A 57,671-nucleotide genomic window follows, 5' to 3' on the forward strand; every position below is an offset into this window, starting at 1 on the left:
GCCGCGGCCAGGAACAGGGCCACCAGGTACAGGCCGGAGCGCCGCCGCCACGGCGGATCCGCCGCCCGCCCCAGGACCAGGCCCAGGCAGTAGACCAATGCCAGGACCAGGAAGGGCTCAAAGGAGACCGCGTAGAAGTAGAACATGGTCCGCTCGGGGTACATGAACCACGGCAGGTAGCCCGCGGCCACCCCTGCCAGGACCGCACCCGCCCGCCAGTCCCGGCGCCCGGCCCACCAAAAAATCACAACCACCAGCGCGATGGCCGCCGGCCACCAGACCAGCGGGTTCCCCACAGACAGGATCGCGGACGTGCATTTCTCCACGCTGCAGCCCGGGGTCCCCTGCGGCGGGGATTCATAGAAGAACGACGTCGGCCGGCCCATGACCAGCCAGCTCCAGGCACTGGCCTGGTACGGGTGTTCGGAGCTCAGGCCCTGGTGGAACTTGTACGCTTCCAGGTGGTAGTGGATGAGTGAACGGACGGAATTGGGGAGCCAGCCCCACTCAGCGGAGGGGTTGCTGTCCGCCCAGTGGCGGAAGTAGGCATTGCCGGACAGGAACCAGCCCGTCCAGGTGGCAGCGTAGACAATGCCGGCAACGGGGACCATGCTTGCGAAGGCCGGCAGTCCGTCGCGGATGACGCCGCCGCTGATCCAGCCGCGGATGCCGGCCACGCGCCGGGCATTGAGGTCCCAGAGCACGGTCAGGATCCCGAAGCCGGCGAGGAAGAAGAGCCCGGACCACTTGGTGCCCACCGCCAGCCCCATGCAGACTCCCGCAACGACCCGCCACCAGCGGATGCCCAGCCACGGCCCGGCCAGCAGCATGCGGGCCGTCGGCTGACCGCCGTTCGAAGCGGCAGCCTGCGCGAGCCGGCGGGCCAGGCGGCGGCGTCCGTCGTCCCGGTCCAACAGCAGGGCGCCGAATGCGGCGAGGACCCAGAACGTCAGGAAGACGTCAAGCAGCGCGGTACGTGACATCACCAGGTGGTGGCCGTCGACGGCGAGGAGCAGACCTGCGGCGCCGGCCAGGGGGAGGGAACGGAACAGCTTCAGGGCAATCAGGGACACCAACAGCACTGTCAGTGTTCCCGTGAGCGCGGCGGCGAAACGCCAGCCGAAGGGATTGTCCGGCCCGAACAGCCACATTCCGGCCGCGATCATCCACTTGCCCACCGGCGGGTGGACCACGTATTCGGGCGTATCCAGCAGGACCGTGGGATCCCCGGCGTTGAAGGAATCGTTGGCCTTGTCCGGCCAGCTGCGTTCGTACCCGCTGATCAGATATGAGTAGGCGTCCTTGACGTAATAGGTTTCGTCGAACACGAGTTTGTGCGGGACTTCCAGCCGGACGAACCGGAGCAGGCCCGCGGCGACTGCTGTCAGGACCGGAACCAGGACGTACCAGAGGCGCAGTGACAGGGGATAGTCCCGCCAGGCAGGCCCCTCGCCCAGGAGCCATGCCTGCAGGGCCTGGACGGTAAACGCCCCGGCGGGCCGGCTGATCCAGGGGCGGCTCTTTGCTGTGGAAGGTCGGGCCGCGGGTGCCCCTGGTCCTGTGGGGGAGGCTGCCGGGGTGGGTTCACCGGCCCCGGCCGGCCGCGTCGAGGTCTGGGTCACGAGCCCCATGCTACCTTTTGCGGCTGGAAGGCCCGGCAGCAGTAGGCTGGGTGGGTGGACCCGAACCCCAGCCCCCTTCCTGCCCCCGCGCCGTCGACGGCGGGACGCATCGTGCTTGCCGCCACACCAATCGGGAACACCGGTGATGCCTCCGCCCGCCTGGTCGAGCTGCTCGGCACGGCCGACATCGTGGCCGCCGAGGACACCCGCCGCCTCCACCGGCTGGTCCAGAGCCTGGGCGTGACCGTGCCGGGCCGCGTCATCAGCTACCACGAACACAACGAGGCCTCCCGGACGGCTGACCTCCTGGAGCAGGTCCGCAACGGCAGCACCCTGGTCATGGTGACCGACGCCGGCATGCCGTCGGTATCGGACCCCGGCTTCCGGCTGGTGGAGGGCGCCATCGCGGCGGGCCTCCCCGTCACCGCGGTTCCCGGCCCCTCGGCCGTCCTCACTGCGCTGGCGTTGTCGGGCCTGCCCACGGACCGGTTCTGCTTCGAGGGTTTCCTTCCCCGCAAAGCCGGTGAACGCGCCTCGCGCCTGTCCGACCTTGCGGGGGAGCGCCGCACCATGGTGTTCTTCGAGGCACCGCACCGGCTCGAGGCCATGCTGCGTGCCCTGCGTGAGCGGTTCGGCGCCGAGCGCCCCGTCGCCGTGTGCCGGGAACTGACCAAGACCTACGAGGAAGTCATCCGCGGCACCGTCGGTGAGCTGCTGCACTGGGCGGAAAGCACGGAAGTCCGCGGCGAGATCGCGGTGGTCCTGGGCGGGGCGCCGGAGCAGGCGGCCGGGAAGCCCGAGGACCACGTGGCCGCCGTCAACGAGCTGGTGGCCCAGGGCATCCGGCTCAAGGAGGCCGTGGCTGCCGTGGCCGATGACGTGCGGGTCAGCAAGCGGGAACTGTACTCGGCGGTCCTTGCCGCCCGCTGACGGTCCCCGCAAGCCGCCGCCGGGCGCTGTGCAACTGCACAGCGCGGCGGCGTTTTGGCAGTGCGCAACGGCGTAGACCCGGGACGGACCCGGCAGTAGTCTGGCTGTTAATCAGCCCAATGAGCCCGGTCACTCCGGCCCGGCGAAGGGCTGCCACAACCCTACTGACGAGGGAGTCATCGTGACTGTCACCGCACAGCCTGCCGTTAGCGCCGATCGCGAAAGCCGGCTTCTGGCCTCCGTTCCCACCGGGCTGCTCATCAATGGCGAGTGGCGCGACGCCGCTTCCGGCAAGACGTTCGACGTCGAGGATCCCGCCACCGGGAAGGTGCTGCTGAGCATCGCCGACGCCGGGCCCGAGGATGGAGCCGCGGCACTGGATGCCGCCGTGGCCGCCCAGGAGTCCTGGGCGAAGGTGCCCCCGCGCGAACGCGGGGAGATCCTGCGCCGGGCATTTGACCTGGTGACCGAGCGGGCCGACGACTTCGCCCTGCTGATGACCATGGAAATGGGCAAGCCGCTGGCCGAGGCCCGCGGTGAGGTCACCTACGGTGCCGAGTTCCTGCGCTGGTTCTCCGAAGAAGCCGTCCGCGCGTTCGGCCGCTACTCGGTGGCCCCGGACGGCAAGTCCCGCCTGCTGGTGACCAAGAAGCCGGTGGGCCCCTGCCTGCTGATCACGCCGTGGAACTTCCCGCTGGCCATGGCCACCCGGAAGATTGCCCCTGCCGTCGCCGCCGGCTGCACCATGGTGCTGAAGTCCGCGAACCTGACCCCGCTGACGTCGCAGCTCTTCGCCGCCGTCATGCTGGAGGCGGGCCTGCCCGCCGGCGTCCTGAACGTCATCCCCACCTCCACTGCCGGCGCCACCACCGGGCCACTGATCAAGGACGCAAGGCTTCGGAAGCTGTCCTTCACCGGCTCCACCGAGGTGGGCCGCCGCCTGCTCTCCGACGCGTCGGAGACAGTGCTGCGGACCTCGATGGAACTTGGCGGCAACGCCCCGTTCGTGGTCTTCGAGGACGCCGACCTGGACGCCGCCGTCGCCGGTGCCATGCTGGCGAAGCTGCGGAACATGGGCGAGGCGTGCACCGCGGCCAACCGCTTCATCGTGCACGAATCGGTCGCAGCGGAGTTCGCGGAGAAGTTCGCGGCGAAGATGAAGGACATGACCACCGCCCGCGGAACCGAGCCCGAATCCAAGGTGGGCCCGCTGATCGACGCCAAGAGCCGGGACAAGGTCCACGAACTGGTCTCCGACGCCGTTGCCTCGGGTGCGAAGGCCGTCCTGGGCGGCGGACCGGTGGAAGGTCCGGGGTACTTCTACCAGCCCACGATCCTCTCCGGCGTCACCGAGGGCACCCGGATCCTGTCAGAGGAGATCTTCGGCCCCGTCGCGCCGATCATCACCTTCAGCACCGAGGACGAAGCGGTGCGGCTGGCCAACAACACCGAGTACGGTCTGGTGGCCTACGTCTTCACCCAGGACCTGAACCGCGGCATCCGCATGGGCGAACGCCTCGAAACCGGCATGCTGGGCCTGAACGCCGGCGTCATCTCCAACGCGGCCGCACCCTTCGGCGGCGTCAAGCAGTCCGGACTGGGCCGCGAAGGCGGGCTCGAGGGCATCGAGGAGTACCTTTACACCCAGTACATCGGCGTCGCCGACCCCTACGCCGGCTGACCGGAGCCGCAAGGAAAAGGGCGCTGCCCGCCGGAATGATCCCGGCCGGCAGCGCCCTTCCCGTCCCCGGCGGCGCCCTGCCAAAGAATGCCGGCAGCCGTCATCCAGTGGTCTTCCGGGGCCAGCGGTGCGCCGCGGCCCGGACCGCCTTCAGGACGGTCCTGCCCGCAGCCCGGAACGGCAGGCCCAGGAGGCGGGCCAGGCGCGCCATGACTGACGGGGGCAGCCACGCCGCGCGCAGCCGCCGGGACAGCGGGGTGTTCCCGCGGAGCGCCGCATCAAGGGCCGCGAGGCCGGGTCCGGCGTCCGGCATGGGCGCTGTGGGCGGAAGGGCCCCGGCGCTGCGGCCATCAGCGTCCGGCCGGCCGTACCTGTACCGTTCGAAACCAGCCGTGAGCATCACGACGGCCTGGTGCGCAGGTTCATCCATCCCGCCCGGTTCGCCCAGCAGCGACCGGCGGAAGCGCGCGGCGTAGGCCCTGGGTGTTTCACTGGCCCCGGGCGGCAGGCCGTAGTCCGTCCCGAGGTCGAGGAGTTCGTTCCACGCCAGCGGGAGGGCGTCCTCCTGGCGTTTCGGCCGCAGCCGCCGTGCCCGGAGGCCCGTGCGGACCAGGTGGGGTGCGGCGGCCAGCAGGACCGCTCCGACCACTGCGGCTGTGCCCAGCAGCCAGGGCACCAGCGCGGCGGCACTGTCCGGGCCGTTGCCCGCCCCGGGCACCGGCAGCGGGGCGGCGCTGGCACTCGGGCTCGGAGCCGGGGCCGCGTCAGGCACCAGGCCGTCGTTGTTGCCAAGGGCGTCCGGCACGGAAGAGGCGGAGGCCTCGGTAGCGTAGTCGGGCACCACGCCGCGCGAGGGGGTGGGCTCGAAGGGCACCCAGCCCAGTCCCTGGAAGTACAGCTCAGGCCACGCATGCGCGTCCCGGGCATCTGCCTCATACTCGGGAAGCATGCCCTGGCCTGCCACCGACACCGTGGCCCCGGTCAGCCTGCCGGGCGCATAGCCCACCGCGATCCTGCTGGGGATCCCCTCCAGCCGCGCCATGACGGCCATGGCGGACGCGTAGTGGATGCAGTAGCCGCTCTTTTGCTGCAGGAAGTCCGCCAGGACCGAAAGCCCGTTGCCGTCATAGCCGCCCTGCACCGGGGACTGCAGCGAATAGGTAAACTCCGCCGACCGCAGGTACTTCTGGATGGCGATGGCCTTGGCGTACGGGGTGGCCGCGGAACCTGCTGCGGCCCTTGCAGTGCTCCTCACAATGTCCGGGACATTGCCCGGGATCCGGGTGAAATCATCCGGGATACCGCGGGCAGGGCCTGAGGACTGCGCCAGCAGTGCCGCCGTAAGCCTGGGCACGGCGGACGTGACAACGTACTCCTGCCGCCGCGTTGTTGTCTCTGTTCCCTTGATCGAGAGGGTGGCGGGGTCCCACGTCCACTGCCCGCTCAGGCCGCGGATCGTTTCCGGCGCGTAGGGGGCCGGGAGGTAGGGGCTGCTGAAGGACCCGGTGTCGATGGCGGTCACCTGCCGCACCTGCACATCCGCCAGCACGGCGTAGCCCGGGTCTATCCGGCCGGCCAGCGGCAGCCGGGACCCGGCGCGGTCGTCCGGTCCCCACGAGTCGCCGTCGAAATTGTCCACCGTGACCGAGCGCAGGTAGAGCGGCGACGCCGAACTGGTGGCGTAGGTGATCCGGCCGCTGCCGTCCGGCGTCCGGAGGCTGTTGCCCAGCGTGATCATCGGGTTCAGGCCGGTTGACCCGCCCCACGGATTGAGCCGTGAGCCCTGCGGGAAAGTGCCGCGGTCGAAGCCGGGGATTGCCAGCGGCAGGACCAACGTGGCAACCAGCGCCACGGCGCCGGTCAGGGCCGCCCGGCGCAGCATGCCCGGGCTGCGGGCGGAGTTGGCCTGAATCCTGCCGTCGGGCGCAAACCACTGGCTGCAGGCGAGAACCATCAGGTACCCGGCCACGGTGACGGCAAAACTCCACGCACCCACGCTCTGGGGCTTGATCATCGCCGGCACCACCAGCAGCGCCAGCAGCCCGGCCCCGGAGGCTGCCGGCATACCCAGTGGTACGGCGAGTGCGTCCACGAGGATCACGGCCAGGCCCAGCACGGCGCAGATCACCATGACGATGCCCACATTGGGCGCCACCGGAGCGGTCTCTCCCAGCACGGTCTCGCTGGCGCGCCGGATCAGGCGGTCCAGGTCACGGAAGCTCGCACCGCTGGGGAGGATCCACAGGATGCTTGAACTGCGGAAGAACGTCAGTGTCAGGACGGCGCCCAGGGCAAGGAATCCTCCCGCGGTGACCAGCAACGGCTGGGCCCGCAGGGAACGGAGGGCGGCCAGGGTGAAACTGACCGCCGCCACGGTGGTCAGGACGGCCCAGTACCAGTTCCAGCCGCGCAGGACGCCGTTGAGGGACAGGGCGGCCCCGCAGACACCCACCGCGATGGACGCGGCCATGGCCCAGGGGTAGGCGCCCACCCGCTGGCGGCCACCGCGCCCCGTGGCGGTCTGCGCCGTGCCCTGTCCGGCGCCCTGCTGCCTGGTTGGTGCAACGGTCATGACGGCATTCCCGCCCCGCGCCGCACGTCCGCTGCCGGCGCCACCGGCAGGGCCAGGTCCTGGTCGAACTGGGTCCAGGCGGCAGCGACGCTGACGTGCGGGGCCACCGCCGCGGCCCGCCAGCCGCCCTGCCGCAGCACTTCAAGGACGTCCTCGAAATCCCCGGGCTTTTCAGCGACCACCAGCGCAAAGGCGTTGGTGCCGTACGCGGCGGCCGGGGCGAGGGCGAGGGCTTCCTCGGCGGTGAGCCGTCCCAGTACCGCGATCAGGGGCCCGCGCATCCGGTGCGCTGACAGCTTGTCCATGAGCTGGTCGTCAAACGCGGGCGGCGCGGAGTCCTGGCTGATGTGGCTCCGGTAGCCCGGGGTGCCGTCCCGCCGCGGATGGTGCGTCCCGGAGAGCTGGATGGCCGCGAGGCTTTCGGCTATCGACTGCAGGCCGGCCGCCCCGGCGAATTCCTCGGCCGTGGGGGCGGGCGAGGAGGGGGAGTGCAGGAACGCCGGCTGCCCGCCGGTGTCCAGCAGCCGCAAAACGTAGTTGCGCTCGGCCAGGTGCGCGCTGATTGACATGGCGGCAACCACAGTCCATTCGAAGGTCCTGCTGCTGGCCAGCGCATGGCCCTCAGGACTGGCGAGCCCGGGTACCGCCGTGCCGGGGCCGCCGGAAAATGCTCCGAACCGATGGTCAAGGATGATCGTTGCCTCGGGCGTGGTGACCGATTCCTCCTGCCTCACCATCAGTTCCCCGTGCCTGGCGGTGGCGGCCCAATGCACCCGGCGCATCGGGTCGCCGTGCCGGTATTCACGCGTCATGACATCGTCGTCGCTGGGGTTGGCCCGGATGCGGGTAGCCGTCACGCCGTCATTGCCCCGTGCGCCGGCCAGCCCGGTCATGGGAAGCACGACGGCGGCCGGCGTCACGGTGAGGATGTCGCCGTCGTCTATGGCCTGGCGGTGCAGGGACAACCCGAAGGGGTCGGTGAACTCGGCCGTGACCGGCCCGATCCGGAACTGGCCGCGCTGGCTGGACCTGAGCTGGTATTCGTAGCGGCTGGTGCCGCCGGCAGCGGACCTGGAGGGGAACCGGAAAGCCGGCGTTTCACCGAAACGCGCGGGCAGGCGTTCCTCCATGGTGACCAGCCCGCTGCCCGGACCGCTGCGTGCCACGGCCAGGCTGACGGTGGTGGGGGCGGACGTCTCCACAGGGGATGGGTTGAACTCCCGGTAGACCCGGAAGCGGGGCTTGACCAGGCGGATGCCGGCCAGCGAGACCAGCGGCAGCACGAGCAACAGGACCGCAAGCGTCAGCAGGTCCCGGCGCCCCATGACCTGGGCCGCCGCCAGCGCGGCGGCTCCCGCCGCGAGCATGCCCCACCCGCGCCTGGTGAACAGGTGCCGGGGGAGTCTGTCCAGCAGGGCCATGGTGCGCGCCTAGCGGTTCCCGGGGCCTGCCACCGCGGCGGCGCGGGCGGCCGGCCCGTCCTGGGGCACGGGCAGGCGGGACAGGATGTTCCGCAGTACGCTGTGCGGTGTTTCGCCCGCACCTGCCGCTTTCCGGTCAAGGATGATCCGGTGCGCCAGGACCGCCTCGGCGACGTCCCGAACGTCGTCGGGCAGGACAAAGTCGCGGCCGTCCAGGGCCGCCGTGGCCTTGGCGGCTCGCAGCAGCTGCAGCATCGAGCGCGGGCTCGCGCCGAGCCGCAGCAGTGGGCTTTCCCTGGTGGCCCTGCCCAGCGACACCGTGTATTCCTTGACCGGCTGCGAGACGAAGACCTGCTGCACCGTGGCGATCATGGACGCGACATCCGCTGCGGAAACCACGGCTGCCACCGAGGCCAGCGGTGAGGCCGACTGGTGCGTCTCCAGCATCTCGATTTCGGCGTCCTTATCCGGGTAGCCCATCGAGATCCGCGCCATGAACCGGTCACGCTGGGCCTCCGGCAACGGATACGTGCCCTCCATTTCGATGGGGTTCTGGGTGGCCACCACCATGAACGGTTCGTCCAGCCGGTACGAGGTGCCGTCCACCGTGACCTGGTGCTCCTCCATGCATTCAAGCAGCGCGGACTGCGTCTTGGCGGAGGCGCGGTTGATCTCGTCGCCGATGACGATGTTGGCAAAGACGGCGCCGGGGCGGAATTCGAACAGCCTGGAGGCCTGGTTGTAGATGGAGACTCCGGTCACGTCGGACGGCAGCAGGTCAGGCGTGAACTGGATGCGGTTGACCGTGCAGTCGATGGTCCGGGCGAGGGTCTTCGCGAGCAGGGTCTTGCCCACGCCGGGCACATCCTCCAGCAGCAGGTGGCCTTGGGCGAGCAGGACGGTAAGCGCCAGCCGGGCGGCATCGGATTTGCCGTCGATCACCGTGTTGACGGTGGACAGGATGCGCTGGCTGGCAGCGTGGAACGACTCCACATCCATGGGCTCGGGCCGGTGCGGACTCAGGTGGCTCACGGACTCTCCGACGCCGGCCAGGTTCAGGTTCGGAGCGCTCACGTTGTCGGCAGTGCGTCGGTGGGGTTCCATCGGCAACCTTTCAGCCCGGGTTTCACCTGGACGGGACAGCAAGCCTGCCTGCGCCCGTCGGTGGGCGTTCGCATGTGTTCGTACCAGACTACTAAGACAACTGCCGCGGCTGACAGAATGTTCCGGTGAATTAGGGGCGCCGGGCGGCGGCTAGGCTGGATGGATGTGCAATCCGCTGACTCCTGCCGCCTACCGGGGGCCCGCCGCCGATGAAACCTCCGGGCAGGAAGAACGCCCCCGGAAGGAATTTCCCCCCGCACCGGAACCCTTGCCGGTGCCCGTTATGGACAACCACACCCACCTGGACTTCCCCGAGGGGAAGGCTCCCGTGGGCATCAAGGCTGCCCTCGATGCGGCCGCGGCCGTAGGCGTCCAGGGCGCCGTCCAGGTGGGCTGCGACCTGGAGTCCTCGCGTTTCACGGTGGAAGCAGTGGACCGGGACCCGCGGCTGCTCGGTGCGGTGGCACTGCACCCGAACGACGCCCCCCGCTACGCCGCCCGCGGTGAACTGGAGGCGGCGCTCGAAGAGATTGAGCGGCTTGCCGCCCATCCACGCATCCGTGCCATCGGCGAAACCGGGCTCGACTACTACCGCACCAAGGGCGAAGGCCTGGCCCACCAGGACTACTCGTTCCGCCGGCACATCGACATCGCCAAGCGCCTGGACCTTACCCTCCAGATCCACGACCGGGACGCCCACAGCGATGTGGTCCGCGTGCTTCGGGAAGAGGGCGCGCCGGATCGGGTGGTTTTCCATTGCTTCTCGGGCGACGAGGAACTGGCCAGGACCTGCAACAAGGAGGGGTGGTGGATGTCGTTCGCCGGCACCCTGACCTTCAAGAACGCGGAGAACCTGCGCGCCGCGCTCGCGGTGGCGGACCCCCGGCTCCTCCTGGTGGAGACGGACGCCCCGTTCCTGACTCCGCACCCGCACCGCGGCCGGCCCAACGCCAGCTACATGGTTCCCTACACGGTGCGTGCCATGGCCGATGTGACAGATTCCGACCTCGGCGGGCTGTGCACCCAGATCAGCGAAAATACCCTGCAGGCATACGGTTCCTGGGCCTGACGATGGTCCCGTTCGTGTAACGCCCGGCAATACCTGGTATGCAAAAATGTTGGCCGCTTTATAACGCTACGGTTACAGTGGACAACTATTAGCCGGGGTCGGGGAAGGCCATCGGGTAATTTCACTTTGATCCACAGCCGCCTCGGCCAGTATGCACGCGGGCGCGGCCGGGGAAGAGTGTGGCGGCGCACCGGTGCCCGGACTGTCCCTGCTTGGCGATGGTACCGGGCATTTTATTGCGCAGTTCCCCGTGCCCGGATGGACCTAGAGTTACGGGCAATCGTGATCAAGTTCTTCACATCGGACGGCAAGTTCAGCTTTATCAAGGTGGGCGCCCAGCTGCTGGTGCTTTGCGGCCTTGTGGCCGGCCTCGTAGCCTTCGTCGGCAATAACAAAACCATCACGCTCAACGTCGACGGCAAGGTCTCCTCGGTGCAGTCGTTCGGCGGAACGGTGGGCCAGGTGGTCAAGAGCGCCAACCTGGAACTGACGCCCAGCGACAGGGTCTCGCCCGCGCTGGACCAAACCGTCCACAACGGAACGGTAATCAACATCAACCAGGCCAAAGAGGTCAAGGTCAGCCTGGACGGGGCTGAGAAGACGGTCAACACCACCGCCCAGGATGTTGAAGACCTGGTGACCGAACTCGGCGTCGCCAGTGCCTCCTCCGTTTCCGCTCCGAAGGACGCCCAGCTGTCGCTGGAAGGCTCCTACGTGGCCATCTCCACCCCCAAGTCCGTCAGCATCGTGGCCGACGGCAAGGCGAACACCGCCACCACGACGGCAGCCACCGTCGGCAAGGTCCTCGAAGAAGCCGGCATCAGCCTCGCCGCGAACGACCGCACCTCCCAGCCGGCCAACGCCAACGTGGTGAACGACATGGTCATCAAGGTTTCCCGTGTCGACACCAGCCAGACTGCCGTCACCACCGAGGACGTGCCTTTCCAGACCGTGACCGCCGAAAGCGCGGACATGCTCAAGGGCGAGAAGGAAGTGACCCAGGCCGGTGCGGCAGGCAAGATCCAGCGCACCTTCAAGCTGGTCATGGTGGACGGACGTGAAGCCTCCCGCTCCCTGGTCTCCGAGAACGTCGCCGTCCAGCCCGTCACCGAAAAGGTCACAGTGGGCACCAAAGCCAAGCCGGTGGCGGAAGCCGCCGCGGCGGGAGCGAACACCGGTGCCGCGGCGCCGGCCATGATGAACGAGGCCATGTGGGACAAGATCGCCCAGTGCGAGTCCGGCGGCAACTGGAGCATCAACACCGGCAACGGCTACTACGGTGGCCTGCAGTTCGACATCCGCACCTGGATCGGATCCGGCGGCGGCGCCTACGCCCCGAACGCCAGCCTGGCAACCAAGGCGCAGCAGATCGACATCGCCAACCGGGTCTACGCCCAGCGCGGCCTGCAGCCCTGGGGCTGCGGCTGGGCAGCAAGCAGCTGATCCGTTCGCAACAGAACACCAACGGCAGTGGCCGGGCCCGGGATTTCCGGCCCGGCCACAGCCGTTATCCGGGCAGGCAGCAGTGCGGCGCGGGATAGGATACCTAGGTGACTGAACCGATCCCCGCCGCGCCCGCACCGCTGTTCGGTGCATCCGACATTCGCCGGCTGGCAGAGGAAATCGGGATCAGGCCCACCAAGACGCTGGGCCAAAACTTCGTCATCGACGGCAACACCATCCGCAGGATCGTTGCCGCCGCCGGCGTGCAGCCGGACGAAACCGTCCTCGAAGTCGGCCCGGGCCTGGGGTCCCTGACCCTGGGCCTGCTCGACGCCGCAGCCGCCGTCGTCGCCGTCGAAATCGATCCCGTCCTCGCTGCAAAGCTTCCGGAAACCGTGAAGGAGTGGCGCCCCTCCGCCGCCGGGTCCTTCCACCTGGTGCACGCGGACGCCATGAAGGTCACGGAACTGCCCGTGGAGCCCACCGCGCTGGTGGCCAACCTGCCCTACAACGTAGCGGTGCCCGTGGTGCTGCACCTCCTGCAGCACTTCCCCAGCCTCAAGCATGGCCTGGTCATGGTGCAGGATGAGGTGGCGGACCGGCTGGCCGCGGGCCCGGGTTCGAAGACCTACGGCGTCCCGTCCGTGAAAGCCGCCTGGTACAGCCACATGCGCAAGGCCGGCGTCATTGGAATGAACGTCTTCTGGCCGGCGCCAAAAATCCACTCCGGGCTGGTCGCGTTCACCCGCCGGGAGCCGCCGGCAACGAAAGCCACCCGCGAACAGGTCTTCGCGGTGATCGACGCCGCCTTTGCCCAGCGCCGCAAGACGCTCCGCGCCGCCCTTGCCGGCTGGGCCGGCGGGGCCCCGCAGGCCGAGCGCTGCCTCGTGGCAGCAGGCGTCGATCCGACGGCGCGCGGCGAGGTCATCGACATCGCGGCGTTCGCAAGGATCGCCGAAGCCCGGGAAACAATCTCGTGAGCGTCCTGCCAGGGCGCTTCGCCGCCAGGACCGTCCGGGTCAAAGCCCCCGGCAAGGTCAACGTCTCGCTCTCCGTGGGCCCGCTCCGGCCGGACGGCTACCACTCGGTGGCCAGCGTCTACCTGGCCGTGTCCCTCTACGAAGAGGTCGCAGCCACCAGCACCGCCACTCCCGGAATCACCGTCAGCCTCAGCCCATCCAGCACGCTGGACCTTGACGCCGTCGACATCCCCCTGGACAGCAGCAACCTGGCCTACAAAGCCGCCGCCATCATGGCCGACGTCTCCGAGCATGCCACTGGCGTGCACCTGGAGATCACCAAACGTGTTCCGGTGGCCGGCGGCATGGGCGGCGGCTCCGCGGATGCCGCAGCCACCCTGCTGGCCTGCGACGCGCTCTGGAGCAGCGGACTCTCCCGGGAGGAACTGGCGCACCTGGCCGCGGAACTGGGTGCGGACGTGCCCTTCTCGCTCCTGGGTGGCACGGCCGTGGGCCTGGGGCTGGGCGACAAACTGTCCCCGGCGCTGGCGAAGGCGCAGACGCACTGGGTGCTGGTCGTCGCCGACTACGGCCTGTCCACCCCGGAGGTGTACCGCACGCTGGACAGGCTCCGCGACGCCGAAGGCGTCAGCGCCGGCGAACCCTCCGACGTCGATCCCCAGATCCTCACGGCGCTGCGCAGCGGCGACGCCGAAGCCCTGAGCCGCGTCCTGGTCAACGATCTCCAGCGGGCCTCCATCGACCTCGCACCGGCGCTGCGCGATACGCTGGGAATCGGGGAGTCCCACGGCGCCGTCGCCGGGATCGTTTCCGGCTCCGGGCCCACGGTCGCCCTGCTGGCGGACGACTCCGCGGCTGCCGAAGCACTTGCCGACGACCTGCGCCGCTTTGGCTTGACGGCCCTGCCCGTCCACGGTCCCGTCCCCGGCGCACGCATCATTTCCGACACCCTCCTTTAGTTCTTCCAGCCCGGCAGCAGAAAGCAGTTCCCTTTGGCACACCTTCTTGGCGGCGAAAACCTCACCGTCGCCTATGCAACCCGCACCGTCCTGGACGGCGTCACCCTGGGGCTCGAGGAGGGCGACCGGATCGGCATGGTGGGCCGCAACGGCGACGGCAAATCCACCCTCATGCGGCTGCTGGCCCTGCGCTCCACGCCGGACTCCGGCCGCGTCACCAAGCGCGGGGACGTCAACGTGGGGTACCTGGACCAAAGCGACGTGCTCGACGGCGACCTGACGGTGGGCGCGGCGATCGTCGGCGACCAGGCGGACTACGAGTGGGCCCGCAACCCCCGTATCCGGGAAATCATGGGCGGCCTGGTGTCCGACGTCGACTGGCACGCCAACGTCCATGCGCTCTCCGGCGGCCAAAAGCGCCGCGTGGCGCTGGCCAAGCTGCTGATCGAGGACCACGACGTCATCATGCTCGACGAGCCAACCAACCACCTCGACGTCGAGGGCGTGGCCTGGCTGGCGCGGCACCTGAAGACGCGCTGGCGTGCCAACCAGGGCGCCTTCCTGGTGGTCACCCACGACCGCTGGTTCCTTGACGAAGTCTGCACCAAGACCTGGGAAGTGCACGACGGGATCGTGGACCCCTTCGAAGGCGGATACGCCGCCTACGTGCTGGCCCGTGCCGAGCGCGACCGGATGGCGTCCGTGGTGGAAAGCAAGCGCCAGCAACTGGTCAAGAAGGAACTGGCCTGGCTGCGCCGCGGCGCCCCGGCCCGGACCTCCAAGCCGAAATTCCGGATTGAAGCGGCCAATGCCCTGATCGCCGACGTCCCGGCTCCCCGCGACTCCATGGCCCTGAACAAAATGGCAACCGCCCGGCTGGGCAAGGACGTCCTGGACCTGGAGCACGTGTCGCTGAACTTCGAGGGCGACGCCGGAAAGAAGCTTTTCGACAACATCACCCTGCGCCTCGCACCCGGCGAGCGGCTGGGCCTGGTGGGCGTCAACGGTGCGGGCAAGACCACGCTGCTGAAACTCCTGAACGGCGAGATTGCGCCGGACGCCGGGAAGCTCAAGCGGGGTAAGACCGTGGTCACCGCGGTGCTCACCCAGGAGGTCAAGGAGCTCGACGACGTCGCGGACCTGCGGGTCATCGAGGTCATCGAGCGGGAAAAGCGTTCCTTCAACGTCGGCGGCAGGGAATTCACGGCAGGCCAGCTGGTGGAGCAGCTCGGCTTCACCAACCAAAAGCAGTGGACGCCGGTGAAGGACCTCTCCGGTGGTGAGCGGCGCCGCCTGCAGCTGCTGCGGCTGCTCGTGGGGGAGCCGAACGTGCTGATGCTCGACGAGCCCACAAACGACCTCGATACCGACACCCTCGCCGCCGTGGAGGACGTCCTGGACGGCTGGCCCGGCACCCTGGTCGTGGTCAGCCACGACCGGTACCTGCTCGAACGCGTCACGGACCACCAGATGGCCCTGCTGGGCGACGGCAAGCTCCGCGGCCTTCCCGGCGGCGTGGACCAGTACCTGGAGCTGCGGGAGGCCGCCCTGGCCGGTTCCACCGTCACTGGCGGCGGCAACCCCGTCACCAGCGCCGGCCAGGCCGCGGCAGCTTCGGCGTCCGGTCCCTCCGAAGCCGAGAAGCGCGAGGCCCGCAAGGCCCTGAACAGGATCGAGCGGCAGCTCAAGAAGCTGGACCAAGAGGAAAAGAAGCTTCACGACCTGATGCTGAAGACCACCGAGGCCGGCGACTTCGACAAGCTCGCCGACCAGAACAAACAGCTCAAGGACCTCACGGACGAAAAGGACGCCCTGGAAATGGAGTGGCTGGAGTCCTCAGAGCTCCTGGGCGACTGACAAAGGCGACGGCGGCGCACGGGAGTGGGGCGGCTGTCCGGCAGCGTGCGTCAAAGCGACGAAGTGGGCCCACAGCGGCAAGGGTTCCCTTGCTGAGCTTGCGAGGCCAGGGCGCCGCTGGGGAGCAGCACGCAGAGGACAGGTGCCCCGCGCCCGAAGGTGACCACGACTAAGGCTCGGACTGCAGCTCCGGTTCCTTCTTCAGGCCGGTCAGGCCGTTCCAGGCGAGGTTGACCAGGTGCGCGGCCACGGTGTGCTTGTCGGGCTGGCGGCTGTCCTGCCACCACTGGCCGGTCATGGCCACCATGCCGACGAGCATCTGGGCGTACATGGCGCCGTCCTGCCCGCTGAAGCCGCGCCGGGAGAACTCGTCCGAGAGGATGTGCTCCACCCGGGCAGTCACATGGGACAGGAGCGTTGAGAACGCGCCTTCAGGCTGGGACGGGGGAGCGTCGCGCATCAGGATCCGGAAGCCCTCGGTGCGCTCTTCGATGTAGGTCAGCAGGGCCAGCGCCGCGCGTTCCACCAGGACGCGGGGTTTTGCCTCCTCCGTCAGGGCGGTGTTGACCGCGTCCAGCAGGATGTGGAATTCGAAGTCCACCACCTCGGTGTAGAGGCCTTCCTTGGAGCCGAAGTGTTCGTAGATAACCGGCTTGGACACGCCCGCGCAGGCGGCGATTTCCTCGATGGTGGTTCCGTCCAGGCCGCGGACGGCAAAGAGGCCGCGGCCGACGTCGATCAGCTGGCTTCGCCGCTGCAGGCCAGTCATCCGCGTCCGCGGAAGGTTGTTGCTCACATTTCCATCATGCACCACCTGCCGGGGCCCGGATTCCGGCGCGGCCGGCACGGGGCGGACGCCCCTTGGTCGCGCGCTGCCCTGAACCCGTGGCAAAATAGGGACTTGTGCCCGGGCCTTGCGCCCACGGCACGGTCCGCTCTGGTGTAACGGCAGCACCCCGGCCTTTGGAGCCGTGGAGTATAGGTTCGAATCCTATGGGCGGAACTGCTGTGCGAGGAGCGTTCAGTAGGATGGCACCCGGTGCGGGGCCGGCGAGCCGGCTGTACACCGCGCAGCGCCAGCACAACCAAGCAAGGAGAGCCCGTACGTGATCCCCGAGAATGCCGGCCCGGCCGCTGTAATCGTTCTGGCAGCAGGCGCCGGTACCCGGATGAAGTCGCGTACGCCAAAGATCCTCCACGAAATCGGCGGCCTGTCCATGGTGGGGCATGCCCTCCGGGCAGCGCGCAGCATCAACCCGCAGCAGCTGGCCATCGTGGTGCGCCACGAACGCGACCTCGTGGCCGGACACGTTTCCGCGCTGGACCCCAAGGCGGTCATCGTGGACCAGGACGACATTCCCGGCACCGGCCGCGCCGTTGAGGCAGGCCTCGAGGCGCTGGACGCCGAGGGCCACCTGGCCGGCACCGTGGTGGTCACCTACGGGGACGTCCCCCTGCTCTCCGGCGAACTGCTCGCCGAACTCGTCGCCACCCATGAGCGTGACGCCAACGCGGTCACGGTCCTCACCGCCGTCCTGGACGACGCCACCGGCTACGGCCGCATCCTCCGCGGGGAGGATGGCACGGTCACCGGGATCCGCGAGCACAAGGACGCCTCCGAGGCCGAACGGCTGATCCGCGAAGTCAACTCCGGAATCTACGCCTTCGACGCCGGCCTGCTCAGGGACGCATTGGCCAAGGTGACCACCGACAACGCCCAGGGCGAGAAGTACCTGACCGACGTGCTGGAACTGGCACGCGAGGCAGGCGGCCGGGTGGCCGCCGTCGTCACCGCGGACCGCTGGCAGGTGGAAGGCGCCAACGACCGCGTCCAGCTGTCCGCCCTCGGCGCCGAGCTGAACCGCCGCACCGTCGAAGCCTGGATGCGCGCGGGCGTCACGGTGGTGGACCCGGCCACCACCTGGATCGACTCCACCGTAACGCTCGACGAGGACGTCCGCCTGCTGCCCAACACCCAGCTGCACGGCGCCACCACTGTGGCGAGGGACGCCGTCGTCGGACCCGACACCACGCTGACGGACGTCACCGTGGGTGAAGGCGCCACCGTGGTCCGCACGCACGGTTCCGGCTCCATCATCGGCCCGCGCGCCGCCGTCGGGCCCTTCACCTACCTGCGCCCCGGCACGGTCCTGGGTGAAAAGGGCAAGATCGGTGCCTTTTACGAAACGAAGAACGTCACTATCGGGCGCGGCTCCAAGCTGTCCCACCTCGGCTACGCAGGCGACGCCGAAATCGGCGAAGACACCAACATCGGCTGTGGAAACATCACGGCCAATTACGACGGCGAGAAGAAGCACCGCACGGTCATCGGCTCGGGCGTCCGGACAGGCTCCAACACCGTCTTTGTTGCCCCGGTCACCGTGGGGGACGGCGCCTACAGCGGCGCCGGCGCGGTGATACGCAAGGACGTGCCCGCGGGAGCCCTGGTGGTGAACGTTGCGCCGCAGCGCAACGCCGAAGGGTGGGTCGCCGCGAACCGTCCGGGCACCCGCTCCGCTGAACTGGCCCAGGCGGCCACCCAACACTCCTCAAGTACCCCGGCATCTACAGAAGAGGGCAAGTAAGAACATGAGCGAAATTACGGCGCACGGCGAAAAGAAGCTGGTGCTCGCCACCGGGCGGGCACACCCGGAGCTGGCGCGGGAAATCGCCAAGGAGCTCGGCACCGACCTCCTTCCCGTGGACGCCTACGACTTCGCCAACGGTGAGATCTACGTCCGTGCCGGGGAAAGCGTCCGCGGCACGGATGCCTTCGTGATCCAGGCTCACCCCGCCCCGCTGAACAACCACCTCATGGAACAGCTGATCATGATCGATTCGCTGAAGCGGGCCTCCGCCAAGCGCATCACCGTGGTCTCGCCGTTCTACCCCTACGCACGGCAGGACAAGAAGGGCCGCGGCCGCGAGCCCATCTCCGCCCGCCTGGTGGCCGATCTCTACAAGACCGCCGGCGCGGACCGCATCATGAGCGTTGACCTGCACACCTCGCAGATCCAGGGTTTCTTCGACGGCCCCGTTGACCACCTGATGGCCATCCCGCTGCTGGCCGACTACATCCGCACCCGCGTCGAGGCGGACAACATCACGGTTGTCTCGCCGGACACCGGCCGCGTCCGCGTGGCCGAGCAGTGGGCAGAGCGGCTCGGCGGCGCTCCGCTGGCGTTCGTGCACAAGAGCCGCGACCTGACCGTGCCCAACCAGGCAGTCTCGAAGACCGTCGTGGGCCAGATCGAGGGCCGCACCTGCGTGCTGATCGACGACATGATCGACACCGGCGGAACCATTTCCGGCGCCGTGACGGTGCTGAAGAATGCAGGGGCCAAGGACGTCATCATCGCCGCGACCCACGCAGTCTTCTCCGACCCCGCTGCCCGCCGCCTCTCCGAGTCCGGCGCCCGCGAAGTGGTGGTCACCAATACGCTTCCGCTCACCGCGTCCCAGCAGTTCCCGCAGCTGACCGTGCTGTCCATCGCCCCGCTGATCGCCCGCGCAGTCCGTGAAGTGTTCGACGACGGCTCGGTCACCAGCCTCTTCGACGGCAAGGCCTAGCCTGCGGTGGTTGAGCCTGTCGAAACCCGCCCCCGGGCTTTCGACAGGCTCAATTGCCGACATTCCCCGATTACGGTAAACGGGCCCGCGCTGGTAGGCTTGTCCACGAAACCTTGGCGAGGGAGAGCATAGCCTCCGTTATCGACTGGGTCTGCTTGTCCTTCACCTGAGGGACTGCCTTCTTGAAGGGCCGCGAGCCGGCCCGGCGTTGAAGGTCACACCAGACCTCCGCCCTTGCTGAACCCCTTCAGTCTTCAAGGAGATATCCATGTCTGAGCAGAAGCTCGCAGCAGAACTGCGCACCGAATTCGGCAAGGGCTACGCCCGCCGTGCCCGCGCCAACAACCAGATCCCCGCCGTCATCTACGGCCACGGCGCTGAGCCCATCCACGTCACCCTGCCGGCCAAGGCCACCACCCTGGCCGTCCGCACCGCCAACGCCCTGCTGTCCCTGGACATCAACGGCGAAGGCCACCTGGCCCTGGTGAAGGACGTCCAGCGCGATCCCGTAAAGCAGATCATCGAGCACATCGACCTCCTGACCGTCCGCCAGGGCGAAAAGGTCACGGTTGACGTTCCCGTCCACGTTGCAGGCGAGTCCGCCCCCGGCACCGTCCACAACCTGGAACTGGCCGTCGTGTCCCTCGAAGCCGAGGCCACCCACCTGCCCACCGCCATCGAGGTCAGCATCGAAGGCCGCGGCGCCGGCGAGCACGTCCACGGCTCCGACCTGGTCCTGCCCAAGGGCACCGTCCTGCTGACCGACGCCGAGGCCCTCGTGGTGAACATCTCCGAGGCAGTCGAGATCGCCGAGGAAGAGGAAACCGAAGCAGCAGCACCCGAGGCTGCCGCAGAGGAAGCACCGGAAGCAGCCGAAGAAGCCGCTGCCGAGTAATCACTCCGCATGCCATGCCAGTGGCCGGATCCCCCGGGGTCCGGCCACTGCCATGTCTGCCCCCGGCAGTGCCCCGTCCGCCCACCATAGGATTGATCCATGACTGATACCTGGCTGATCGTCGGCCTCGGCAACCCCGGCGCGCAGTACCAAGGGAACCGGCACAATGTCGGCCAGATGGTCCTTGACGAACTCGCCGGCCGCGTAGGGGCGGCTTTCAAGACCCACAAGGCACGCGCCCAGGTGGTTGAGGGGCGCCTGGGAATCGGCGGCCCGCGGGTCGTCCTGGCGAAGCCGATGACCTACATGAACGTCTCCGGCGGCCCCGTCGCCGTACTGGCGAACTTCTTCGGCATCGCGCCGGACCATGTGGTGGCGGTGCACGACGAGATCGACATCCCGTTCAATACCGTGAAGCTCAAGATCGGCGGGGGAGAAGGCGGCCACAACGGCCTGCGCGACATCTCCAAGGCGCTGGGCACCAAGGACTACGCGCGGGTCCGTGTGGGTGTCGGCAGGCCTCCCGGCAGGATGGACACCGCCGACTACGTCCTGCGCGACTTCGGTACCGCCGAGCTCAAGGATCTCCCGTTCCTGCTCGACGAGGCTGCCGACGCCGTGGAGTCCCTGCTCCGGGAAGGCCTCACGGCGGCCCAACAGAAGTTCCACCCGGCAAAATCCGCCGGTCTGCAATAAAAACTTAAAGGGCCTTTGGCCTGTCTCCTTGTCGGCCCGGCAGGGTACTCTACTTCCTATGCGGGGGAGCAATGGGGCTACATCCCGCTACTGCAGGATGTAGGGGACAAGTTCATGTCAATCGAGCCACTCAGCTGGGGACGTGGGTCAATACCTCCCGATGACGGGCTGCCCACGAAACCCTCCGCGGCAACGGAGGGACAGTGGTCTGCGCCCGCCCGCAGCGTCAACCTCGAGGCCGTGCGCACGGCGCTGACCAGCGAAAACTCGTTGGGCGTGGTGATTACCGGCGGACGCGGGGTGGGCAAATCCTCCCTGGCCCGGGCCGCCGTCGCCGATCTGGGGCCCGATGTCTGGTCGCTGCAGCTGCGCACCGGCCCCTCCGGCTCCGCCACCCCGTACGGGTGCCTGTCCTTCCTGCTGGCCCGGTTGCCGCAGGCCTACATGGGCTCGCCCACCGCCATCCTCCGCGGCATCACCTCGCTCATCCGCAGCGACGCCGCGGGCAGGCCCTGCGTCATCACCCTTGACACCTCCGGAACCATCGATGAGATGAGCGCCGGGGTGCTGCTGAACGTCATGCTCACCCGGACGGCCCGGATCATTGCCGTCGCGCCAAACTCCAGTGACCTGCCGGCCGACTTCCACTGGCTGCTGACGGAGCGCAGGCTTGCCGAGGTCCGGCTCAGCAACCTCAACGAACTTCAGACCAGGCAGGTCCTGCTGTCCCTGCTGGGGCACCGCGTGTCATCCTCGCTGGTGGCAACCTTCCACCAGATGGTGGGCGGCAACCCGCTGCTGCTCAAGGCCCTGGTGACGGAGCAGCAGCTGTCCGGCAACCTGGTGCTGTCTGACTCGGTCTGGACCCTCCGCGACAAGGTGGTCCTCGACGGCGCCGCCAGCCTCGACGACATCGTCAGGTCCCGCTGGTCCCGGGAAACCCCGAAGACCCGCGAAGTCATCGAGATGCTCTCCTGCGCCCGGCGGGTGGAACTGTCCCGGCTAACGGCCATCTACGGTGCCGACGTCGTGGCGGACATGGAAGACGGCGGGCTGCTGGAAATCGACGGCACCGACCACCGGTGGGTATCCCTGCGGGAAAAGTACATCGGGGACGTCGTCAGGACCTGGCTCAGCATCTCACGCCGGCGGGAGCTGCGCGCCGTCCTGCTGGCCGGCCATGAACCCGATCCCGCAGACATGACGGTGGAGGAACTCATGTCCGCCGCCGCCTGGACGCACGAGTGCGAGGCTGCGCTGAGCCCGGCGCTTGCGCTTGCGGCCGCGGAAGCCGCGGTGCAGCTCTTCGATCCCCGGTTCGCCCTGACCTACGCGGACATGCTGCAAAGGACAGACCCCCTGTGGGCGCCCGCGCAACGGCAGAAAGCCGCGGCATACCTGCAACTGGACATGCCGGTCCAGGCCCTTGCTGCCCTTGACGACATCTCGCAGCCGGAGCTGGAGGCCCTGGACCTCGAGGAGTACGCCGAGGTGGCCGCTGCCAAAGCCCGCGTCATGCTTCGGCTGCCGGGGCAGGCGGCCAGGGTCCCGGACCTCCTGGCCGCGGCGCGGCAGCGGCTCGACAAAGTGGGCAACCATGCAGCGTGGCCGGCACCGGTGGCCGTGGCTACCAACCGGATCGCCCTGAGCGGATTTGAGTACCAGGCGCACGTCGGGGACTTCGCCGCGATGGTTCCTGACCTGGAACGGGCAGCGGACCCCGGACGTACCCCGGACACCGCCTTCCGGTTCCGGTCCGCGATCATCCTGATGGGCGCTTTGGCCATGACCGGCCGCGAGATGGACGCGTTGGGCCTGATGAGGCAGTTGGGCGGCCAGATCAGCGACGCCTCCCACGTGGTGGGGCTTCGCGAAAGGTACATGAAGGAGGCCTACTTCGTCCTGCTGGTGGCCGGGCAATGGCGGCGCTGCATCGACCTCCTCGGCAGCGTCGGCCACGGGCAGGCCAACGGCCTGCCGTACCGCAGCGCCGCCACCGAACTGGCGGCCGGAATGGCGTACGTCTTCTCCGGGCGCGGCGAAGCGGGGCTGGAACCCCTGATTTCAGCCGCCGCGCAGCTGGAGCTCCAGCCCGTGGAGACCGCTCTCCGCAGCGCATATGCCGCTATCGCGCTGGCTTACGCGCAGACTGGCAACACCGCGCAGTCCCGCAAGTACCTCGGCAAACTGCAGAGGACGCCCGGAAAGGCAGGATTCGCTGCGGAAAGCCTCATCGAGTTCTGTGCTCTCGTGGCCGGCCGCTGGCTGGGGGATTCGGAGGCCGTCACTACGCTCAAGCAGGCGGCACGCCGGAACATGGGCGCCGGACGGTGGACCATCGCCGGCATCAACCTGCTCGCAGCCACCGTGAACGGCAGCGACGCCGACTTCCGCCTGCTGGAGGAGATCGCCGGGCACAGGCAAGGCCCGCTGGCGGAGATCTCCCGGCTGACGGCCGTCGGGAGCAGGACAAAGGACGCCAAAGCGCTGCTGGCCGGCGCTGAGCTTGCCGCAACCCTTGAGCTGGACGCCGTCGAGGCCCGGTGCATGGCACTCGCGGTGGACTTCGCCCGCCAGGACGGGGACGCCATTTCGGCCAGGACCGCGCAGGCACGCCTCGACATCCTCGCCGCCACCGTGGCGAACCTGCCGATCGTGCCCAGCAGCGGCAGCCCGCTGCTGACCAGCCGCGAGCGGCAGATCGCCCGCATGGCCGGCCGGGGTGCCTCCAACCGCGACATCGCCCTGGAAATGGGTGTGTCAGTCCGGACCGTGGAAGGCCACCTGTACCAGGTCTTCACCAAGCTCGGCGTAACTTCCAGGGGTGATCTGACTGGACTCGTCTAATGGACACCGGCCCGCAGCAGCCCACCGGCTCCTCACCGGCCGCCGCGAACCGGTGGAACGGATCTGCAGCATCATCCGGAACGGAACCAGCCAGGCCGTGTTCGTCATGGCCGGCCCCGGCGTGGGCAAGTCGTCCGTCACGGACGCCGTGACGGAGCGGCTCGCGGCTGACCTGAACGTCCTGCGGGTTCATGCAAGTTCCGCCCTGTCCGGGGTGCCCTTCGGGGTCCTGACCCCCTACACCGGGGACCTGACCGCCGAAGAGTCGGTTTCGCCGGTAGCCGTCCTGCGGTCCATGTGGTCCTACTTTGAAAAGCTCAGGGCCGGCAACCAGGCGCCGGTGCTGCTGGCGGTCGATGACGCACACCACCTGGACGAAGCCTCCGCCGGAGTCCTGGCCGACCTCATTTCGGCAGGCTGGGCCACCGTGCTGGCCGCCGCCAGTCCACGCCCGGGCCTGCCGCAGCCCCTGGACCAACTCTGGTACGACGGACTCGCTGAGCGCGTGGACCTGCGGCCGCTGAACCGGGAGCAAATCGTAGAGGTCCTGGACCACATCCTCGACGGCACCATACCTGCGGCGACGATCGACGCCGTCTGGAACGCATCCGGCGGCAACCCGCGCATCCTCGACGCCCTGCTCCACGACGCCGCCGAGGCCGGAATCCTGGCCAAACGCAACGGAATCTGGATTCTCCTGGGCGCGTTGCCGGCCAACGGCCCCCGGCTCGGGAGCGTTGTGGCCAAAGACCACCTGCGCCGCAGCCCCGAGGAACAGGAAGCCCTGAAGCTCATCGCGCTGGCCGGCCCTGTAGGACGCAAAGTCATTGAGGACATCAGCGGGGCGGCCATGGTCAGGTCCCTGCTGGACCAGCAGATGGTGGTGGAGATGCCAGGCGTTCCGGCGGCGCTCAGCATCTGGAACGCCCTCTTCGGCAGTGCCATCCGGCACACGGTTTCGGTCTCCCGCAGCCTCCAGCTGTTCGAGAAGGTCAAAGCCCACCAGGATCCCGGCCTGCTCCGGGGGGAAGGCCTGCTGCGGTCGGTCGAGTGGGCGCTCGAATGCGGCCTGCGCCCGGGTGACGACGAGCTGCTGGCGGCGGCCAAGGAAGCCCTGCTGAGGTTCCGCAACCACAGCGCCCGCTCCATCGCGGCCAGGATCCATGAGCCCTCGCTGCTTTCCCTCGCCCGGGCGATCCAGGCCCGCGCCCTGTACAACGAGGGCGCCTATGCCGAGGCCGCCGCCCTCCTTGACGACTCCTGGCTTCAGTTGGCAGACGACCCCCAGGGGCCGGCTGTGCTGCTGCTCCGGGTCTCGGCCTGCCAGGCGGTGGGCCAGCCCCTCGCGGTGATCGCGGAGGACATCGCCAGGTCCGCCGCGGGCCCCAGCGGGGCCGCGGGCTGGCAGGAGGAACTGCTGTGCCTCCTGCGGCTTGGCGCCGAGGTGAACTTTGAAGCGCTCACCGGACGGGTCGCCGCCCTCCGGCAGTCAGCGGCCGACGACAACAGCGCAGATCCCCTGCGCGCCCTGGCGGAAGGGCTGCTGGCCCACGCGCTGGCCGCGGCCGGCCGCGCGGGCCAGGGACTGGATGCTGCGCTCGTGGCGGCCTCGGAACTGCCGCCGCTGGCGGGCAGCCTCTTCTTCTTCCCCGAGTTCGTGCTGGGCCGGCTGGTCAGCGACTATCTGGCCATGGGCGAATGGGAGTCGGCCGAGCGGGAACTGGACAGCTACGCTGCTGGGCACCCGGCCGGTGCCGCCACGTTCAACGGGAGCCTGCAGATCCTGCGTGGCTACTCCCTGCTGCGGCAGGGGAGGATGGAGCGCGCCTACCAGGTGCTGCTGCCCGCGGTGGAGGCCCTCAGGCTCAACGATCCACTGCAGCTGAACAGGTTCGGCACAGCGTTGGGCTTCTACGTGGCCGCGCGGCTCGGCGACGCTGAACAGGCCCAGCGCCTGGAACAGGACTACAAGGATGCCGTTGCCGGCGGCCCGGCCCACGAACTCCTCGCCGAGGCCTATGCTGCCGCAGCGGCCGAGTACCTGTCGCGGGACGGCAAGGGCCTGGCCTCGCTGCAGACCCTGATGACCACTCCGGAGGCGACGGCCAGGGCAGGAAACCTCCTCGAAATCCTGGCCATCTGCTGGGACCTGGGCGACCCCTCCGTGATCCCCATCATCCAAACAGCAGCCCGCGGCGTGGAGGGACGCTGGGCGGAGGCCTTGCTGACCCTGTCCAGGGCATGGGAGGACGCTGACGGGGATGCACTGATGGCAACGGCTGCCTCGCTGGAGGAGGCAGGCTTTACCAACCTCGCCCGCGAGGCCTACGCCCGTGCCAGCACCGTGCTGGAGCAGTCCGGAGAACGCCGCCGGGCGCGGCAGGCCGTGGCCCAGCGCGAGCGGTGCGACCATGAACTCGGTGAGCGGTTCCGCGAGGGCCGCTTCATCGCCGCGGCCCCCGCGGTCCACCTCACGCGCCGCGAACAGGACATCGTGGAGCTGGCCGTGCAGGGCCTGACGGACCGCGAAATCGCGCAGCGGCTCATGGTTTCGGTCCGCACCGTCGAGGGCCACCTCTACCGCACCTACGTCAAGCTCGGGGTGCGCAGCCGCGACGAACTCGAGTCTGCCCTGCCCCGGTAGGCCCCACCTGATCCCGGCCTCCCCGCACGCGTGGCAGGAGGGTGGAACCGCCGCGCCGCCATTCAGGAGGGCAGGCCAAGCAGGCACCGGTTGTTGCGTAGCAGTGTCCGTGCACCCGGTAGTACGCCGTCCCGGATTCGAGTACACCCTACTCGTGTACCCCGCGGGCCCGCAGGCTTTACTTAAGGAGGCAAAGCAAGGCGGCAGCCGCCGCGGAGCAGCCGACAGAACAGCAAGGCCCTATCAACTTCCGGCCCCCTGGGGCCGGGCAAAGACGGGGCCGGCGACGTCAGAGTCTTCTGAGACCGAGACTCTCCCCCCAGCCGTCGCCGGCCCCTTTGCTCCCTCGGCTGAAGCCCGGGGCGGGAGTGGCGGCCGCCCCCGCGGGCGGCCGCCACAGCCATGCTGTGGGACAATTGAGTGTCACCCGTTGGCAGCTCAAGGAGTTCGTTTTGGCCGTAATATCAACGCCAGCCACACTGGAACGTGCCGTACCGGTCATGGACAACGCCGAGGTGCTGCGCATCCGCAACGACTTCCCGGTCCTCAACCAGCTGGTCAACGGTGAACCCCTGGTGTACCTCGACTCCGGCGCCACCTCACAAAACCCGGTGAGCGTGATCGAGGCCGAACAGGAATTCTACGAACAACGCAACGCGGCAGTCCACCGCGGCGCGCACCACCTTGCCGTGGAGGCCACCGAAGCCTTCGAGGACGCCCGCCAGACCATCGCCGACTTCATCGGCGCGGACTACGCCGAAACCGTTTGGACCTCCAACGCCACCGAGGGACTGAACCTGGTGTCCTATGCGTTGTCCAACGCAGGCGTCTGGGCCGCCCAGGGGCGCGGGGACAGCCGGCTCCAGGACCTGGCCCTGAACCAGGGTGACGAAATCGTGGTCACCGAGATGGAGCACCACGCCAACCTCATCCCCTGGCAGGAACTGGCCTTCCGGACCGGGGCCACGCTGCGCTACATCCCCGTCGCCGACGACGGCAGCCTCCGGATGGACCTGGCCGCCACAGTGATCGGCCCGCGCACCAAAGTCCTGGCGTTCACCCACGCCTCCAACGTCCTGGGCATCATCAATCCCGTGCAGGAACTGGCCGCGCTGGGCCGGGCCGCCGGGGCGCTGGTGGTCCTCGATGCCTGCCAGTCCGCCCCGCACCTGCCCCTGGACGTCAAGGAACTGGATGTCGACTTCACCGTCTTCTCCGGCCATAAGATGCTGGCGCCCACGGGCATCGGCGTCCTGTACGGGCGGCAGGAACTGCTTGACGTCCTGCCGCCGTTCCTGACCGGCGGCTCCATGATCACCACCGTCACCATGGAACGGGCCGAGTACCTCCCGGCCCCGCAGCGCTTCGAGGCCGGCACCCAGCGCATTTCGCAGGCGGTGGCCCTCGCGTCGGCGGCCAACTACCTCACCGAAACCGGGCTGGACCGAATCCACCGGTGGGAAATGGAGCTGGGCCAGCGCATGGTCGCCGGCCTGGAGTCCATCCCGGGTGTGCGCGTACTCGGTCCGGCCGCGGGACAGGAGCGCATCGGACTTGCCGCATTCGACGTCGAAGGCGTCCACGCCCACGATGTCGGGCAGTTCCTGGACTCGCAGGGGATCGCCGTGCGCGTTGGCCACCACTGCGCGCAGCCGCTGCACCGCCGGATGGGGCTGACCGCCACGACGCGGGCCAGCGCTTACCTCTACAACACCACAGACGACGTGGACAGGTTCCTGGACGCCGTGGCCGGCGTCCGTGCCTACTTCCGCGCCTAACGGACGAAGGTCTACCCCATGAGCCTTGACCAGCTGTACCAGCAGATCATCCTGGACCACTCGAAAGCCCGCCACGGCAGCGGCCTGGCAGAGACCCGGGCCCCGGAGGGCGCCTCCACCGGCCAGTCGCACCAGCTGAATCCGGTATGCGGGGACGAAGTCACCCTCCGGCTCGCCGTGGAGGACGGCAAGGTGGCGCAGGTCGCCTGGGACGGGGCCGGCTGTTCGATCTCCATGGCCTCGGCCTCGGTCCTCACCGACCTCGCCGAGGGCCTGACCGTGGCAGAGCTGCACGACGTGATCGACAGCTTCCGCGACGTGCTCCGTTCGCGCGGGAAGGTGCACGCCGATCCCGAGCTGCTGGGCGATGCCGCCGCGTTCGAGGGCGTGGCCCGTTATGCCGCCCGGGTCAAATGCGCCATGATCTCCTGGGTAGCGGCGGAGGATGCGCTCAACCAGGCCGCCTGACCGGTCACGGCTGCAACGAAACAAGGCTCTCCTCCCGGCGGGAGGAGAGCCTTGTGCCGTTTCCGGGGGTTACCCGAGCAGCCCGAGGACCCCGATGACTGCCGTGGCGAGTCCGAGGACCATGGAGATGGCCACCAGCACCACGTGCACGGTCAGGAACCTGGTCGCCTTGCCGGCGGCGTCACGGGCGCGGGGATCCTTCATCACCCGGCGCAGGAACTGCGGCCAGACCACCAGCGACCAGATGCCGGCGACGATCAGGACCACCGCGGGAAAGACGGGAAGGGCCATGGATCAGTGGCTTTCCAGCCAGGCCTGGGCCTGCTGTGCCTGCAGGTTCAGTGCCTTGGCCACCATCGGCTCGGCTGCGTCGGCAATCTTGCCGCCCAGGAACGGCACGGAGGACTTGACTGCGCCTTCGAGTTCAACGCGGGTTCCACCGGCCTCGGCCACCAGGCGCTGCACGGCGGTGACGTCCACCGGCGCACCGGCGATCTTCAGCGAGATGCTGCTCTGGCGGGAGCCATCGGCGGCAGGGGCCTCCCAGCTTTCCACCTGGGTCACCTTGAGGTGCTCGCCAACGATCTTCCGGGCGATTTCGGGCAGCCGGGTGGTGGGGAGGGTGCGCACCGACGTGGCGTTGAAGGCCCCGGCGAGGTCGCCGTCCACGGTGAAGGATTCCAGCTTGCCGCCCACCAGCTGGCTGACGTGGCGCTGGAAGTCCTCGTTGACCAGGACAGCAGCAACGCTGTCGACGGAGTGGGGAAGAGTGGTGGTTGCGCTCAGCGCCATGGGTCCTCCTGGGACGTGGGGAACGGATTAAGCCTCCAACATCCTACGGGGTCATCGGTGCCCGGTCCGCATCGGCAAGCTTTTGCGCTGCCGCCGTGATGTTCCGTGCCATGGCCGGGAAGATCAGGCTGTGGAACGGCAGCACCGCCAGCCAGTACAGCCGCCCGCTCAGGCCCTTGGGGAAGAAAATCGCCCGCTGCCGGTAGCGGCTGCCCGTACCGTCGGGCTCCACGGAGAGCTCCAGCCAGGCGCGGCCAGGGGCACGCATTTCGGCACGCAGCCGCAGCAGCCGGCCCCTGTCGATGCGTTCCACCCGCCACCAGTCCACCACTTCACCGTGGGCGAGGGTGTGCGGGTGGCGGCGGCCGCGCAGCAGGCCCGCCCCGCCGGTGAGTTTGTCCAGCCAGCCGCGCACCTGCCATGCCAGGGGCAGGGAGTACCAGCCGTTCCGCCCGCCGATCCCCTCGATCACGGTCCACACATGGGCCGGATCCACGTTGCCGTGGAAGGTGCGTTCGTCGATGTAGACCTTGTGCCCGGCCCAGTCCGGGTCGCTGGGCAGGGGATCCGAGGCGGCCCCGGCGTTGGCCCAGGTGGTCTCCACCTGGCCGTCGCGCTCCTTGCCCAGCGCCAGGGCGACGGCTGTGCGGTAGGGGGTCAGGCCGCCGTCGGGCAGTGGAATGTACTGATCGATGTCATGTTCGTTGGACACCGCGTCATGCTGCAGCGACTGGACCAGGGGCACCGCCATGGACAGCGGGATGGGCGTGGTCAGGGCCACCCACAGTCCCGCGAGCTTGGGCGCGGGCACGGGCAGCGCCAGCACCACGCGGTACGGCAGTCCCGCCTCGGTGGCGTACTCCTTCATCATCCCGGCATACGTGAGCACCTGCCGGCAACCGATGTCGAAGGTCCGGTTGGTACTGCCCTCCAGGGACGCGGCGGCAACCAGGTAGTACAGCACGTCGCGCACCGCGATCGCCTCGATCCTGTTCCGCACCCAGCTGGGCGCCGGCATCAGCGGCAGCGTCTCGGACAGGTGCCGGATCATCTCGAAGGATGCGGAGCCGGAACCGATCACCACCCCCGCCTGGAAGACGACCGCGTCCACGGGGCTGTCCAGGAACACCTTCCCCACGGCCTCGCGCGAACGCATGTGGGTGGAGAGCTGCACGCCCTGCGGGTGCAGGCCGCCCAGGTACACGATCCGCCCCACCCCCGCCGCAGCGGCAGCCTCCGCCGCCGTCCCGGCCATCGCCTTTTCCTTCGCCTCGAACCCGGCGCCCGCGGCCATGGAGTGCACCAGGTAGTAGAAAACGTCGACGCCGGCCAGGGCTTGGCGGAGCGCGTCGCCGTCGTCGAGGCTGCTTTCCACCACCTCCACGTTGTCCCGCCACGGCACCCCGGCGATCTTGTCGGGGGAGCGCACCAGGACCTTGACCGTGTGGCCTGCCTCCAGCAGCTTGGGCACCAGCCGGCCGCCGATGTAGCCGGTGGCACCCGTGACAAGGACTGTCCTTGGTGCTGGCCGGGCAGTCATTTCGCTCATACTGGCTCCTGTTCGTCCCTGGTGGTTCGGAGCGGCGGCCTGTCCGGACGGCTGCCCCGACGCCGAATGCGATGGCACTGACAGCCTAGGCCCGCGGCCGCCGCACTGCCATGTCGGTCCCGCGCGGTAGGCTGGAAGTCCCCGGGATTCGCAGCGAATTTCGGGTTTTCGCGTTGCCTGCGATTTTTTGATGAACACCACAGGAGCTTCTGCCATGAGTCATTCGGGCCAGTCCGCCGCCGGCACGTCCAGCACCGGCAAAACCCGCGCCGGCACCTCCGGCGCGGTCCCCACGCTGGATGGCCTGCGCCGTGCCCTGGAACCGGACCGCACCTTCGCCCGGGTCCGGGCCGAGGCCGCAAGGGGCTTCGCGGTCCGCGGGCAGGACTACCAGATCAGCGCTCCTGCCGGCCTGCGGCCCGTGCTGCTTGCGGAGATGGCGGACGGCCTGGCAGTGTCCGCGGACGGCGGTGGACCGGGGGTTGTGCTGGCCGTGACCGCCACCGGCAGGGAGGCTGAAGACCTGTCCGCCGCCCTGCGCGCCTACCTGCCCGCGGATGCGGTGGCCGAGTTCCCCAGCTGGGAAACCCTCCCGCACGAGCGGCTCTCGCCGCGCTCGGACACCGTCGGGCGGCGCCTGTCCGTCCTGCGCCGCCTCGCCCACCCGGAAAGCTCGACGGCGGGCCGGCTGCGCGTCGTCGTCGCGCCCGTCCGCGCCGTGGTCCAGCCCGTGGTGGCCGGCCTGGGCGACCTGGTCCCGGTGACGCTGAAGGTGGGCCAGGACATCCCGTTCACCGACGTGGTGAAGAGCCTCGCCGACGCCGCCTACGCCCGGGTGGACATGGTGACCCACCGCGGCGAGTTCGCGGTCCGGGGCGGCATCATCGACGTCTTCCCGCCCACCGAGGACCACCCCATCCGTGTCGAGTTCTTCGGTGACGAGGTGGACCAGATGCGCTGGTTCGCCGTCGCCGACCAGCGCTCCCTGTCCGCGCCGGGCATCCACCACCCCACCGAGCTGCATGCCCCGCCCTGCCGGGAAATCCTCATCACGCCGTCGGTGATGTCCCGCGCCGCAAAACTGAAGGCCGAGCTTCCGGCCGCGGCGGACATGCTGGAAAAGATCGCCGGCGGGATCGCCGTGGAGGGCATGGAATCGCTGGCGCCGGTGCTGGTGGACGCCATGGTGCCGTTCGTGGACCAGCTGCCGGCCGATTCCATCGCCGTCGTGGTCGAACCCGAAAAGGTCCGCACCCGCGCCCACGACCTTGCCGCCACGAACGAGGAGTTCCTTGAGGCCGCCTGGTCAACGGCGTCCGACGGCGGCGCGGCGCCCCTGGACCTCAGCTCCCAGGCCACCGCCGCCCTGCACTCGGCCAGCTTCCGCTCGCTGGCTGAAACGCGCAGCTCGTCCCTGGCCCACGGCGTGTCCTGGTGGTCCATCACCTCCCTGGCCCAGGACGCCGAACTGCTGCCCGAGATCGACGTGCTGAACCTGCACGCCCGGGAGCCCCGCGGCTACCAGGGCGATGTGGCGGAAATGATGGACTTCATCGGCTCGCACGTGCGCGACCAGTGGCGGATCGTGGTGGCCACCGAAGGCCCCGGCCCCGCCCAGCGGCTGGCGGAGCTGTTCCACGAAAACGACATTCCGTGCGCCCGGGTGGACAGCCTGGACCACGAACCCCAGGCGGGCATCATCGAGGTGACCACGGCCGCCGTCGGACGCGGTTTTGTCCTGGACGGGCTGAAACTGGGCCTGCTCACCGAGGCCGACCTGCTGGGCCGGACCTCCGCCGGGTCCACCAGGGACATGCGGAAGATGCCGTCCAAGCGGCGCAACGCCGTCGATCCCCTCCAGCTGGTGGCCGGCGACCACGTGGTCCACGAACAGCACGGCATCGGCCGGTTCGTGGAACTGATCCAGCGCAAGGTGGCCGGCGGCGGCGACGGCGTCCGCGAGTACCTGGTGCTCGAGTATGCACCGGCCAAGCGCGGCGCCCCGGGCGACCGGCTCTTCGTCCCGACGGACCAGCTGGACCAGGTGACCCGCTACGTTGGCGGCGACACCCCGGTCCTGAGCAAGATGGGCGGCGCGGACTGGGCCAGCACCAAGTCCAAGGCCCGCAAAGCCGTCAAGGAGATCGCCGGCGAGCTGATCCGGCTGTACTCGGCCCGGATGGCCTCCCGCGGCCACGCCTTCGGCCCGGACACCCCCTGGCAGCGCGAACTGGAGGAAGCCTTCCCGTACGTCGAAACCCCGGACCAGCTGACCACCATCAACGAGGTCAAGGCGGACATGGAGCGCGAGATCCCCATGGACCGGCTGGTCTCCGGCGACGTGGGCTACGGCAAGACCGAGATCGCGGTGCGCGCCGCGTTCAAGGCAGTTCAGGACGGCAAACAGGTCGCCGTCCTGGTCCCCACCACGCTGCTGGCCCAGCAGCACTACGAAACCTTCACCGAGCGGTTCTCCGGCTTCCCGCTGCGGGTCAAGCCGCTGTCCCGCTTCCAGTCGGCCAAGGAAGCCAAGGAGACCGCGGAAGGCGTCAAGAGCGGCGCCGTGGACGTGGTGATCGGCACCCACCGGCTGCTGTCCAAGGACTTCGAGTTCAAGGACCTGGGCCTGGTGATCGTGGACGAGGAACAGCGGTTCGGCGTGGAGCACAAGGAAGCGCTGAAGAAGATGCGCACGAATGTGGACGTGCTGGCCATGAGCGCCACCCCGATTCCCCGCACCCTGGAAATGTCCCTGACCGGCATCCGGGAAACCTCCACCCTCGCCACGCCGCCGGAAGAGCGGCACCCGGTGCTGACGTATGTGGGACCGTACACGGACAAACAGACCACGGCGGCGATCCGCCGCGAGCTGATGCGCGAGGGCCAGGTGTTCCTGGTGCATAACCGGGTGTCCACCATCGAGCGGACCGCGGCGAAGATCAGGGAACTCGTGCCCGAGGCCCGGGTGGAAGTGGCGCACGGCAAGATGTCCGAAAGCCGCCTGGAGCAGATCATCGTGGACTTCTGGGAACGGCGCTTCGACGTCCTGGTATGCACCACCATCATCGAGACCGGCCTGGACATTTCCAACGCCAACACGCTCATCGTCGACGGCGCGGACAAGTACGGCCTGTCCCAGCTGCACCAGCTGCGCGGCCGGGTGGGCCGTGGCCGGGAACGCGCCTACGCGTACTTCCTCTACCCGTCGGAGAAGCCGCTGGGCGAGGTGGCACTGGAGCGGCTCAAGGCCGTGGCCGCCCACAACGAACTGGGCGCCGGCATGCAGCTCGCCATGAAGGACCTGGAGATCCGCGGTGCCGGCAACCTGCTGGGTGGTGAACAGTCCGGCCATATCCAGGGTGTGGGCTTTGACCTGTACATCCGGCTCGTGGGCGAGGCCGTGGCCGACTTCCGCGGCGAGGCCGAGGAGAAGGCCGCCGAGATGAAGATCGAACTTCCCGTCAACGCGCACCTGCCGCACGACTACGTCCCAGGGGAGAGGCTGCGCCTGGAAGCCTACCGGAAGCTGGCGTCCGCCCTCACCGACGAGGCCATCGACGAGGTCCTGGCCGAACTGGTGGACCGCTACGGCGAGCCGCCGCTGCCGGCACAGAACCTGGTGGCCGTGGCCCGTTTCCGGGTGGCAGCGCGCGAAGCCGGCCTCTCCGACGTCGCCCTGCAGGGCAACTTCATCAAGTTCTCACCCGCCACCCTTCCCGAGTCCAAGGTGATGCGCCTGAACCGGATGTACCCGGGCTCCCAGTCGAAGCCGGCCCTGGACGCGGTCCTCATCCCCAAGCCCAAGACCGCGCGGATCGGCGGCCGGGACCTGCAGGACGCCGAAATCCTGGAATGGGCCAACGGCGTGATCCGCAATATCTTCTCCGACGCACCGCTGGCGGTGGGATAGCACGTGATGGGAGGACACCACGCCGCGTCCGGGGCCGCGGCGTGGGTAGCTGTTGCCTCGACGGGCCCGTACACCCTGGGCTGGTATCCGCTGGACCCCACCGGAATCCTCATCGGCGGCATGGCCACAGCGGGGACAGCGCTGGTATGCGACTGGGACCACCGCTCCAGCACCGTGGCCCATTCGCTGCCCCCGCTGTCGAACGTCATTGCGCGCGGCATTGAAAACGCCAGCGGCGGCCACCGGCAGGGAACCCACTCCATCCTTGGCGCGGCGGCTTTCGTCTTCCTTGCCGGCCTGGCATCCCAGGTCCACATGGACACCGCCTGGGGCAGGCTCTCCGTGGGCGCGGGGCTGCTGTGCATGTTCCTGATCAACATTGCCGCCAAGGCCCTGAAGCTCTTTCCCAAGAGCGGGTTCATCTCCAACTGGATCTTCGCCCTCGTCATGGCCGGCCTGGTGACCGTCTACGCACCGGGGCAGTGGACGTGGCTGCCGACGTCGATGCTGATCGGCGTGGTGGTGCACATCGCCGGCGACCTCATCACCACCGGGGGAGTGCCGTTGCTCTGGCCGCTGGTGGTCAAGCCGCCGAAGATGCTGCGCAGAGTGCCGCTGCTGCGGAACGTGTGGCGGCCCAACGGCGCGTTGTCGGTTCCCCTGCTGGGCCGTGCCGGCTCAAAACGGGAATGGCTGGTGCTGATCCCGGTCAGCGCCTACGCCATGGTGGGCCTGTGCATGGCCGGGTGGGGCGTGGCGCAGTCCCACTGGCCGCGGGTGGCCGCTGCTGCCGGCGCCTGGCTGCGGCTCTGGTTCTAGGGGCGGCGTTCCAGGGGCAGGCGGCAGACAGCAAAAGACCCGGACACCGCAGTGTCCGGGTCTTTCACGCTGTTGCTGAGGGCTTTAGTGCTCGCCTGCGGAGTCCGAGCGGCCCAGGAGGGTCTGCGGGATCCAGAATGCGAGGGCAAACAGGCCCAGGCAAACGGCCATCGGCCACGGGTTGCCCAGGGACAGGAAAGACAGCGAGTAGATGGAACCCAGGAAGATGGCCATGTGGATGACGAAGAGGACAATGCTGCCGGAAAGCTTGTTCTCGTTCTGCGGGGTCCGGACGTAGCCCTGGTTCGACGTGGAGTCGTGGCTGGACGCATTAACCTGGCTGGACATGTGTTCCTCCTCAGCCCCGCGGGGCTCAATCTGTGGCAGATTCCGGTTCTGGTCAGTAAGCGGCTGAACCCTGTTCACCCTTGACGATGGCAATCCCGGAACTGGCGCCAATTCGTGTTGCACCTGCAGCAATCATAGCCTGAGCGTCAGCGAGGGAACGCACTCCGCCGGACGCCTTGACGCCCACGTCCGGGCCCACGGCCCTGCGCATCAGTGCCACGTCCTCCACGGTGGCGCCGCCGCCGTTGAACCCCGTGGAGGTCTTCACGAAGTCGGCCCCGGCCTCCACGGCTGCCTGGCAGGCCAGCACCTTTTGCGCGTCCGAGAGCAGCGCTGTTTCGATAATCACCTTCAGGATGGCGCCGCCGCCGTGGACGGCCTCCGCCACCGCGGCGATGTCCTCCACCAGGGCGCCTTTGTCGTCGGCCCTGGCCGCGGCGATGTTGATGACCATGTCCACTTCCGCGGCGCCGTCCAGCACGGCGCCGCGGGCCTCGAACGCCTTGACGTCGGTGGGCGTGGCGCCCAGGGGGAAGCCCACCACGGAGCAGGTGAGGACGCCCGAACCTTTGAGGGCGGTGGTGGCGGTCTTGACCCAGACGGGGTTGACGCAGACGGACTTGAACCCGTATTCCGCAGCCTCGGCGCAGACCTTCAGCACGTCAGCCTCGGACGCCTCCGGCTTGAGCAGCGTGTGGTCGATGTAGCCGGCAATGTCCGCGGGGCCGGCGGCAGTGGCTGCCTGGGGCGAAGGGGTGGCTTCGTTGCTCATGATGGTCCTCCCGAGGGGCCTTGTGGGCCCGGCGATGTCCTTGACTCGTTTCGGGAACCATCTTGTCACAGCAGCACCGCCCCCCGGCGGCGGGCGCTCAGGCAGCCGCCCGCAGCGGCTCCGCGCCGGAGGACGCGGTGGCGTGCGGAGCCGAAACAGCGGCCAGCAGTTCCGTTGCGCAGGCACCCGCGGCTGAAGCCGCCGCCACCAGGAGCCCCAGCCGGACGCCGTCGAACGCTGCCGCGTCACCGATCGCCCAGATGCCGGGGACGGACGTGCGGTAATCCTGGCTGATGACGATGCCGCCGCTGCCTGCCGTTGCCAGCCCGGCCGTCGCGGCGAGGCCGTCCAGGGCCACCCGTTCCTCGGCCAGGACCACCACGTCGCCGCTCATGCTGCTGCCGTCCTCGAAAACCACCGCGGACGCGGACAGCCCCGCAACTGATTTTCCGGGCACGACGGCGGCGGGCCGGGCCGTAGTGCGGATGGGCCGCACGCCCTTGGCACGGAGCACCGCTTCGGCCTGGCCGGCTGCTGCCCCGGTACCCACCAGGATGCCCAGCGGCCGGCGGCCAAGCTCCTTGGCGACCTCCTGGACGGCCTCGGCGATGCGGGGTGCGTCGTCGATCGTTGAGTAGTTCAAGCACTGCGATGCGCCCTGGACAGGGCTGGCCACGGGGGCGGACCCGGTGGCGATGACCAGCTGGTCGTAGCCGAACTCCAAGCCGTCGGCCGTGGCCACGGTGCGTTCGGCGGCGTCTATGTCGCTGGCGGGCTGGCCGAACCGCACGGAAACCCGGGGCAGCATGGCCAGCTCCAGCAGTTCCTCCGGTGCGTCGTCGCGGTTGCTCAGGACCGTGATGCTGCCGGCGAACTGTGCGCGGGCCAGTTGCGCCACCAGGGCCTGCGCGGCGGGGCCGGCCCCGGCGATGACGATGCGGGTGGCGGAGGAGGAGGAGGGTGCCGGAGCGGACATGTGCTGGCCCTTTCGCTGGCGGCCGGAAACCGGCCGGAACTTCGTGATGGAACCCAGCGTAGGGGCCTGCTTTTTCGGTTGTGTTACCCGTCCATTGCTGTTCGGCGGGCCCCTGTTCGCCAGTTTTTACCGGCCGGTAACAGAACCCGTGACCCACCTCTCATCCCGCCGGCGGCCGACACATTCGGGCCGTTAAATTGCCAACCGGCCTGCCCTAGACGCGGATCCGGTAGCCGCGCTTGACCACCGTCTCGATGAGCTTGCCGTCCGGCAGCGAGGACCGGAGCCGGCTTACCGTCATGTCCAGGGCGTGCACGGATCCGCGCAGTTCCAGCAGGTCCGACAGGGATTCGCGGGACAGGACCGCGCCGCCGGCGCCGAGCAGGGCGCGCAGGAGCAGCAGGGGAGCGGGCGCGAGTTCCACCTGCTGGCCGTCGATGCGCAGGCTGCGGCCGCGCAGCTCGATGCTTCCGGTGCGGGTGTCCAGGCGGCGGACGTGGTTCAGGGCCAGGTGCTCGCACACCAGGCGGATGAGCGCGCCCATGCGGAACCGTTCGGGGATGAGCGGCGTGATGCCGGCATCCAGCAGCGGCTGGGCCGTCACGGGGCCCACCACCGCGGTGGTGACGTTCAGTTTCAGGCTTTCCACCAGCTGCTTGTACAGGCCCATCTCGTGGGCGGTGCTCCACATCGCGTCGACGGCGGGGGCGCTGGTGAAAGTCAGGACATCCAGGTTGCCGCTGCAGGCAGCCTCGATCAGCCGGGGGAGCTTGTCCTCGCCGTCGGGCTTGACCCAGCGGTACGGGGTGACGGTGAGGACGGTGGCGCCGGACATCCGCAGGCGCTCGATCTGGCGGACGTCGGTGTAGCCGTGCAGCTGCATGGCGACGGTCTTGCCGCGGACCCCTTCGGCAAGCAGCATGTCCACCAGCGTCGAGGTGGTTTCGTCACTGCTGATGCCGACGTCGGCAAGGCCGGCCGCGCGCACGGCGCCGCGGGCTTTGGGCCCGCGGACGAACATCCGGGTGCTGCCCAGCGTTTCGAGCAGTTCGTCGCCGATGCCGAACGAATCGGCGGCCTCGCACCAGCGGCGCATGCCGTAGGCGGTGGTGGCGATGCAGAGATCCGGCTTCGCGGCGATGATCGCCCGGGTGTCCTCGATGAGGCGCATGTCCTCCTGGACGGGGGCGATCTTGAGGGCAGGCGCGTGGAGCACTTCGGCGCCGCGGCGCTCCAGCGCCTCGATCAGGTCGCGGGAGCGCCGGTCCGAGGTCACACCGATGCGGAACCCCTCGAGCGGGGACTCCGCGGCGTCGGGGGCAACTTCCGCCTGCGTTGGTTCGGGCTGCGTCCGTTCAACCGGTGCAAGTGCTGTCATGGGGGTCAATCCTTTCATGATCCCAGCAGCGAGGCCGCCAGCCGGTCCAGGTCGGCGGCGGCCCCGGCATGGCCCTGGTTGGCTTCAGCCACCCGTACCACCTCGCCGATGACCAGTACGGCCGGGTTGCTGCAGCCGGCGGCGGCGGACGTGATGGTGCCGAGATCGGCGATGGTGGTGCGCTGGCCGGGCCGGTAGCCCCGCTCCACCACGGCCATGGGCATGTCCGGGCGCATCCCGGCGCGGCGGAGCCCCGCGGCGAGCTGGTGGAGCGTGCCGATGCCCATCAGGACCACGATGGTGCCGCCCAGCCCCGCCAGGTGCTGGTGCTCCTTCTCGGTCAGCGGGGCGTGCCCCGAGACCACCGTGAACATGTGGCTGACTTCCCGGTGGGTCACCGGGATCCCGGCGGCGGCGGGCACAGAAATGGCGCTGGTCACCCCGGACACCACCTGCACCTTGAGGCCGGCGGCCACGCAGGCGGCGACTTCCTCGCCGCCGCGGCCGAAGACGTACGGGTCGCCGCCCTTGAGGCGGACCACGTTGTTGCCGGCCAGTGCGCTTTCCACCATGAGCTTTTCGATGTCCGACTGGCCCACCTTGTGGTGCCCGGGCTTCTTTCCGACGTCAACCAGCTCGGCGGTGGTGAGCGTGGGCAGGTCCTGGAAGGGGGCGAGCCGGTCATAGAAAACCACGTCGGCGTCGCGGAGCGCCTTGACGGCGGCGACGGTGAGGAGGTCCGTGGTGCCGGGGCCGCCGCCCACCAGGGTGACGTGCCCTGCGGGGCCGGCGGCCGGCTCGGCGGCGACGGGGATGCCCGCGGCACGGCAGCGTTCCAGGAGCCCGGCCCAGCCGGGCTGTCCGTCGTCGACCGCCGCCACCAGGAACGGCTTCTCCGGCAGGGGGCCGTCATGGGCGGCTCCACGCGGGGTGCTGAGGCGGTGCACGACGGCGCCCGCGGCTTCGTAGCGGCGCACGGCCTGCCGCGCGGCAGTGTCCGTGCCGGTGACCAGGACGTCCCGGCCGGTGATGTCGATACTGAGCTGCATGGCTATGCCTCGTTCCCGTTGGATTCCTGCGAGCTGGAGCGGACCGGGATGGAAGCCCCGATCAGCACTTTGCCCTTTTCCTCGGCGGTGGCGGGGCGCATCTGGCCGCGCTCGTCCGGGACAAAGGTGATGGAGTCGTCCTTCTGGTCGGGGGCATTGACGAACGAACGGAACCGGCGGAGACGCTCGGGGTCCTTCAGCGTGTCGGCCCATTCGTCGACGTAGGTGTCCACGTGCTTGGCCATGGCGGCCTCGAGGTCGGCGGCGATGCCCAGGGTGTCCTTGACCACCACGTCCTCGACGTGCTTGATGCCGCCGTCGAGCTCTTCCTGCCACCGGGCGGTGCGCTGGAGCCGGTCGGCGGTGCGGATGTAGTACATGAAGTAGCGGTCGATGTACTTGATCAGCGTCTCGTCATCCAGGTCTTTGGCCAGCAGCTGGGCGTGGGCCGGGGTGGCACCGCCGTTTCCGCCGACGTACAGGTTCCAGCCGTCGGCGGTGGCGATGACGCCGACGTCCTTGCCGCGGGCCTCCGCGCATTCGCGGGCGCAGCCGGAGACGCCCATTTTGAGCTTGTGCGGGCTGCGCAGGCCGCGGTAGCGCAGTTCCAGCTGGATGGCCATGGCCACCGAGTCCTGGACACCGAACCGGCACCAGGTGGAGCCGACGCAGGACTTCACCGTGCGCAGGCTCTTGCCGTAGGCCTGGCCGGATTCGAAGCCGGCGTCCACCAGTTCCTTCCAGATCTCGGGCAGCTGCTCCAGGCGGGCGCCGAACATGTCGATCCGCTGGCCGCCGGTGATCTTCGTGTACAGGCCGTACTTTTCGGCGACGGCGGCGATGACGCCGAGCTTCTTGGGGGTGATCTCACCGCCGGCGATGCGCGGCACCACCGAGTAGGTGCCGTCCTTCTGCATGTTGGCCAGGGCGCGGTCGTTGGTGTCCTGCAGGGTGCCGCGGCCGGCGTCCAGGACGTAGGCGCTGTTCTGGCTGGCCAGAATGTTGGCGATGGTGGGCTTGCAGATGTCGCAGCCGGCACCGGTGCCGTACTTGGCCATGATCTCCTCGAAGGAGGTCAGTTCCAGGACGCGGATGGCGTCGAACAGCTCCTGGCGGGACAGTTCGATGTGCTCGCAGAGGGCCTTGGAGACCTCGACGCCGGACTTGGTCAGCTCGGTTTCCAGCAGCTTCTTCAGCATCGGAACGCAGGAACCGCACTGGGTTCCGGCGCGGGTGCAGCCCTTCAGCTCGCCGAGCTCCTGGACCGGTGCGTTGCCCTCGCAGGCGCCGCAGCCGTTGATGGCGTCGCGGATGGTCCCGGCGGTGACGTTGTTGCAGGAGCAGAGGGTGGCGTCGTCCGGGAGCTCGGTTTCGGGGGCTTCGCCGCCGCCTGCGGCGCTGAGGAACGCGCCGGGCTCTGCGGGAAGTTCGCGGCCCAGGAGCGGGCGCAGGCTCATGTACGGTGACGCGTCGCCGACGAAGATGCCGCCCAGGAGGGTCTTGGCGTCGTCGGTGGTGACGATTTTCTGGTAGACGCCCCGGGCGGGGTCGGCGTAGACGATTTCGAGGGAGTGCTCGGTCCTGGCGAAGGCATCACCGAAGCTGGCCACGTCGACGCCGGAGAGCTTCAGCTTGGTGGCGGTGTCGAAGCCCGGGAAGGTGGCGTCGCCGCCGTGGAGCCGGTCGGCCACGATCTCGGCCATGGTGTTGGCGGGGGCTACCAGGCCCAGGCACATGCCGCCGAAGTTGGCCACTTCGCCGATGGCCCAGATGCCGGGCACTTCGGTGGCGCAGTAGTCGTTGATGACCACGCCGCCGCGGGGGCCCAGGCTGAACACCTGTTCTTCGCCCTCGGCGGCGCGGAAGAGTTCGTCGCGGGGCTTGACGCCGATGGCCACGATCACGAGGTCGGCGTCGATGACGCGTTCGTCCGCCATCAGCACCCCGGTGACCTGGCCGTCGTCGTCCGTCAGAATCTCTGAGGGGAAGACACCGCCGTGGACCTCGAAGCCCTTCGCCTCGATCAGGCGGCCCAACGCCTGGCCGGCGCCCTCGTCCAGCTGGGTGTTCATCAGCCAGGGGGCACCGTTGATGACCACGGGGGTGGCGCCGAGCTGCTCGGTGCCGGCGGCCGATTCGAGGCCCAGGAGGCCGCCGCCGATGGTGACGGCGTTGATCTTGCGGCCAAGCTTTTCGGTGAGGTCGGCGATGGCCTTGTTGATGGCCCAGACGTCCTCGAGGGTGCGGTACACGTGGGCGTGCTCGGCGCCGGGGAGCGGCAGGCGCATGGCGTCCGAACCGGTGGCAACCACCAGTTCGTCGTACTCGTATGCGTTTCCTGCGGCGGTTTCCACCGTCTTGGCGTCAGCGTTGATCTTCACCACGCGTTCGCCGGTTTTCAGGGCCAGCGACCCGTGCTCCCACATGGAGGCCGTTCCCAGGGTGAGGTCCACGCCGGTGTCGGTCAGGGCCTTGGACAGCGCGACGCGGTCGTAGGGGAGGTGGGCTTCCTCGGTGAGGACCGTGACATGCCAGCCGTCGAGGCCGCGGGCATGCATGGCGTCCGCAAAACGGTGGGCCGCGGGGCCGCCGCCGGCGACGACGATGCGGCGCGGAGTCTCTGTGCTTGAAGTCTGTTCGGTCACTGTGGGCCTTTCGCATGGGCCGCAGACGGTGCTCTGCAGCTTGTGCATCCAGCCTAGGGAGGGGCAGTTTCGCCTCAGTTTCCCAATTGTTTCGCCAACTTAACTTCTGCATCACGAACGCATTTCGGGCGGCGTTAGGTCTCTTTTACCCGCCGGACACATTCGCCGCACCCTCTTGAAACACCCGGAGCCTAGCGTGGGATACGGCCGCAAAGGCAGCCACCGCCAGGACAACAGGCACAGGAAACAGGCACAGGGAAAGGAGCCGGACATGACGGCAACACTGGAACTTGGGGCGCTCGCCGCCGAATCAGACCTCGCCGGACTCGAAACCGGCTGGCACCGTGTGTGCGCGGTGGAGGACCTTGAGCCCGCATGGGGAGAAGCCGCCCTGGTGGAAGGCCGCCAGGTTGCGCTCTTCCGCACCGGCCCCGGCGAGGTATTCGCCGTGGCGCACCAGGATCCCGCCACCGGCGCGCACGTGATGGCCCGCGGAATCCTGGGCTCCAAGGGCACCCGGCCCACCATCGCCTCGCCGTTGCACAAAGAGGTCTACGACCTGGAAACCGGGGAATGCTTCACCACCCCCGGCCTTCGCCTTGAGGCGTTCCGCACCCGCATCGCGGACGGTTTCGTCGAGGTGGAGCTCTAACTCCCACCGGACACCGAAAAGGGGCGCCGACAGGCGCCCCTTTCAGTGTTTAAGCCCGGATCTACAGGCCCAGCGCCTCACTGACGTCGCGGCGGACCTCGTCCAGCGCGGCCCGCGCGGCCTGGCGGGCGGCGGGCAGTTCCGCGGCGGACGCGGCGTGCTCGATGACCTCCAGGTAGCACTTGAGTTTGGGCTCGGTGCCGCTGGGCCGGATGATCACCCGGGTCAGGTTGCGGGTGGTGTAGAGGAGCCCGTCGGTTGGCGGGAGCTGGTCGCTGCCTTCGGCAAGGTCGGTGAAGACTTCCACGGCCGAGGATCCGAACGATTCCGGCGGGGACACCCGCAGCCGGTTCATCATGGCGTCCAGCAGCCCCAGGTCGGCGACCCTGATGCTTAGCTGGTCGCTGGCGTGCACGCCGTGCTGCAGGTAGAGCTCGTCCAGGGTGTCGAAGACCGTCCTGCCCTCCGCCTTTGCCGCCGCAGCCAGTTCGGCGATCAGCACCGCGGCCGAGATGCCGTCCTTGTCCTTGACCAGGTCCGGCGCCACGCAGTACCCCAGCGCCTCCTCATAGCCGTAGACCAGCCCCGGCACCCGCGAGATCCACTTGAACCCGGTCAGCGTTTCGGCGTGGGCGAAGCCGGAAGCCGCGGCAATCCGGGCCAGCAGCCGGGACGACACGATCGAATTGGCGAACACACCCTTCGCGTTGTCCGTCTCGGAGCCGGTGGCCCCGGCGGCAGCTGCAGTGAGCCTCGCCGCGATGTGGGCGCCCAGCAGTGAGCCCACCTCGTCGCCGCGGAGCATCCGCCACGCCCCGGTGTCCGGGTCCTTCGCCGCAACGGCTGCCCTGTCCGCGTCGGGGTCGTTGGCAATGACAATGTCGGCGTCAAGCCGCGCGGCCGTCTCCAGGGCAAGGTCCAGCGCCCCGGGCTCTTCCGGATTCGGGAAGCTCACCGTGGGGAAATCAGGGTCCGGTGCGGCCTGCTCGGCCACCATGGTGAGGTCCGTGAAACCTGCCGCTTTCAGGACGTCCACCGCTGTTCCACCGCCCACGCCGTGCAGCGGGGTGAGGACAACGCGCAGGTCGCGTGCCGGGAAGAGGTCCGCCCTGGCCAGGTCCGCCGTCGCCTGCCGGTAGCCGGCAGCCAGCGAGGCGTCCAGGACGGTCCAGCCCTCCGTTGCGAGGGGAATGGCTTCCACGGGGCCCACTGCGCCGATCCGGGCGGCGATGTCCGCGTCGTACGGGGCCACAATCTGTGCCCCGTCCCCGTCGGCACCCACGGCGTGCCGGCCAAGGTAGACCTTGTAGCCGTTGTCCTGCGGCGGGTTGTGGCTTGCAGTGACCATCACTCCGCCGTCGCAGTCCAAGGCGCGGACCGCGTAGGCCAGGATGGGGGTTGGCAGTGGTTCCGGAAGCAGGAACGCTTCGATTCCTGCCGCGGTGAAGATGGCGGCGGTCTCGGCGGCGAAGATGTCCGAGTTGTGCCGGGCGTCGTACCCGACGACGGCGCGCGGCCGGGTGCCGGGGGCGGCCTTGGCGACGGCGTCGAGCAGGAAAGCGGCCAGGCCCGCCGCCGCGCGGCGGACCACCACGCGGTTCATCCGGTTCGGCCCGGGGCCCAGCGCCGCGCGGAGCCCGGCGGTGCCGAACTGGAGGGTGCCGCGGAAGCTGTCCTCCAGCTCCTGGCGGGCCGCAGGGTCGCCCCCGCCGGCGAGCCGGATGAGTTCGAGCAGTGAAGCTTCCGTTACCGGATCCGGGTCTTGGGCGGCCCAATCCCGGGCTTCGTCGAGCAGGCGAACATCGGCTTCGGAAGACGTCATGGGCATAACGCTATCGTCATTACCCGCCCGGCACCTGCAACCCGGGCCCCTGCCGGAGGCTAGAGCCTGGCGATGATGTCCGCGAGCAGCCGGGAAATCCGGGGCCCCGCCGCCTGGCCGGACTCGATGACTTCCTGGTGGCTGAGCGGCTGCGGGCTGATCCCCGCCGCGAGGTTGGTCACCAGCGAAATCCCGAACACTTCCATGCCCGCGTGCCGGCCGGCGATTGCTTCCAGGGCCGTCGACATGCCGATCAGGTCGGCCCCGATCCGCTTGGCGTACTGCACCTCTGCCGGCGTCTCGTAGTGCGGGCCGGGGAACTGCGCGTACACGCCTTCGTCCAGGGTGGGGTCCACCTCGCGGGCCAGGCCGCGGATCCGCGGGGAGTACAGATCTGTCAGGTCAACGAAGGTGGCACCCTCCAGCGGGGAGGCGGCGGTGAGGTTGATGTGATCCCGGATCAGTACCGGGGTGCCGGGGACCCATGCTTCATTGAGGCCGCCGCAGCCGTTGGTAAGGACCAGGGTGCCGCACCCGGCGGCCGCCGCGGCGCGGATGCCGTGGACCACCGCCCGCACGCCCTTGCCCTCGTAGTAGTGGGTTCTGGCCCCGAGGACCAGTGCCCGCTTTCCCGCCCTGGTCAGGACCGAACGGATGGTGCCGACGTGGCCCTCGACGGCCGGTGCGTGGAAGCCGGGGACTTCCTCGGCGGACAACGTGGCGGTGGTGTCGCCGATGAGGTCGGCCGCCTCGCCCCAGCCGGAGCCGAGCACCAGGGCGGTATCGTGCCGGTCCACCCCCGTTTCCTCGGCGATGTAGTCGGCGGCGGCGCGGGCGGCAGCGAACGGGTCCGTGTTCAGGAAGTCTGTTGTACTCACGAGTACAAGGTATCTTGCCGCCTTGTTGCCCCCGTCACGGCAGGCTGTGGGAACAGCCGGTTTTCTTGGTGGTCAGGCGGCAGATGGACCAGAATGGGTGACTGTGACTACGCATCCAGATTTCAGCTCACCCCGGATCGCAATCCTTGGAGGTGGCCCTGGCGGATACGAAGCCGCAATGGTGGCTGCCTCGCTCGGGGCGACGGTCACCATCATCGAACGTGCAGGCCTGGGCGGATCCGCGGTGCTGACCGACGTTGTCCCCTCCAAGACCCTCATTGCCACGGCTGACCTGATGACCCGCGTCGCCGAGGCGGGGGAGCTGGGAGTGAAGTTCGACGTCGACGACGGCGACTTTGTGCCCGTGATGCGCGCCGACCTCAAGCACATCAACGACCGCCTGCTCAACCTGGCCCGCAGCCAGTCCCAGGACATCCGCGACGCCCTGGATAAGCAGGGCGTGCGGATCATCGCCGGCTCCGGCCGGCTGCTGGACAACCACACCATCGAAGTGATCACCGTGGACGGCACGGAGACGGTCGAAGCGGACACCATCCTGCTGGCCGTCGGCGCGCACCCGCGCGAGCTGGAAACCGCCCGCCCGGACGGTGAGCGCATCCTGAACTGGACCCAGATCTACAACCTGGACGAACTCCCCGAAGAACTCATCGTGGTGGGCTCCGGCGTGACCGGCGCCGAATTCGCCTCCGCCTACAACGGCCTCGGCTCCAAAGTTACCCTGATCTCAAGCCGCGACCGTGTCCTGCCGGGCTCCGACGTTGATGCCGCCGTCGTCCTCGAGGAAGTCTTTGAACGCCGCGGCGTCCGGGTACTGTCCCGCTCCCGGGCCCAGACCGTGGAACGGACCGGCGACGGCGTGCTGGTGACCCTGGGCGACGGCACCAAGGTGACGGGCAGCCACTGCCTGCTCTGCCTCGGTTCCATCCCCAACACGGCCGGCATCGGCCTCGAAGAGGCCGGCGTCGCCGTCAGCGACAGCGGCCACATCAAGGTCGACGGCGTCTCCCGCACCACCGCCCCGAACATCTACGCCGCCGGCGACTGCACCGGCGTCCTGCCGCTCGCGTCCGTGGCCGCCATGCAGGGCCGCATCGCCGTCGCGCACTTCATGGGCGACGTCGTGACCCCGCTCAAGCTCCACCAGGTGGCATCGAACATCTTCACCTCGCCCGAGATCGCGAACGTGGGCGTGTCCGAGGCCGAGATTGATGCGGGCAAGTACCAGGGCGATGTCATCAAGCTCTCGCTGCGCAGCAACGCCCGCGCCAAGATGCGCAACGCCAAGGACGGGTTCGTCAAGATTTTTGCGCGGAAAGGCTCCGGCACGGTGATCGGCGGCGTGGTGGTGGGCCCGAACGCCTCCGAGCTGATCTTCCCGATCGCCATCGCCGTGAAGCAGAAGCTCCACGTGGACGACGTCGCCAGCACCTTCACGGTCTACCCGTCGCTGACCGGATCCATCTCCGAGGCCGCCCGCCGGCTGCACGTGCACATGTAGCCGTCCCGGACGCAGGGTGCGCCCGCCGCTGACGGTCCCGCGGCGCCCAGGATGGGTGGGCCCGCCGCCTGACGGTCCCGTTCCCGGCTCAGGCGGCCGCTACCGCCTGAAAGTGGCGTTCGATCAGGCCCTTGATGTCCTCGTGGCAGCCGCCGCAGCCCGTTCCCGCGCGGGTGGCCTTGGACACCTCCGCCACCGTGGAACAGCCTTCCTCCACCGCCCCCTGGATGGTGCTGCCGCTGACTCCGGCGCACCGGCACACCGTGCCGGCGGGATCGGTGGCGGCCGCCGCCAGCTGGTCGGGCCCGTCGAGGCGAAGGAGCAGCGACCGGTCCGCGGGCAGTTCGGCGCCGCGTTCGAAAAGCCCCACCAGTTCTGCGGCGGTGCGGGGCATGCCCACGGCCACCAGGCCTTCCAGGACGCCCCCGCGGGTGGTCATCTTGACGTAGCGGCCGTGCTCCGGGTCGGCCCACTGCGAGACCTGCAGGCGGGGCCGGCCGTTTGCCGCCCCCGCGGTTAGGGCTTCCTCGTCCCAGGGATCGGCGCTGTTGTCCCCGGCCACGGCCATGTTCAGGCCGCGCGCCTTCAGGACGATCACGCCGGGCTGTTCGGCCGGCAACTCCGGAAGCAGCCCGGCATCCCCGGCCAGGTCCGAGGCCAGGAGCGTCAGGTATTCGGCCAGCCATTCGGCCTGCCGCCATCCCGGCCCCACCAGTCCCGAAGGACCTTTCGCGGTGCGGCAGGTGGGGCATCCGGGGTCGGGGCAGCGCACCTCGGCGCAGTCGCCGATGGCGAAGATGTGCGGCTCGTGGTGCGCCCGCAGGTGGTGGTCCACCAGGATCCCGGCGCCCGTGGACAGCCCGCATCCCTCAGCGAGCTCGGTCCGGGGACGGACGCCGCACGAGATGACCAGGAGGTCGCCGTCAATCGCGGACCCGTCGTCGAGCAGCAGCGCCGAGAAACCGCCGTCGGGCGCGTTGTGCTCAACCCCCGTGGAACGGGCGTTGCCTGCCATCCGGACGCCGGAGCGGCGCAGCCCGGCGGCCAGGACGGCTCCGCCGCCCCTGTCGATGTTCCGGCCGAGCGGGTACGGCCCGTTGTGCACCACGGTGACGGTGGCCCCTTCCTCGGCCGCCGCCAGCGCGGTTTCCAGGCCCAGGACACCGCCGCCGAGCACCACCACGCGCTTGCCGCCGGCCACGGCCTGGCGGAGGACGTCGGCGTCGCGCAGGTCGCGCAGCGCCGTGACGCCGGCGGGCAGCACGGGGGAGGAGGGGTCCGGGTTGATGCCGGTGAGGTTGGGGATGACGGGGCGCGAGCCGGTGGCGAAGACCAGCCGGTCGTAGTGCACGGGCTCCCCTTCGGAGAGCAGGACCTGCTGCCGGGCCCGGTCCACGCGCCGCACGCGGACACCGAGGCGGACATCCACGCCGTCCGCGGCAAGGGCGGCGGCGTCGGCCAGGGCGAGGGCGTCCGCGGTGGTGCGGCCCACGCCGAGGTCGGCGACGAGGACGCGGTTGTACGCGGCCTCGGGTTCCTCGCCGAGGACGGTGAGGCGGACGGTCCCGCCCCGCACGGCAGGCAGGAGCTCGTCCACCAGCCTGGCGGCCACCGGGCCGAATCCCACGATGACAATCTGCTCGGTCATGAGGCCTCCGTCGTTTGAAGCATGCGGGCGGAAACGGGTGGGGCCACGGGGCGGACCCACACGGTATTGAACTTGAATTCGGGCATCCCGGAGACCGGATCGGTGGCGGCCTCCGTGAGGCGGTTGGCGCTTTCGAGTTCCGGGAAGTGGAAGGGCAGGAAGACTGTTTCAGGGCGGATGGCGTTGCTCAGTTCGGCCCGGCACACCACCTCGCCGCGTTCGTTCGCAACGGACACCAGCGCTCCGGCCGTGATGCCCAATGCCTCCGCGGCCGAGGGATGGACCTGGACCGTCGCCTCGGGCCGGGTGGCCAGGAGTTCAGCGACGCGCCGGGTCTGGGCTCCGGACTGGTAGTGCTCCAGGAGCCGGCCGGTGATGAGCGTCATCGCTTTCGCCGCGGGATCGGCGGCGTTCGTGCCGGGCGTACGACGGCGGCGGGGCGCCACCGGGACCATGACCGCCTTGCCGTCCGGGTGCGCGAAGCCGTCCTGGAACAGCCGCGGGGTTCCGGTGCTGCCGGAGGGGTAGGGCCAGTACGCGGCGTCGCCACGGTCCAGCATGGCGTAGTCGATGCCGGAGTAGTCGGCCAGGCCGCCGGCGGAGGCGAGCCGCAGTTCCTCGAAGACCGTCTCCGGGTCTTCGCTGTAGGTGGAGGGGGCGTCCAGCCGCTCCGCCAGCCGCGCCATGATCCACAGTTCGCTGCGGGCACCTGCTGGCGGGGTGAGGGCCCGCCGGCGCCGCAGGACGCGTCCTTCAAGGTTGGTCAGGGTGCCTTCCTCCTCGGCCCACTGCAGCACCGGCAGGATGAGGTCCGCCTCGGCTGCGGTCTCGGACAGGAAGAAGTCGCAGACCACCAGGAAGTCAAGGCTGCGCAGACCCGCGATGACGGCGTTGGCATCCGGGGCGGCCACCGCGATGTTGGAGGCGTGGACGAAAAGGCACCGGACGCCGTCGGGCTTTCCGAGTGACTGCAGCAGCTGCACGGCGGGCAGGCCCGGCCCAGGGATCAGCTCCTCGGCGACGCCCCACACGGCGGCCACGTGGGCGCGGGCGGCGGGGTCGGTGATCTTCCGGTAGCCGGGGAGCTGGTCTGCCTTCTGGCCGTGTTCGCGGCCGCCCTGGCCGTTGCCCTGCCCGGTGAGGGTGCCGTACCCGCTGCGGGCCGAGCCCGGCAGGCCCAGCAGGAGGCTGAGGTTGATGGCGGCGGTGGCGGTATCGGTGCCGTCCACGTGCTGCTCCACGCCGCGGCCGGTGAGGATGTAGCTGCCGCCGGCGCGGGCACCGGCGGCCAGCCTGCGGGCGGTTTCCCGGATCAGGTCGGCGGGGACGCCGGTGAGGGACTGGACCCGTTCCGGCCAGAACGCGTTGACGCTCCGGGCGACGGCGCTGTAGCCCGACGTGCGTTCGTGGATGAAGGCGGTGTCGGCCAGGTGCTCGTGGATGACCACGTGCGAGAGTCCCAGCAGCAACGTGAGGTCGGTGCCGGGGAGGGGCTGCAGGTGCAGGCCGCCGCCGTCGGCGGTGAAGGCCGCCGTGGCGGAGCGGCGCGGGTCCACGACGATGAGGCCGCCGGCGTCCCGGGCACCCTGCAGGTGCTGCACGAAGGGAGGCATGGTTTCGGCCACGTTGGAGCCCAGCATCAGGATGGTGCTGGCGGAGTCCAGGGCTTCCACCGGGAAGGGCAGGCCACGGTCCACGCCGAAGGCGCGCATGCCGGCCGCGGCGGCGGAGGACATGCAGAACCGGCCGTTGTAGTCGATGCGGGAGGTGCCCAGGGCCAGCCGGGCGAACTTGCCCAGCTGGTAGGCCTTCTCGTTGGTGAGCCCGCCGCCGCCAAAAACCCCGACGGCGTCCGCGCCGTGGCGGGCGCGCGCGTCCCTGACCGCGGCGGCGGCCAGGTCCAGGGCGGTGTCCCAGCTGACGGGGCGGTGCACGCCGTCGGGACCCTTCAGCAGCGGTTCGGTGATCCTGCCCGCGTGGTTCAGGAGGCTGGCGGAAGTCCAGCCCTTGCGGCACAGGCCGCCGCGGTTGGTGGGAAAGTCGCGCGGGCTGACCTCAAGCGGTGCCCGGACGGGTTCCGGCAGAACGGGCGCGGGGCCCGGCCCCGGCTGGGAAGCCGGGGCCGGGTCCGCGGGGGACGTCAGCGTCATGGCGCACTGCAGGGCGCAGTAAGGGCAGTGCGTGTCGGCGCTTGTGGTCATGTTAGACGTGTCCCATCGCATTTCGGTTGGCCTTGCGGAGGTAGCAGGCCCAGCAGACCACGAGCATCAGGGCGTAGGCGCCGACGAAGCCGTAGAAGGCCGGGGTGTAGGAGCCGCTGGCGGCGTTGGAGGCGTTGAGCACCTGGGGGATGACGAATCCGCCGTAGGCGCCGATCGCGGAGATGAGTCCGAGGGCCGAGGACGCCAGCCGCTGGGTGGCCTGTGAGCTGGCCCCAGCGCGGGCGGCACGGCTGGAGGTGGCGAAGATGACCGGGATCATCCGGTAGGTTGCCCCGTTGCCGAAGCCGCTGGCGGTGAACAGCATCAGGAACAGCACCAGGAAGAGCCAGAAGTTCTTCAGCGGCAGCGTCCAGATCATGGTCAGCGTAATGACGGCCATGGAGGCGAAGGCCGCCACCGTCATCCGGGCGCCGCCCATCCGGTCCGCCATGCGTCCGCCGTAGGGGCGGGCCAGCGAGCCGACCAGGGGGCCAAGGAACGCCAGCGACAGGGCCACAGTTCCGACCGCAATGGACGAGAACGCCGGGAAGTAGTCCTTGATCAGCTTGGGAAAGACGCCGGCGAAGCCGATGAACGAGCCGAAGGTGCCGATGTACAGCAGGGCCATGACCCACAGGTGCGGTTCCTTGAGGGCGGCCACCGAGCCGGCCACGTCACCCTTGGCGCTGGTCAGGTTGTTCATGTACTTGAAGGCGCCGAAGGCGGCCAGCAGGATGAACGGGACCCACATCCAGCCTGCCATCGGCAGGTTGACGGTGCCGGCGGCCAGCAGGGTGATGACGATGGGCACGGCGAGCTGTGCGACGGCGGCGCCGAGGTTGCCGCCGGCGGCGTTCAGTCCCAGCGCCCAGCCCTTCTCCCGCGCCGGGTAGAAGAAGGTGATGTTGGCCATGGAGCTGGCAAAGTTGCCGCCGCCGAAGCCTGCAAGGGCGGCCACCAGGAGCATGACGCCGAACGGCGTTTCCGGGTTGGAGACGCACAGCGCCAGGCCCGTGGAGGGGATCAGCAGGAGCAGGGCGGAGACGATGGTCCAGTTCCGGCCGCCGAAGCGGGGGACCATGAAGGTATAGGGGATGCGCAGGGTGGCGCCCACCAGGCTGGGCATCGAGATGAGCCAGAAGATTTCCGAGGTGGAGAACGTGAAACCGGCCGCGGGCAACTGGACCACCACGATGGACCAGAGCTGCCAGACGACGAAGCCGAGGAACTCGGCGAAGATGGACCAGTTCAGGTTGCGGCGTGCAATGGAGCGGCCGGCGGTTTCCCACTGTTCCTTGTTCTCGGCATCCCAGTTGGCGATCCAGCGGCCGGGGCGGAATTCAAGGACGGGGGCGGCTGTGGTGCGGGTAGAGCCGGGCTGTGCGCTGGCTGATGCGGCAACGGCTGCGGGCCCTGTGGCGTCATCGAGGTCAAGGGAGTTGCCAGGGGCGGCATCAACGGTGCGGTCAACAGTCACGGGTTACCTCCTTTGGGGGGATGTTGTTCCTCAACGGTAGGTACGGCGCGTTTCGAGGACTGTCGATGTTTGTTTCAGCGCTGTGACTTTTGCCTATCCGGTCCTCACAATGGGCGTGAGGCCCGGTGAGGGCCCACCAGGTGAGACGCACAACACAGGTCCGCATCGTGGACCTTTCGTCCATTGACTGGACGTGGCGAAGTAAGATTGGACTCTAACTACTTGAGCCGGGCAACAGACCTGCCTGTGCCCGGCAGGTCTCACGAAAGCGTTCACCTATGTCATCCACAGATACCACCGCGCTGCCTGGTGCACACCAGCCGGTGAACTCCCGCGGCCGCGTCATCGTGGCCAGCCTGATCGGCACCACAGTGGAGTTCTACGACTTCTACGTCTACGCCACCGCCGCCGTGCTCGTCTTCCCGAAGCTCTTCTTCCCCGGCGCGAACGAAACCACCCAGCTGCTGAGCTCCTTCGCGGTCTTCGGTGTGGCCTTCATTGCCCGGCCCCTCGGCTCCATCGTCTTCGGGCACTTCGGCGACAAGTTCGGCCGCAAGGGCACGCTGGTGGCTTCGCTGCTGACCATGGGTATCGCCACCTTCCTGATCGGCTGCCTTCCCACGGCCCTGGTTCCGGGCTGGGAGTTCTGGGCCCCGGCCCTGCTGGTGGTCATGCGCTTCGCGCAGGGCCTGGCACTGGGCGGCGAGTGGAGCGGAGCCGCGCTGCTGGCCACCGAGAACGCCCCCACCAACAAGCGCGCCATCTACGGGACCTTCCCGCAGCTCGGCGCCCCGATTGGCTTCATCATCGCCAACGTCATCTTCCTGGTGGCCAGCTACACCCTGTCGCCGGAAGCCTTCCAGGCGTGGGGCTGGCGCGTGCCGTTCCTGCTGAGCGCCGTCATGGTGATCCTGGGCCTCTACGTCCGGCTCAAGCTGATCGAAACCCCCGCCTTCACCAAGGTGGTGGAATCGAACGAGGTGGCCAAGCTGCCGCTGGGCCGGGTCTTCAAGGGCAGCTGGCGCCAGCTGATCCTGGGCACCTTCATCATGCTGGCCACGTACGTGCTCTTCTACCTGATGACCACGTTCACGCTCACGTACGGCACCAAGCCGACCCTCGAGGCTGCCAAGGCCGCCGCCGAGAAGGCCGGCAAACCGATGACCGAGGCCGCCGCCGCTGCGTTTGTGCCGGGCCTGGGCTACAGCCGCAACGACTTCCTCTGGATGCTGATTGCCGGCGTCGTCTTCTTTGGCATCTTCACCCTGGTCTCCGGGCCGCTGGCCGAAAAGTACGGCCGCCGCAAGATGCTCATCGCCGTCACCACAGGCATCTTCGTCTTCGGCCTGCTGTTCGTTCCGCTGTTCAGCGGCGGCTTCGTGGGCACCATGGGCCTGCTGGTCATCGGCTTCTCCCTGATGGGGCTCACCTTCGGGCCCATGGGAGCGCTGCTGCCTGAGCTGTTCCCGACGAACGTCCGGTACACCGGCTCGGCCATCAGCTACAACTTCTCCAGCATCCTGGGTGCGGCCGTGGCCCCGTTCATCGCCGTCGCCCTGTGGGAAGCGGCCAAGGGCAGCCCGGTCCTGGTGGGCATCTACCTGACCGCCATGGCGGTGCTGACCCTGGTGGCACTGTTCCTCACCCGCGAGACCCGCGACCTGGACTACGAGAACAACGTGGCCTGACGCATTTCGTGCACTCCAGCCCGGTTAGTGGCTGGGTTGCCCGGCGCCACCCCTGCAAAGACGGGGATGGTGCCGGGCATCTGCTTTTAAGTGCCGGAGGTAACCGGGCAGGAACGCACGACGTCGGGCTGCCGCGGGCTGTCGGTTGGGATGTCAGCGGGCGTAGCGCGCCACGAAGTTCCTGAGAATATTCATGGGCTCGGTGACCGTGAACCGGCGCGCGGCAGCCATCAGGTCCTCCGCATCCTCGGGCGGGAAGTAGCCGGCGTGCCGGTAGATGCCGATCCGGGTGCACAGGCCTTCCGCGTCCAGTTCGGGGTGGAACTGGGTGGCATAGAGGTTGGTGCGGATCCGGAACATCTGTACTGGGCAGGCCGCGGAGCGCGCCAGCAGCGCGGCATGCCCCGGCAGCGTGGTGCAGGCTTCCTTGTGACCGGCGAACGCCGTAAACGACGGCGGCATCCCCTGCAGCAGGGGGTCCTGAAGGCCGGTCCCGGTCAGTTCGATCTCCACGGCCGCGAGCGGTTCGCCATAGGTCCGGTCAATGACGGCACCCTGGTGCCTGCCCAGCGTTCCTACCCCGTAGCAGGCGCCCAGGAACGGGAAGTCGTGGGCCACCAGCCGGTCAAGCAGCCCCGACAGTTCCCGTTCCACCCTGTGCTGGACCGGGCTCTTGCTCTCCGGCGGGTCGCTGGAGGTAAACGGGCTGCCGCCCACGATCACCCCGGAAAAGCCGGAGAGGTCCAGCTCAGGCAGGGGAGCCGCTTCGAGCCGGATCCGCCGCAGCTCCCGCTCCTCCAGGCCGCCGTACCTCAGGTACGCGGCGTACTCGTCGTCGGCAGCGGCGTCCTCGGCACGCGAGGCCAGCAGCAGGAAAGGCAGCACGTGCTAAGTGTGCCCCTTGTTCCCCTCCTGTGCCAGCAACCGGGGCGGCCGGCGGCCAGGGGCGCCCGGCCGCTCGCCCGCTCAGCCGGCGGCGGGCTGGGTCAGCGACCGGCGGGACTGGGGCCGGGCTGCAGGGTCCGCGTGGCGGTGCACCAGCTTCCAGTAGCCCTCCTCGCGGCGGAAGACGCTGGTGACGCGGAGCGCAAACTCCTCGGTGGCCGCCGCCCCGTCCAGCCGGGCCCGGAAGTGCTCGGTCTCCAGCAGGTAGGCGGTGTCCCGGGCCGTGTAGGAGGTGACGGTGTCGAAACCGAGCATCTCGCCGTCCTGGAACTGCCGTGCGGCCTGGTCCAGCCGTGCCTCCACCTGCGCCCAGCCGCGGGCGATCCCGCCGAACGGGTTGGCCAGGGTGACGTCGTCCGCCCTGGAGTAGAGGTCCTTGACCGGGCCGGGATTGCCCCGGGTGATCTCGGGAACCGCCAGGTGGTAGCGGTCAACTTCTTCCTGGAAACTTGGTGCGAGCATGCCTGTGGTGCTTCCTAGTCTTCGATCGTGGCGATGATGGCCCCGGCGGATACGGTCTCGCCGGCCGACGCGGTCAGGCCCGTGATGGTTCCCGAACGGTGCGCGGTCAGCGGCTGCTCCATCTTCATCGCCTCAAGAACCACCACCAGGTCGCCCTCGGACACCACGTCGCCGTGGGACACGGCCACCTTGACGATGGTCCCCTGCATCGGTGAGGTCAGCGCATTTCCGCTGGCCGCCGCGGGCCCGGCCGAGCGGGACCGCTTCTTCGACTTGCCGGGCTTGCCGGCAGCAGCGACGGCCGTGCCGGGTGTGCCCAGTGACGCGGGGAGCACCACCTCAAGCCGCTTGCCGCCCACCTCGACCACCACACGCTGGCGCTCCTCGGCGGACTCGCCGTCGGCCGTGCCGTCCGGCGTCCAGGCGGGAAGGTTGTTGGTGAACTCGGTCTCGATCCACCGGGTGTGGACCTTGAACGGGCCTTCGGCCGGGGCAAAGGCGGGATCGGTCACCACTGCGAGGTCGAAGGGGATCACCGTGGGGATGCCCTCCACCACCATCTCCTCGAGCGCGCGGCGGGCCCGCTGCAGGGCCTGCGGGCGGCTGGCGCCGGTGACGATGAGCTTGGACAGCATGGAGTCGAAGTTCCCGCTGATCACATCGCCCTGCTCCACGCCCGAGTCGACGCGGACGCCGGGGCCGGTGGGGTTCTTCAGGACGCGGAGCGTGCCGGGGGCGGGCAGGAAGTTCCGGCCCGGGTCCTCGCCGGTGATGCGGAATTCGAAGGAGTGCCCGCGCACCTCGGGGTCGCCGTAGCCCAGTTCCTCGCCGCGGGCCAGCCGGAACTGTTCGCGGACCAGGTCGATGCCGGTGACCTCTTCGGACACGCAGTGCTCCACCTGGAGCCGGGTGTTGACCTCAAGGAAGGAGATGGTGCCGTCCTGGCCCACCAGGAACTCGCAGGTACCGGCACCGAGGTAGCCGGCCTCCTTCAGGATGGCCTTGGAGGATTCGTAGAGGCGGCGGTTCTGGTCCTCGGTCAGGAACGGCGCCGGGGCCTCCTCCACCAGTTTCTGGTTGCGGCGCTGCAGCGAACAGTCGCGGGTGGACACCACCACGACGTTGCCGTGGGCATCTGCCAGGCACTGGGTTTCGACGTGCCGGGGAGCATCCAGGAAGCGCTCGATGAAGCATTCGCCGCGGCCGAACGCCGCGGTCGCTTCACGGACGGCGGATTCGTAGAGTTCCGGGATTTCCTCCCGGGTGCGGGCCACCTTGATCCCGCGGCCGCCGCCGCCGAACGCGGCCTTGATGGCCACGGGCAGGCCGTACTGGTCGACGAAGTCCAGGACTTCCTGCGCGGATTCCACGGGGTCCGCCGTGCCGGGGACCAGGGGAGCGCCGACCTTTTCGGCGATGTGGCGGGCCTGGACCTTGTCGCCCAGGGCGGAGATGGCTTCGGGGGAGGGGCCGATCCATGTGATGCCGGCCTCGATGACGCGGGCGGCGAACTGGGCGTTCTCGGCGAGGAAGCCGTAGCCGGGGTGGATGGCGTCCGCGCCGGACTGGCGGGCGGCGTCGATGATCTTGTCCATCACCAGGTAG

The 57,671-nt window shown here is 69.1% G+C and carries 42 protein-coding genes and 1 tRNA gene (2 of these 43 only partly in view); 21 read left to right on the plus strand and 22 right to left on the minus strand.

Annotated features, from left to right (window positions below; genetic code table 11):
- On the minus strand, positions 1 to 1,631 hold the 5' portion of the coding sequence (locus ACYSM9_RS00530) for a dolichyl-phosphate-mannose--protein mannosyltransferase (protein ID WP_461855027.1). Its footprint begins 97 nt before the window's first position; 1,631 of the gene's 1,728 nt are visible here — the first part of the coding sequence; the start codon lies at positions 1,629 to 1,631; the stop codon falls past the left edge of the window.
- A 45-nt stretch (positions 1,632 to 1,676) separates the two neighbouring features.
- Here ACYSM9_RS00530 and rsmI point away from each other — a divergent pair, with 45 nt between their 5' ends.
- Both rsmI and ACYSM9_RS00540 read left to right on the plus strand, forming a co-directional pair.
- Positions 1,677 to 2,552, plus strand: coding sequence for a 16S rRNA (cytidine(1402)-2'-O)-methyltransferase (gene rsmI, locus ACYSM9_RS00535; protein WP_461855028.1), 876 nt, complete (start codon positions 1,677 to 1,679; stop codon positions 2,550 to 2,552).
- A 181-nt stretch (positions 2,553 to 2,733) separates the two neighbouring features.
- On the plus strand, positions 2,734 to 4,233 hold the full coding sequence (locus ACYSM9_RS00540) for an NAD-dependent succinate-semialdehyde dehydrogenase (protein WP_461855029.1): 1,500 nt from the start codon (positions 2,734 to 2,736) through the stop codon (positions 4,231 to 4,233).
- 100 nt (positions 4,234 to 4,333) lie between these two features.
- On the opposite strand, the gene ACYSM9_RS00545 is transcribed toward ACYSM9_RS00540, so the two are convergent.
- Genes ACYSM9_RS00545 through ACYSM9_RS00555 form a run of 3 tightly spaced genes read right to left on the minus strand, consistent with a single transcriptional unit; the run spans position 4,334 to position 9,330 of the window.
- Entirely contained in the window at positions 4,334 to 6,805 is a 2,472-nt protein-coding gene (locus ACYSM9_RS00545; protein WP_461855030.1) for a DUF3488 and transglutaminase-like domain-containing protein, read from the minus strand.
- Positions 6,802 to 8,226, minus strand: coding sequence for a DUF58 domain-containing protein (locus tag ACYSM9_RS00550; protein WP_461855031.1), 1,425 nt, complete (start codon positions 8,224 to 8,226; stop codon positions 6,802 to 6,804). The genes ACYSM9_RS00545 and ACYSM9_RS00550 overlap by 4 nt, the downstream gene beginning before the upstream one ends.
- 9 nt (positions 8,227 to 8,235) lie before the next feature.
- Complete coding sequence (locus ACYSM9_RS00555) at positions 8,236 to 9,330, minus strand: AAA family ATPase (protein WP_461855032.1); 1,095 nt, start codon at positions 9,328 to 9,330, stop codon at positions 8,236 to 8,238.
- 163 nt (positions 9,331 to 9,493) lie between these two features.
- Between ACYSM9_RS00555 and ACYSM9_RS00560 the strand changes: the two genes are divergently transcribed.
- The 5 genes from ACYSM9_RS00560 (at position 9,494) to ACYSM9_RS00580 (ending at position 15,638) form a co-directional block, all read left to right on the plus strand.
- Positions 9,494 to 10,399, plus strand: a complete 906-nt coding sequence (locus ACYSM9_RS00560) for a TatD family hydrolase (protein ID WP_461855033.1) — start codon at positions 9,494 to 9,496, stop codon at positions 10,397 to 10,399.
- A 282-nt stretch (positions 10,400 to 10,681) separates the two neighbouring features.
- Entirely contained in the window at positions 10,682 to 11,842 is a 1,161-nt protein-coding gene (locus tag ACYSM9_RS00565; RefSeq protein ID WP_461855034.1) for a transglycosylase family protein, read from the plus strand.
- 107 nt (positions 11,843 to 11,949) lie between these two features.
- Positions 11,950 to 12,822: a 16S rRNA (adenine(1518)-N(6)/adenine(1519)-N(6))-dimethyltransferase RsmA gene (gene rsmA / locus ACYSM9_RS00570; protein ID WP_461855035.1), complete on the plus strand. Its 873-nt coding sequence runs from the start codon at positions 11,950 to 11,952 to the stop codon at positions 12,820 to 12,822.
- Between the two features lie 5 nt (positions 12,823 to 12,827).
- On the plus strand, positions 12,828 to 13,781 hold the full coding sequence (locus tag ACYSM9_RS00575; protein WP_461855199.1) for a 4-(cytidine 5'-diphospho)-2-C-methyl-D-erythritol kinase: 954 nt from the start codon (positions 12,828 to 12,830) through the stop codon (positions 13,779 to 13,781).
- A gap of 33 nt (positions 13,782 to 13,814) precedes the next feature.
- Positions 13,815 to 15,638 (plus strand): ABC-F family ATP-binding cassette domain-containing protein, encoded by a 1,824-nt coding sequence (locus tag ACYSM9_RS00580; protein ID WP_461855036.1) that lies wholly within the window; start codon positions 13,815 to 13,817, stop codon positions 15,636 to 15,638.
- A 169-nt stretch (positions 15,639 to 15,807) separates the two neighbouring features.
- Here ACYSM9_RS00580 and ACYSM9_RS00585 read toward each other — a convergent pair whose 3' ends face one another.
- Positions 15,808 to 16,434 carry a TetR/AcrR family transcriptional regulator gene (locus tag ACYSM9_RS00585; protein WP_461855037.1) on the minus strand — a complete coding sequence of 209 codons (627 nt, stop codon included), beginning with the start codon at positions 16,432 to 16,434 and terminating at the stop codon, positions 15,808 to 15,810.
- Between the two features lie 135 nt (positions 16,435 to 16,569).
- Here ACYSM9_RS00585 and ACYSM9_RS00590 point away from each other — a divergent pair.
- The 9 genes from ACYSM9_RS00590 to sufU all read left to right on the plus strand — a co-directional run bounded on the left by ACYSM9_RS00590 (position 16,570) and on the right by sufU (position 28,536).
- A tRNA-Gln gene (locus ACYSM9_RS00590) sits at positions 16,570 to 16,641 on the plus strand.
- Positions 16,642 to 16,744: 103 nt separating this feature from the next.
- Positions 16,745 to 18,223 carry a bifunctional UDP-N-acetylglucosamine diphosphorylase/glucosamine-1-phosphate N-acetyltransferase GlmU gene (gene glmU / locus ACYSM9_RS00595; protein ID WP_461855038.1) on the plus strand — a complete coding sequence of 493 codons (1,479 nt, stop codon included), beginning with the start codon at positions 16,745 to 16,747 and terminating at the stop codon, positions 18,221 to 18,223.
- Positions 18,224 to 18,227: 4 nt separating this feature from the next.
- On the plus strand, positions 18,228 to 19,208 hold the full coding sequence (locus ACYSM9_RS00600) for a ribose-phosphate diphosphokinase (RefSeq protein ID WP_461855039.1): 981 nt from the start codon (positions 18,228 to 18,230) through the stop codon (positions 19,206 to 19,208).
- A 268-nt stretch (positions 19,209 to 19,476) separates the two neighbouring features.
- Positions 19,477 to 20,103: a 50S ribosomal protein L25/general stress protein Ctc gene (locus ACYSM9_RS00605; protein ID WP_461855040.1), complete on the plus strand. Its 627-nt coding sequence runs from the start codon at positions 19,477 to 19,479 to the stop codon at positions 20,101 to 20,103.
- Between the two features lie 99 nt (positions 20,104 to 20,202).
- Positions 20,203 to 20,799: an aminoacyl-tRNA hydrolase gene (pth, locus tag ACYSM9_RS00610; protein ID WP_461855041.1), complete on the plus strand. Its 597-nt coding sequence runs from the start codon at positions 20,203 to 20,205 to the stop codon at positions 20,797 to 20,799.
- A gap of 114 nt (positions 20,800 to 20,913) precedes the next feature.
- Positions 20,914 to 23,646 carry a helix-turn-helix transcriptional regulator gene (locus tag ACYSM9_RS00615; protein WP_461855042.1) on the plus strand — a complete coding sequence of 911 codons (2,733 nt, stop codon included), beginning with the start codon at positions 20,914 to 20,916 and terminating at the stop codon, positions 23,644 to 23,646.
- A complete protein-coding gene (locus ACYSM9_RS00620) occupies positions 23,633 to 26,290 on the plus strand; it encodes a LuxR C-terminal-related transcriptional regulator (RefSeq protein ID WP_461855200.1) in 2,658 nt (885 codons plus the stop codon). Before ACYSM9_RS00615 ends, ACYSM9_RS00620 begins: the two co-directional genes overlap by 14 nt.
- A gap of 452 nt (positions 26,291 to 26,742) precedes the next feature.
- Entirely contained in the window at positions 26,743 to 28,068 is a 1,326-nt protein-coding gene (locus ACYSM9_RS00625) for a SufS family cysteine desulfurase (RefSeq protein ID WP_461855043.1), read from the plus strand.
- A gap of 18 nt (positions 28,069 to 28,086) precedes the next feature.
- Positions 28,087 to 28,536, plus strand: coding sequence for a Fe-S cluster assembly sulfur transfer protein SufU (gene sufU, locus ACYSM9_RS00630; RefSeq protein WP_461855044.1), 450 nt, complete (start codon positions 28,087 to 28,089; stop codon positions 28,534 to 28,536).
- Between the two features lie 69 nt (positions 28,537 to 28,605).
- On the opposite strand, the gene ACYSM9_RS00635 is transcribed toward sufU, so the two are convergent.
- Genes ACYSM9_RS00635 through ACYSM9_RS00645 form a run of 3 tightly spaced genes read right to left on the minus strand, consistent with a single transcriptional unit; the run spans position 28,606 to position 30,877 of the window.
- On the minus strand, positions 28,606 to 28,827 hold the full coding sequence (locus tag ACYSM9_RS00635) for an SCO4848 family membrane protein (RefSeq protein ID WP_461855045.1): 222 nt from the start codon (positions 28,825 to 28,827) through the stop codon (positions 28,606 to 28,608).
- A gap of 3 nt (positions 28,828 to 28,830) precedes the next feature.
- On the minus strand, positions 28,831 to 29,328 hold the full coding sequence (locus ACYSM9_RS00640) for a DUF2505 domain-containing protein (RefSeq protein ID WP_461855046.1): 498 nt from the start codon (positions 29,326 to 29,328) through the stop codon (positions 28,831 to 28,833).
- A 43-nt stretch (positions 29,329 to 29,371) separates the two neighbouring features.
- Positions 29,372 to 30,877, minus strand: a complete 1,506-nt coding sequence (locus ACYSM9_RS00645; protein ID WP_461855047.1) for an SDR family oxidoreductase — start codon at positions 30,875 to 30,877, stop codon at positions 29,372 to 29,374.
- 214 nt (positions 30,878 to 31,091) lie between these two features.
- On the opposite strand from ACYSM9_RS00645, the gene mfd reads away from it, so the two are divergent.
- A complete protein-coding gene (gene mfd / locus ACYSM9_RS00650; protein ID WP_461855048.1) occupies positions 31,092 to 34,787 on the plus strand; it encodes a transcription-repair coupling factor in 3,696 nt (1,231 codons plus the stop codon).
- 6 nt (positions 34,788 to 34,793) lie between these two features.
- Positions 34,794 to 35,606: a metal-dependent hydrolase gene (locus ACYSM9_RS00655; RefSeq protein ID WP_461855201.1), complete on the plus strand. Its 813-nt coding sequence runs from the start codon at positions 34,794 to 34,796 to the stop codon at positions 35,604 to 35,606.
- 84 nt (positions 35,607 to 35,690) lie between these two features.
- Here the strand turns inward: ACYSM9_RS00655 and ACYSM9_RS00660 are convergent, their stop codons facing one another.
- The 6 genes from ACYSM9_RS00660 to nirB all read right to left on the minus strand — a co-directional run bounded on the left by ACYSM9_RS00660 (position 35,691) and on the right by nirB (position 42,774).
- Positions 35,691 to 35,954, minus strand: a complete 264-nt coding sequence (locus ACYSM9_RS00660) for a hypothetical protein (protein WP_461855049.1) — start codon at positions 35,952 to 35,954, stop codon at positions 35,691 to 35,693.
- A gap of 52 nt (positions 35,955 to 36,006) precedes the next feature.
- Positions 36,007 to 36,726 (minus strand): deoxyribose-phosphate aldolase, encoded by a 720-nt coding sequence (gene deoC / locus ACYSM9_RS00665; protein WP_461855050.1) that lies wholly within the window; start codon positions 36,724 to 36,726, stop codon positions 36,007 to 36,009.
- A 97-nt stretch (positions 36,727 to 36,823) separates the two neighbouring features.
- The gene (locus ACYSM9_RS00670) at positions 36,824 to 37,702 is read right to left on the minus strand and encodes an FAD-dependent oxidoreductase (protein WP_461855051.1); all 879 of its coding nucleotides are present in this window, start codon (positions 37,700 to 37,702) and stop codon (positions 36,824 to 36,826) included.
- Between the two features lie 214 nt (positions 37,703 to 37,916).
- Entirely contained in the window at positions 37,917 to 39,080 is a 1,164-nt protein-coding gene (locus ACYSM9_RS00675) for a uroporphyrinogen-III synthase (protein WP_461855052.1), read from the minus strand.
- 14 nt (positions 39,081 to 39,094) lie between these two features.
- Positions 39,095 to 40,129, minus strand: coding sequence for a uroporphyrinogen-III C-methyltransferase (gene cobA / locus ACYSM9_RS00680; RefSeq protein WP_461855053.1), 1,035 nt, complete (start codon positions 40,127 to 40,129; stop codon positions 39,095 to 39,097).
- A gap of 2 nt (positions 40,130 to 40,131) precedes the next feature.
- Positions 40,132 to 42,774, minus strand: coding sequence for a nitrite reductase large subunit NirB (gene nirB / locus ACYSM9_RS00685; RefSeq protein ID WP_461855054.1), 2,643 nt, complete (start codon positions 42,772 to 42,774; stop codon positions 40,132 to 40,134).
- 271 nt (positions 42,775 to 43,045) lie between these two features.
- On the opposite strand from nirB, the gene nirD reads away from it, so the two are divergent.
- On the plus strand, positions 43,046 to 43,426 hold the full coding sequence (nirD, locus tag ACYSM9_RS00690) for a nitrite reductase small subunit NirD (RefSeq protein WP_461855055.1): 381 nt from the start codon (positions 43,046 to 43,048) through the stop codon (positions 43,424 to 43,426).
- Between the two features lie 61 nt (positions 43,427 to 43,487).
- On the opposite strand, the gene ACYSM9_RS00695 is transcribed toward nirD, so the two are convergent.
- On the minus strand, positions 43,488 to 45,248 hold the full coding sequence (locus ACYSM9_RS00695) for a phospho-sugar mutase (protein WP_461855056.1): 1,761 nt from the start codon (positions 45,246 to 45,248) through the stop codon (positions 43,488 to 43,490).
- Between the two features lie 59 nt (positions 45,249 to 45,307).
- Positions 45,308 to 46,126: a purine-nucleoside phosphorylase gene (locus ACYSM9_RS00700; protein ID WP_461855057.1), complete on the minus strand. Its 819-nt coding sequence runs from the start codon at positions 46,124 to 46,126 to the stop codon at positions 45,308 to 45,310.
- A gap of 103 nt (positions 46,127 to 46,229) precedes the next feature.
- On the opposite strand from ACYSM9_RS00700, the gene ACYSM9_RS00705 reads away from it, so the two are divergent.
- Positions 46,230 to 47,645, plus strand: a complete 1,416-nt coding sequence (locus tag ACYSM9_RS00705; RefSeq protein WP_461855058.1) for an NAD(P)H-quinone dehydrogenase — start codon at positions 46,230 to 46,232, stop codon at positions 47,643 to 47,645.
- Between the two features lie 88 nt (positions 47,646 to 47,733).
- Here the strand turns inward: ACYSM9_RS00705 and ACYSM9_RS00710 are convergent, their stop codons facing one another.
- The 3 genes from ACYSM9_RS00710 to ACYSM9_RS00720 are packed head-to-tail and all read right to left on the minus strand — an operon-like array spanning position 47,734 to position 52,971.
- Positions 47,734 to 49,293: an FAD-dependent oxidoreductase gene (locus tag ACYSM9_RS00710; protein WP_461855059.1), complete on the minus strand. Its 1,560-nt coding sequence runs from the start codon at positions 49,291 to 49,293 to the stop codon at positions 47,734 to 47,736.
- The gene (locus ACYSM9_RS00715; RefSeq protein ID WP_461855060.1) at positions 49,290 to 51,494 is read right to left on the minus strand and encodes a molybdopterin oxidoreductase family protein; all 2,205 of its coding nucleotides are present in this window, start codon (positions 51,492 to 51,494) and stop codon (positions 49,290 to 49,292) included. Before ACYSM9_RS00715 ends, ACYSM9_RS00710 begins: the two co-directional genes overlap by 4 nt.
- 1 nt (position 51,495) lies before the next feature.
- Positions 51,496 to 52,971, minus strand: coding sequence for an MFS transporter (locus tag ACYSM9_RS00720; RefSeq protein ID WP_461855061.1), 1,476 nt, complete (start codon positions 52,969 to 52,971; stop codon positions 51,496 to 51,498).
- Between the two features lie 278 nt (positions 52,972 to 53,249).
- Between ACYSM9_RS00720 and ACYSM9_RS00725 the strand changes: the two genes are divergently transcribed.
- Positions 53,250 to 54,659: an MFS transporter gene (locus ACYSM9_RS00725; RefSeq protein ID WP_461855062.1), complete on the plus strand. Its 1,410-nt coding sequence runs from the start codon at positions 53,250 to 53,252 to the stop codon at positions 54,657 to 54,659.
- Between the two features lie 153 nt (positions 54,660 to 54,812).
- Here ACYSM9_RS00725 and ACYSM9_RS00730 read toward each other — a convergent pair whose 3' ends face one another.
- The 3 genes from ACYSM9_RS00730 to ACYSM9_RS00740 all read right to left on the minus strand — a co-directional run.
- Positions 54,813 to 55,544, minus strand: a complete 732-nt coding sequence (locus tag ACYSM9_RS00730; RefSeq protein ID WP_461855063.1) for a glutamine amidotransferase — start codon at positions 55,542 to 55,544, stop codon at positions 54,813 to 54,815.
- A gap of 81 nt (positions 55,545 to 55,625) precedes the next feature.
- A complete protein-coding gene (locus ACYSM9_RS00735; protein ID WP_461855064.1) occupies positions 55,626 to 56,066 on the minus strand; it encodes a YybH family protein in 441 nt (146 codons plus the stop codon).
- Positions 56,067 to 56,080: 14 nt separating this feature from the next.
- Positions 56,081 to 57,671: the 3' portion of an acetyl/propionyl/methylcrotonyl-CoA carboxylase subunit alpha gene (locus tag ACYSM9_RS00740; RefSeq protein ID WP_461855065.1), read on the minus strand. It continues 218 nt past the right edge of the window; only the last 1,591 of its 1,809 coding nucleotides appear in the window; the start codon falls outside the window, past its right edge; it ends in the stop codon at positions 56,081 to 56,083.

It is taken from the genome of Arthrobacter sp. C152 (assembly GCF_054890965.1).

Coding starts and splice junctions, on each gene's coding strand:
- nirD (WP_461855055.1), top strand. CDS start 43,046: ATGACGGCAACACTGGAACTTGGGGCGCTCGCCGCCGAATCAGACCTC.
- ACYSM9_RS00670 (WP_461855051.1), bottom strand. CDS start 37,702: ATGTCCGCTCCGGCACCCTCCTCCTCCTCCGCCACCCGCATCGTCATC.
- ACYSM9_RS00560 (WP_461855033.1), top strand. CDS start 9,494: ATGTGCAATCCGCTGACTCCTGCCGCCTACCGGGGGCCCGCCGCCGAT.
- ACYSM9_RS00645 (WP_461855047.1), bottom strand. CDS start 30,877: ATGAGCGAAATGACTGCCCGGCCAGCACCAAGGACAGTCCTTGTCACG.
- ACYSM9_RS00600 (WP_461855039.1), top strand. CDS start 18,228: ATGAGCGAAATTACGGCGCACGGCGAAAAGAAGCTGGTGCTCGCCACC.
- ACYSM9_RS00550 (WP_461855031.1), bottom strand. CDS start 8,226: ATGGCCCTGCTGGACAGACTCCCCCGGCACCTGTTCACCAGGCGCGGG.
- mfd (WP_461855048.1), top strand. CDS start 31,092: ATGAGTCATTCGGGCCAGTCCGCCGCCGGCACGTCCAGCACCGGCAAA.
- ACYSM9_RS00555 (WP_461855032.1), bottom strand. CDS start 9,330: ATGGAACCCCACCGACGCACTGCCGACAACGTGAGCGCTCCGAACCTG.
- ACYSM9_RS00735 (WP_461855064.1), bottom strand. CDS start 56,066: ATGCTCGCACCAAGTTTCCAGGAAGAAGTTGACCGCTACCACCTGGCG.
- ACYSM9_RS00605 (WP_461855040.1), top strand. CDS start 19,477: ATGTCTGAGCAGAAGCTCGCAGCAGAACTGCGCACCGAATTCGGCAAG.
- ACYSM9_RS00640 (WP_461855046.1), bottom strand. CDS start 29,328: ATGGCGCTGAGCGCAACCACCACTCTTCCCCACTCCGTCGACAGCGTT.
- ACYSM9_RS00725 (WP_461855062.1), top strand. CDS start 53,250: ATGTCATCCACAGATACCACCGCGCTGCCTGGTGCACACCAGCCGGTG.
- pth (WP_461855041.1), top strand. CDS start 20,203: ATGACTGATACCTGGCTGATCGTCGGCCTCGGCAACCCCGGCGCGCAG.
- ACYSM9_RS00545 (WP_461855030.1), bottom strand. CDS start 6,805: ATGACCGTTGCACCAACCAGGCAGCAGGGCGCCGGACAGGGCACGGCG.
- sufU (WP_461855044.1), top strand. CDS start 28,087: ATGAGCCTTGACCAGCTGTACCAGCAGATCATCCTGGACCACTCGAAA.
- ACYSM9_RS00675 (WP_461855052.1), bottom strand. CDS start 39,080: ATGACAGCACTTGCACCGGTTGAACGGACGCAGCCCGAACCAACGCAG.
- ACYSM9_RS00710 (WP_461855059.1), bottom strand. CDS start 49,293: ATGACCGAGCAGATTGTCATCGTGGGATTCGGCCCGGTGGCCGCCAGG.
- ACYSM9_RS00635 (WP_461855045.1), bottom strand. CDS start 28,827: ATGGCCCTTCCCGTCTTTCCCGCGGTGGTCCTGATCGTCGCCGGCATC.
- deoC (WP_461855050.1), bottom strand. CDS start 36,726: ATGAGCAACGAAGCCACCCCTTCGCCCCAGGCAGCCACTGCCGCCGGC.
- ACYSM9_RS00715 (WP_461855060.1), bottom strand. CDS start 51,494: ATGACCACAAGCGCCGACACGCACTGCCCTTACTGCGCCCTGCAGTGC.
- cobA (WP_461855053.1), bottom strand. CDS start 40,129: ATGCAGCTCAGTATCGACATCACCGGCCGGGACGTCCTGGTCACCGGC.
- ACYSM9_RS00655 (WP_461855201.1), top strand. CDS start 34,794: ATGGGAGGACACCACGCCGCGTCCGGGGCCGCGGCGTGGGTAGCTGTT.
- ACYSM9_RS00660 (WP_461855049.1), bottom strand. CDS start 35,954: ATGTCCAGCCAGGTTAATGCGTCCAGCCACGACTCCACGTCGAACCAG.
- ACYSM9_RS00695 (WP_461855056.1), bottom strand. CDS start 45,248: ATGACGTCTTCCGAAGCCGATGTTCGCCTGCTCGACGAAGCCCGGGAT.
- ACYSM9_RS00615 (WP_461855042.1), top strand. CDS start 20,914: ATGTCAATCGAGCCACTCAGCTGGGGACGTGGGTCAATACCTCCCGAT.